55 protein-coding genes, 1 pseudogene and 1 riboswitch (1 of these 57 running past the window's edge) are annotated in these 57,671 nt (G+C 38.2%); of the genes and pseudogenes, 39 read left to right on the top strand and 17 right to left on the bottom strand.

Annotation, left to right across the window (positions count from 1 at the left end):
* Together KSU66_RS00275 and KSU66_RS00270 are read left to right on the top strand one after the other, a co-directional pair.
* Positions 1 to 202, top strand: the end of a protein-coding gene (locus KSU66_RS00275; RefSeq protein ID WP_269049405.1) for an ABC transporter permease. 551 nt of this gene lie to the left of the window's left edge; 202 of the gene's 753 nt are visible here — the last part of the coding sequence; the start codon falls outside the window, past its left edge; its stop codon occupies positions 200 to 202.
* 63 nt (positions 203 to 265) lie between these two features.
* Positions 266 to 1,234: an ABC transporter substrate-binding protein gene (locus KSU66_RS00270; RefSeq protein WP_443028922.1), complete on the top strand. Its 969-nt coding sequence runs from the start codon at positions 266 to 268 to the stop codon at positions 1,232 to 1,234.
* A 232-nt stretch (positions 1,235 to 1,466) separates the two neighbouring features.
* Here KSU66_RS00270 and pgeF read toward each other — a convergent pair whose 3' ends face one another.
* The 5 genes and pseudogenes from pgeF to KSU66_RS00245 all read right to left on the bottom strand — a co-directional run.
* Positions 1,467 to 2,231, bottom strand: coding sequence for a peptidoglycan editing factor PgeF (pgeF, locus tag KSU66_RS00265; RefSeq protein ID WP_269049403.1), 765 nt, complete (start codon positions 2,229 to 2,231; stop codon positions 1,467 to 1,469).
* A 360-nt stretch (positions 2,232 to 2,591) separates the two neighbouring features.
* A complete protein-coding gene (locus tag KSU66_RS00260) occupies positions 2,592 to 3,386 on the bottom strand; it encodes a VLRF1 family aeRF1-type release factor (protein ID WP_269049402.1) in 795 nt (264 codons plus the stop codon).
* A 119-nt stretch (positions 3,387 to 3,505) separates the two neighbouring features.
* The gene (locus KSU66_RS00255; RefSeq protein ID WP_269049401.1) at positions 3,506 to 3,658 is read right to left on the bottom strand and encodes a YfhE family protein; all 153 of its coding nucleotides are present in this window, start codon (positions 3,656 to 3,658) and stop codon (positions 3,506 to 3,508) included.
* 143 nt (positions 3,659 to 3,801) lie between these two features.
* Positions 3,802 to 4,026 (bottom strand): sulfurtransferase TusA family protein, encoded by a 225-nt coding sequence (locus KSU66_RS00250; protein ID WP_269049400.1) that lies wholly within the window; start codon positions 4,024 to 4,026, stop codon positions 3,802 to 3,804.
* A gap of 3 nt (positions 4,027 to 4,029) precedes the next feature.
* Positions 4,030 to 4,176 (bottom strand): annotated as a pseudogene (locus KSU66_RS00245) (YeeE/YedE family protein); the annotation flags it as partial.
* Positions 4,177 to 4,451: 275 nt separating this feature from the next.
* On the opposite strand from KSU66_RS00245, the gene KSU66_RS00240 reads away from it, so the two are divergent.
* Entirely contained in the window at positions 4,452 to 5,462 is a 1,011-nt protein-coding gene (locus tag KSU66_RS00240; RefSeq protein ID WP_269049399.1) for an SWIM zinc finger family protein, read from the top strand.
* Between the two features lie 297 nt (positions 5,463 to 5,759).
* On the opposite strand, the gene KSU66_RS21380 is transcribed toward KSU66_RS00240, so the two are convergent.
* Entirely contained in the window at positions 5,760 to 5,954 is a 195-nt protein-coding gene (locus KSU66_RS21380; protein ID WP_443028921.1) for a helix-turn-helix domain-containing protein, read from the bottom strand.
* A gap of 231 nt (positions 5,955 to 6,185) precedes the next feature.
* The gene (locus KSU66_RS00235) at positions 6,186 to 6,953 is read right to left on the bottom strand and encodes a sugar diacid recognition domain-containing protein (RefSeq protein ID WP_269049398.1); all 768 of its coding nucleotides are present in this window, start codon (positions 6,951 to 6,953) and stop codon (positions 6,186 to 6,188) included.
* 248 nt (positions 6,954 to 7,201) lie between these two features.
* Here KSU66_RS00235 and KSU66_RS00230 point away from each other — a divergent pair, with 248 nt between their 5' ends.
* From KSU66_RS00230 to KSU66_RS00200, 7 genes are all read left to right on the top strand, one after another.
* Positions 7,202 to 8,362, top strand: coding sequence for an NAD(P)/FAD-dependent oxidoreductase (locus KSU66_RS00230; RefSeq protein ID WP_269049397.1), 1,161 nt, complete (start codon positions 7,202 to 7,204; stop codon positions 8,360 to 8,362).
* Positions 8,363 to 8,411: 49 nt separating this feature from the next.
* On the top strand, positions 8,412 to 9,869 hold the full coding sequence (locus KSU66_RS00225; protein WP_269049396.1) for a sodium/proline symporter: 1,458 nt from the start codon (positions 8,412 to 8,414) through the stop codon (positions 9,867 to 9,869).
* A gap of 185 nt (positions 9,870 to 10,054) precedes the next feature.
* Positions 10,055 to 11,158: a glycerol dehydrogenase gene (locus KSU66_RS00220; protein WP_269049395.1), complete on the top strand. Its 1,104-nt coding sequence runs from the start codon at positions 10,055 to 10,057 to the stop codon at positions 11,156 to 11,158.
* Between the two features lie 218 nt (positions 11,159 to 11,376).
* Positions 11,377 to 12,360: a trypsin-like serine peptidase gene (locus KSU66_RS00215; RefSeq protein WP_269049394.1), complete on the top strand. Its 984-nt coding sequence runs from the start codon at positions 11,377 to 11,379 to the stop codon at positions 12,358 to 12,360.
* Positions 12,361 to 12,451: 91 nt separating this feature from the next.
* Positions 12,452 to 13,042, top strand: coding sequence for a YiiX/YebB-like N1pC/P60 family cysteine hydrolase (locus KSU66_RS00210; RefSeq protein ID WP_269049393.1), 591 nt, complete (start codon positions 12,452 to 12,454; stop codon positions 13,040 to 13,042).
* Between the two features lie 206 nt (positions 13,043 to 13,248).
* Complete coding sequence (locus KSU66_RS00205) at positions 13,249 to 15,033, top strand: choline/carnitine O-acyltransferase (protein WP_269049392.1); 1,785 nt, start codon at positions 13,249 to 13,251, stop codon at positions 15,031 to 15,033.
* 190 nt (positions 15,034 to 15,223) lie between these two features.
* Positions 15,224 to 15,394, top strand: coding sequence for a hypothetical protein (locus KSU66_RS00200; RefSeq protein WP_269049391.1), 171 nt, complete (start codon positions 15,224 to 15,226; stop codon positions 15,392 to 15,394).
* Between the two features lie 231 nt (positions 15,395 to 15,625).
* On the opposite strand, the gene KSU66_RS00195 is transcribed toward KSU66_RS00200, so the two are convergent.
* The gene (locus KSU66_RS00195) at positions 15,626 to 16,420 is read right to left on the bottom strand and encodes a S1C family serine protease (protein WP_269049390.1); all 795 of its coding nucleotides are present in this window, start codon (positions 16,418 to 16,420) and stop codon (positions 15,626 to 15,628) included.
* A 347-nt stretch (positions 16,421 to 16,767) separates the two neighbouring features.
* On the opposite strand from KSU66_RS00195, the gene KSU66_RS00190 reads away from it, so the two are divergent.
* The 6 genes from KSU66_RS00190 (at position 16,768) to KSU66_RS00165 (ending at position 24,344) form a co-directional block, all read left to right on the top strand.
* Positions 16,768 to 17,664: an exonuclease domain-containing protein gene (locus KSU66_RS00190; RefSeq protein WP_269049389.1), complete on the top strand. Its 897-nt coding sequence runs from the start codon at positions 16,768 to 16,770 to the stop codon at positions 17,662 to 17,664.
* A 438-nt stretch (positions 17,665 to 18,102) separates the two neighbouring features.
* Entirely contained in the window at positions 18,103 to 18,876 is a 774-nt protein-coding gene (locus tag KSU66_RS00185) for a DUF2935 domain-containing protein (RefSeq protein ID WP_269049388.1), read from the top strand.
* Between the two features lie 245 nt (positions 18,877 to 19,121).
* The gene (locus KSU66_RS00180; protein WP_269049387.1) at positions 19,122 to 20,186 is read left to right on the top strand and encodes a Fe(3+) ABC transporter substrate-binding protein; all 1,065 of its coding nucleotides are present in this window, start codon (positions 19,122 to 19,124) and stop codon (positions 20,184 to 20,186) included.
* 63 nt (positions 20,187 to 20,249) lie between these two features.
* Complete coding sequence (locus tag KSU66_RS00175; protein ID WP_269049386.1) at positions 20,250 to 21,881, top strand: ABC transporter permease; 1,632 nt, start codon at positions 20,250 to 20,252, stop codon at positions 21,879 to 21,881.
* 1 nt (position 21,882) lies between these two features.
* Positions 21,883 to 22,623 (top strand): ABC transporter ATP-binding protein, encoded by a 741-nt coding sequence (locus KSU66_RS00170; RefSeq protein ID WP_269049385.1) that lies wholly within the window; start codon positions 21,883 to 21,885, stop codon positions 22,621 to 22,623.
* A 143-nt stretch (positions 22,624 to 22,766) separates the two neighbouring features.
* Positions 22,767 to 24,344: an FAD-dependent oxidoreductase gene (locus KSU66_RS00165; RefSeq protein ID WP_269049384.1), complete on the top strand. Its 1,578-nt coding sequence runs from the start codon at positions 22,767 to 22,769 to the stop codon at positions 24,342 to 24,344.
* A 65-nt stretch (positions 24,345 to 24,409) separates the two neighbouring features.
* On the opposite strand, the gene KSU66_RS00160 is transcribed toward KSU66_RS00165, so the two are convergent.
* Positions 24,410 to 24,946 carry a DUF6241 domain-containing protein gene (locus tag KSU66_RS00160; RefSeq protein ID WP_269049383.1) on the bottom strand — a complete coding sequence of 179 codons (537 nt, stop codon included), beginning with the start codon at positions 24,944 to 24,946 and terminating at the stop codon, positions 24,410 to 24,412.
* A gap of 222 nt (positions 24,947 to 25,168) precedes the next feature.
* A riboswitch (SAM riboswitch) is annotated at positions 25,169 to 25,282 on the top strand.
* A gap of 164 nt (positions 25,283 to 25,446) precedes the next feature.
* Here KSU66_RS00160 and KSU66_RS00155 point away from each other — a divergent pair.
* The 4 genes from KSU66_RS00155 to acsA are packed head-to-tail and all read left to right on the top strand — an operon-like array spanning position 25,447 to position 29,754.
* Complete coding sequence (locus KSU66_RS00155) at positions 25,447 to 26,436, top strand: aliphatic sulfonate ABC transporter substrate-binding protein (protein WP_269049382.1); 990 nt, start codon at positions 25,447 to 25,449, stop codon at positions 26,434 to 26,436.
* A 12-nt stretch (positions 26,437 to 26,448) separates the two neighbouring features.
* A complete protein-coding gene (locus tag KSU66_RS00150; protein WP_269049381.1) occupies positions 26,449 to 27,291 on the top strand; it encodes an ABC transporter permease in 843 nt (280 codons plus the stop codon).
* A 14-nt stretch (positions 27,292 to 27,305) separates the two neighbouring features.
* Complete coding sequence (locus KSU66_RS00145) at positions 27,306 to 28,025, top strand: ABC transporter ATP-binding protein (RefSeq protein WP_269049380.1); 720 nt, start codon at positions 27,306 to 27,308, stop codon at positions 28,023 to 28,025.
* A gap of 1 nt (position 28,026) precedes the next feature.
* Complete coding sequence (acsA, locus tag KSU66_RS00140; RefSeq protein WP_269049379.1) at positions 28,027 to 29,754, top strand: acetate--CoA ligase; 1,728 nt, start codon at positions 28,027 to 28,029, stop codon at positions 29,752 to 29,754.
* Positions 29,755 to 29,874: 120 nt separating this feature from the next.
* On the opposite strand, the gene KSU66_RS00135 is transcribed toward acsA, so the two are convergent.
* Complete coding sequence (locus tag KSU66_RS00135; protein ID WP_269049378.1) at positions 29,875 to 30,399, bottom strand: type 1 glutamine amidotransferase domain-containing protein; 525 nt, start codon at positions 30,397 to 30,399, stop codon at positions 29,875 to 29,877.
* 193 nt (positions 30,400 to 30,592) lie between these two features.
* On the opposite strand from KSU66_RS00135, the gene KSU66_RS00130 reads away from it, so the two are divergent.
* The 4 genes from KSU66_RS00130 to KSU66_RS00115 all read left to right on the top strand — a co-directional run bounded on the left by KSU66_RS00130 (position 30,593) and on the right by KSU66_RS00115 (position 35,139).
* Positions 30,593 to 30,787: a hypothetical protein gene (locus KSU66_RS00130; RefSeq protein ID WP_269049377.1), complete on the top strand. Its 195-nt coding sequence runs from the start codon at positions 30,593 to 30,595 to the stop codon at positions 30,785 to 30,787.
* 622 nt (positions 30,788 to 31,409) lie between these two features.
* A complete protein-coding gene (locus KSU66_RS00125; RefSeq protein ID WP_269049376.1) occupies positions 31,410 to 32,423 on the top strand; it encodes a TAXI family TRAP transporter solute-binding subunit in 1,014 nt (337 codons plus the stop codon).
* A 159-nt stretch (positions 32,424 to 32,582) separates the two neighbouring features.
* On the top strand, positions 32,583 to 33,110 hold the full coding sequence (locus KSU66_RS00120; protein WP_269049375.1) for a DUF1850 domain-containing protein: 528 nt from the start codon (positions 32,583 to 32,585) through the stop codon (positions 33,108 to 33,110).
* A gap of 46 nt (positions 33,111 to 33,156) precedes the next feature.
* Positions 33,157 to 35,139, top strand: a complete 1,983-nt coding sequence (locus tag KSU66_RS00115; RefSeq protein WP_443028920.1) for a TRAP transporter permease — start codon at positions 33,157 to 33,159, stop codon at positions 35,137 to 35,139.
* A gap of 305 nt (positions 35,140 to 35,444) precedes the next feature.
* On the opposite strand, the gene KSU66_RS00110 is transcribed toward KSU66_RS00115, so the two are convergent.
* Complete coding sequence (locus KSU66_RS00110) at positions 35,445 to 35,618, bottom strand: hypothetical protein (RefSeq protein ID WP_269049373.1); 174 nt, start codon at positions 35,616 to 35,618, stop codon at positions 35,445 to 35,447.
* A gap of 204 nt (positions 35,619 to 35,822) precedes the next feature.
* Here KSU66_RS00110 and KSU66_RS00105 point away from each other — a divergent pair, with 204 nt between their 5' ends.
* Positions 35,823 to 36,797: a proline dehydrogenase family protein gene (locus KSU66_RS00105; protein ID WP_269049372.1), complete on the top strand. Its 975-nt coding sequence runs from the start codon at positions 35,823 to 35,825 to the stop codon at positions 36,795 to 36,797.
* Positions 36,798 to 36,938: 141 nt separating this feature from the next.
* Here the strand turns inward: KSU66_RS00105 and KSU66_RS00100 are convergent, their stop codons facing one another.
* On the bottom strand, positions 36,939 to 38,234 hold the full coding sequence (locus KSU66_RS00100) for an L-lactate MFS transporter (protein WP_269049371.1): 1,296 nt from the start codon (positions 38,232 to 38,234) through the stop codon (positions 36,939 to 36,941).
* Positions 38,235 to 39,044: 810 nt separating this feature from the next.
* Between KSU66_RS00100 and KSU66_RS00095 the strand changes: the two genes are divergently transcribed.
* From KSU66_RS00095 to KSU66_RS00080, 4 genes are all read left to right on the top strand, one after another.
* Positions 39,045 to 39,650 (top strand): hypothetical protein, encoded by a 606-nt coding sequence (locus KSU66_RS00095; protein ID WP_269049370.1) that lies wholly within the window; start codon positions 39,045 to 39,047, stop codon positions 39,648 to 39,650.
* Between the two features lie 116 nt (positions 39,651 to 39,766).
* Positions 39,767 to 41,203, top strand: coding sequence for a DEAD/DEAH box helicase (locus KSU66_RS00090; protein ID WP_269049369.1), 1,437 nt, complete (start codon positions 39,767 to 39,769; stop codon positions 41,201 to 41,203).
* Between the two features lie 289 nt (positions 41,204 to 41,492).
* A complete protein-coding gene (locus tag KSU66_RS00085; protein WP_443028916.1) occupies positions 41,493 to 43,118 on the top strand; it encodes an ABC transporter substrate-binding protein in 1,626 nt (541 codons plus the stop codon).
* Between the two features lie 169 nt (positions 43,119 to 43,287).
* Positions 43,288 to 44,316: an LLM class flavin-dependent oxidoreductase gene (locus KSU66_RS00080; RefSeq protein ID WP_269049367.1), complete on the top strand. Its 1,029-nt coding sequence runs from the start codon at positions 43,288 to 43,290 to the stop codon at positions 44,314 to 44,316.
* A 59-nt stretch (positions 44,317 to 44,375) separates the two neighbouring features.
* Here KSU66_RS00080 and KSU66_RS00075 read toward each other — a convergent pair whose 3' ends face one another.
* From KSU66_RS00075 to KSU66_RS00065, 3 genes are all read right to left on the bottom strand, one after another.
* Positions 44,376 to 45,155, bottom strand: coding sequence for an ABC transporter substrate-binding protein (locus tag KSU66_RS00075; protein ID WP_269049366.1), 780 nt, complete (start codon positions 45,153 to 45,155; stop codon positions 44,376 to 44,378).
* Positions 45,156 to 45,182: 27 nt separating this feature from the next.
* Positions 45,183 to 46,088 (bottom strand): AEC family transporter, encoded by a 906-nt coding sequence (locus KSU66_RS00070; RefSeq protein WP_269049365.1) that lies wholly within the window; start codon positions 46,086 to 46,088, stop codon positions 45,183 to 45,185.
* An 88-nt stretch (positions 46,089 to 46,176) separates the two neighbouring features.
* On the bottom strand, positions 46,177 to 46,503 hold the full coding sequence (locus KSU66_RS00065; protein ID WP_269049364.1) for a DUF5658 family protein: 327 nt from the start codon (positions 46,501 to 46,503) through the stop codon (positions 46,177 to 46,179).
* 419 nt (positions 46,504 to 46,922) lie between these two features.
* Here KSU66_RS00065 and KSU66_RS00060 point away from each other — a divergent pair, with 419 nt between their 5' ends.
* A complete protein-coding gene (locus KSU66_RS00060) occupies positions 46,923 to 47,483 on the top strand; it encodes a DUF420 domain-containing protein (RefSeq protein ID WP_269049363.1) in 561 nt (186 codons plus the stop codon).
* A gap of 57 nt (positions 47,484 to 47,540) precedes the next feature.
* Here the strand turns inward: KSU66_RS00060 and KSU66_RS00055 are convergent, their stop codons facing one another.
* Positions 47,541 to 48,257: a 3-ketoacyl-ACP reductase gene (locus KSU66_RS00055; protein ID WP_269049362.1), complete on the bottom strand. Its 717-nt coding sequence runs from the start codon at positions 48,255 to 48,257 to the stop codon at positions 47,541 to 47,543.
* Positions 48,258 to 48,858: 601 nt separating this feature from the next.
* Here KSU66_RS00055 and KSU66_RS00050 point away from each other — a divergent pair.
* The 7 genes from KSU66_RS00050 to KSU66_RS00020 all read left to right on the top strand — a co-directional run bounded on the left by KSU66_RS00050 (position 48,859) and on the right by KSU66_RS00020 (position 55,037).
* Positions 48,859 to 49,941: an NAD/NADP octopine/nopaline dehydrogenase family protein gene (locus tag KSU66_RS00050; protein ID WP_269049361.1), complete on the top strand. Its 1,083-nt coding sequence runs from the start codon at positions 48,859 to 48,861 to the stop codon at positions 49,939 to 49,941.
* Positions 49,942 to 50,100: 159 nt separating this feature from the next.
* The gene (locus KSU66_RS00045) at positions 50,101 to 50,550 is read left to right on the top strand and encodes a GNAT family N-acetyltransferase (protein ID WP_269049360.1); all 450 of its coding nucleotides are present in this window, start codon (positions 50,101 to 50,103) and stop codon (positions 50,548 to 50,550) included.
* Positions 50,551 to 50,614: 64 nt separating this feature from the next.
* Positions 50,615 to 51,124 (top strand): GNAT family N-acetyltransferase, encoded by a 510-nt coding sequence (locus KSU66_RS00040; protein ID WP_329958749.1) that lies wholly within the window; start codon positions 50,615 to 50,617, stop codon positions 51,122 to 51,124.
* A gap of 140 nt (positions 51,125 to 51,264) precedes the next feature.
* Complete coding sequence (locus tag KSU66_RS00035) at positions 51,265 to 51,708, top strand: ASCH domain-containing protein (RefSeq protein WP_269049359.1); 444 nt, start codon at positions 51,265 to 51,267, stop codon at positions 51,706 to 51,708.
* A 122-nt stretch (positions 51,709 to 51,830) separates the two neighbouring features.
* Positions 51,831 to 52,433, top strand: coding sequence for an SIMPL domain-containing protein (locus tag KSU66_RS00030; protein WP_269049358.1), 603 nt, complete (start codon positions 51,831 to 51,833; stop codon positions 52,431 to 52,433).
* A gap of 488 nt (positions 52,434 to 52,921) precedes the next feature.
* Positions 52,922 to 54,217, top strand: a complete 1,296-nt coding sequence (locus tag KSU66_RS00025; protein ID WP_269049357.1) for a S41 family peptidase — start codon at positions 52,922 to 52,924, stop codon at positions 54,215 to 54,217.
* A 37-nt stretch (positions 54,218 to 54,254) separates the two neighbouring features.
* Entirely contained in the window at positions 54,255 to 55,037 is a 783-nt protein-coding gene (locus KSU66_RS00020; protein ID WP_269049356.1) for an SDR family NAD(P)-dependent oxidoreductase, read from the top strand.
* A gap of 49 nt (positions 55,038 to 55,086) precedes the next feature.
* On the opposite strand, the gene KSU66_RS00015 is transcribed toward KSU66_RS00020, so the two are convergent.
* On the bottom strand, positions 55,087 to 56,043 hold the full coding sequence (locus KSU66_RS00015; RefSeq protein WP_443028915.1) for a polysaccharide deacetylase family protein: 957 nt from the start codon (positions 56,041 to 56,043) through the stop codon (positions 55,087 to 55,089).
* 165 nt (positions 56,044 to 56,208) lie between these two features.
* Between KSU66_RS00015 and KSU66_RS00010 the strand changes: the two genes are divergently transcribed.
* Both KSU66_RS00010 and KSU66_RS00005 read left to right on the top strand, forming a co-directional pair.
* A complete protein-coding gene (locus tag KSU66_RS00010; RefSeq protein ID WP_269049355.1) occupies positions 56,209 to 56,964 on the top strand; it encodes an exodeoxyribonuclease III in 756 nt (251 codons plus the stop codon).
* A gap of 36 nt (positions 56,965 to 57,000) precedes the next feature.
* On the top strand, positions 57,001 to 57,471 hold the full coding sequence (locus KSU66_RS00005; protein ID WP_329958748.1) for an SRPBCC domain-containing protein: 471 nt from the start codon (positions 57,001 to 57,003) through the stop codon (positions 57,469 to 57,471).
* Positions 57,472 to 57,671: the final 200 nt, after the last annotated feature.

Raw genomic sequence — 57,671 nt, 5'->3', positions numbered from 1 at the left:
TTCATGGCGCGCATTAATGGCTGGAGAATTACTCGGTGCTGGAGGGGGTCTTGGACATCTTCTGGAAATGGGAAGGTCTCTTGGGCAAATGGATCTGGTCATATCCGTGATGATTATCATTGGTGTAATTGGAACAATTATGGATAACTTAGTCTTCTTACGACTAGAGCGCGGTGTACAGAAAAAGTGGGGAATTAGTTAATAAACTAAAAAATGGGTAGTGAGCGTAATGAAACGTAAATTATATGTATTCGCACTTATTTCTATGTTTGTACTTAGCATTTTGACGGCTTGTGCTAGTGGGGAGGAGGAAGCAAAAGGAAATAAAGAAGTGAATATCGGGTATTTTCCAAACCTAACACATATTGCGACAATCGTCGCATTGGAAAATGATTACTTCACGGAAGCTTTTGGTACAGATGTAAAAGTAAATACGAAAACGGTCAATAACGGAGGACTGTTTATGGAAGCAATGGCGACTAAGGCGATTGATGTTGGAACAGTTGGTCCTGGTCCATTATTGAATTTTTACGTGAAAGATCCTAACTATCATATTATTTCAGGAGCAGTAAATGGTGGGGCGGTACTCGTTGCAAGTGAGCATAGTGAGATTACAGACCTTGCTGATTTAGATGGGAAAAAAGTTGCCATACCTGTAATCGGTAGCACCCAAGACGTGATGTTGCGTAAAGCACTTCAAGATGTAGGTCTGAAACCGACGATCAATGGTGGTACAGTTGAATTAGTTGCTGCCGCACCAGCTGATACGACAACGCTCTTTATCCAGAAGTCTGTGGATGCATCGGCAACTCAAGAACCTTGGGGATATATTTTAGAAACACAGGCTAAGGGAAAGCTGTTACTTGATTGGGAAACATTTGCATGGGGGAAAGAATCGACCAACACGGTTGTTGCCGCAAGTAAGCAGTTTTTAGAGGATGAAGACTTATCAAAAGCTTATTTAACTGCCCACGTAAAAGCAGTCGACTTTATTAAAGAAAATCCAAATGAAAGTCAGGAACTGGTAATTAAGCACATCAAAGGGTTAACTGGAAAAGAAATTAATAAAGAAGAGTTACAAGTCGCTTTTGAGCGTCTTGAAGTGACAACAGAGGTAAATGAAGGAGTCATACAAGAGATGGCTGACATAAGTAAAGAAGCGGGTTATGTTACGAGTAATGATATTAATGGAATGGTACAACTCGAGAAGTTAAATTCGTTAGAAGGAAAGTAAATAAAGCTAAACTATATTAACTCCCCTTAGGTTCTTTGTGGACTTTAGGAGAGTTTTTTTAGTTAGTGAACTAATGAAAGCTATTATGAGAGACTGTGATTATTCAGGGGCATGTGGGTTAATCCCAAGTTAGAGAAGTTCAATATCTTCCAGGTGTGTCGAGTATGTCGTAATCTAACAGAGGGCAAGAAAAGTCGGGAGACCTAACTATTCTTGCCTTAGAATCCTAAAATCAGTGAACTTTCCTCATAATATAACTCAGATGTCTTCCGCTTTTATTGTCTTCTCGATGAGAAAAACCGTCGGGACTTACAAAGGTACAAGTCTGGTCAATCGTAATTTGTTCGCTAGGAATGCCAGCGATTTCACATTGTTTTTTTACTGTTTGTTGATTGTCAATGTGATACTTGTTTGTTTGGTTGTTGTAATAAATAAAGTTATCAGCATAGCCAAACGCTTTAAACTTTAAATAGACATCCTCATCGACTTCAAATTTTTCTTGGCTTAGAGCCGCACCAATTTGTATATGTAGATCAGTCGGATTACACTGTTCGACTTCTATTAAATGCTTAAAAACTTTCAAGGTAATCTCTTTGACTGTACCTTGCCATCCCGAGTGGATGACACCAACGAGACCATCCGCCTCATTATAAAAAATCACCGGCACGCAATCTGCAGTAAAGGTGCATAATAACAGATTAGGCTCATATGTATACAGGGCATCTGTATCCGAAATGGCGGTATCCAATTGATCAGCGCCACGCCCTCTATCATGAAGTGTGACTTTGTGCATATTAGCGCTATGAGTCTGATTGGCACAAACGAAATCGTCTATCGTACAATTCAAAGAAGTTGCTAGTTTTTTTCGATTTACGATTATACTTTCAGGGGCATCACAGGTATGGAGAGCCATGTTACCGTTCTCAAGTTCAGCTCCATCTTTCATAGTCATCCCAGTGATGAACTTTTCATTATTCATGTATTTTTTTGTTTTCATGCTTTCACCTCTTATATATATATTGTGATTAGCCGTGTTCGAACGACAAATCCGTGATATGCAAAATGTACTTAATTTTCGAGTAAATAATGCGATTTCATTGAAGTAGACGGTATAACAATAAGGGGCATTTTAATGTAGTGCACCTAGAGAATACCATAAAAAACTATAAACATATACATCTATTGGTGTTCCAAATGCGCTTATCCGATAAGCTAATTAGGGATTGAAAAGTTGGATTCCACATAACAGACTACCTCTAAAATATATATATGAAATTAAATAAGTGAGAGTATCTTTAAAAGACATATGAAAAAACTAACTATACTCAATGAGTGTAGTTAGTTTTTTTGCTTCAATTTACTTCTCGAAAACCTGATGGATGACATCGTTCGTCTTGCTTTTATTTAGGTTTTTGTAAATGCAACTTGCCGGTTTCTCCCGCATAGTTTCAGCAAAGGCATTGGCTAAATCAATTTCACCTGAAATATGGATTTCGTGCCAGCCGCGTTCCTTCTTTAACTTTTCAACGACATTTCCCATACCTTTGTAAAAAGTTTTTATATTCGTTCTTGGCCGCGGCTCTAAGGCGGGTTTGGTTGTTTTTTCCGTTCCGCGATCATGATTTGCGGATTCTATTTTACGAATTCTCCAGCCGTCCACGTTTGAGTCAAATTCATAAGATAGTTCTTCTTTAACCGCCCCCATTGCGGTATCCAAAATACGTACTTCTCCGAAGCTAGGTAAGATAATTCCAGCTTCGGGATATGCTTTGTACATATACTCCATCTCTTCCGTCATTGGTTGGTTTTCCCAGTGGAAACTTGTTTTTACGGGGACTTGTACATAGTTGACGGACCATAATTCAGGGTCTACAGCTGCAAATATGACGACGCTTTTACTTAAGTTATTTAAATTACTTTCTACTTCATTTGTTATCTTATCCTTGAGTATAGTGAATGCTTTTAGTTCTTTTTCATCTTTAGAAGCGTCGATATACTCAAGGATCCGTTTAAATCCACTTTTCAAATGAATTTTCCATCCGCCGTTTAATTGTTGGGGATCACCAGGATTGGTATTTAGGTAGACGCTTAGTACGCAACGATCCTCACAGTAAAACTCCTTTAAAGTCTTAATTTCATCGCTTAATGACATAAAAAAATTAACCTCCTTTAGATACGGTTCACTAGTAGCATGCCCATGCAAACCTATTCGTATGTGAGGGAACCGACTTTTGTTTAAATGCTTGTAAATATTAGAGTGTAGCTACAGAATCATTTATTCTTTGGCCTATGATTAGTGTTCTCTTCATTCTTTACGATGTTATCCGCTCGCTTAAATTGGTCGTTGTACAAAACTTCCTGTGCAGAACTTAATCCATTATTTTTTTTGGTCATTGGATTGTGCGGTGCTTTCTTTTCACTCATCATTAAAGTCTCCCTTCTTGATAAATATGGTCATTGACTAGTCTTTCCATATTCCTAGTTATTACCCTTAAATATTGGCTTTAATTTCGGGGAAGCTTACAAACTAAAAAAATCCTAGGTATCGTTAACCTAGGATTTTTTCTTCATTTCTTCAGTACTGTAATTGACCAAGCTGCGTCATCCGTTTGCTCGAAATTAGTGATTGTGTGACCAGCTTCGGCGGCCCAACGTGGAAGACTTTCTGTTGCTTGGGTGCAATCGAATTGGATAATCAGTTCATCTCCTGAATTTAATTCCTCAATTTCCACTTTAGCTTCTACCAATGGGAAAGGACAAACTTTTCCCATTACTTCTAATGTTTTTTGCATGTTTTATTCCTTCTTAGATGTGGTAACTGCTGAACTAACAGCAGCTTGTTTTAGCTTGTTCGGTCGTACGAACACAAAATAAGATGCGGTCCAAGTTCCTAGAACAATGAAAAGTAATGATGTCCAACCTTGCCAAGTCATCATAGCAGTATAACCATACAAAACTGATAGGTGTTAAGTGGATGGTGTGATGAATATCTTATATTGTCAACAGGTCAATCTGTGTTTGTTTATTTGGAATATGGTAATGTGACAGTAGTATCGAGATAAAATATGGCTTATTCAATAGTTTCTAAAAAATATTATAAGGTGATTGATTTATGAATATAAAAAACTTTGAAACTGGAATGACAAATGTTATTTTATAGCGCGGTCGAGATTATTTTCGACGTGGGCATGTTGTAAATCTGTACGAAAAAACGGATATGAATTGGCGAGCTGAAGTGGAAGGAACATACAAGTATACCGTGGTTATTGAACTGAATGAAAACGAAGAAGTTATGGATTCTTCATGTGATTGTCCCTATGATTGGGAAAAATATTGCAAACATGAAGCAGCGGTATTCTTTGCTTTACAAGAGGTTTTAAATGGTCAGAGAAAAACTGTGAAAAAGGAAACCGCAACATTACAGCAACTTTTACAAACGAAAAATAAAGAAGAACTAATACAACTAATCTTGGATTTATCATCAAATAATAGTCGTATTTACAACGAACTTCTTCGCGAAGAAAATCAACCGAAAAATGATGTTAAGTCTGTAGAAAAGCTAATTCTTTATCACATGGATAAAGCAAAGGACGACGGATCTATTAATTATAGTAAAGTTTTAGAAGCGCTAGAAGGTGTGTATTTGGCTTTGGATCAAGCGAAAGAGATGTTAGTAGCTTCGCAGTATGAATCGGCGATAGAACTAAGCCTAGTCAGCTTAAAACATACAGTGGGCTTACTTAGTTATGCGGATGATTCGTCTGGCGATATTGGGGGCGTAATTGAAAACAGTCTTTCATACATTGAAGAGGCAGCGAAAAAGGGTGTAAGGAATTGGAGCCTGAACGAAAAAAATGCTGTTTTTTCCAAGGTTATTAATGAAGCAACTGATAACCAACTTGATGGTTGGACAGATTGGCGTTATCGCTTGTTAACTACTGGTGTTCATTTTTGTACAGAACCCAGAATAAAAACCCAACTTAATAAAGTGTTAGAATCTTTGCTGGGACAAATAAAAAATGAGTCTTGGGAAGATAAATACAATAGAGGGAAAGTGAAATCTATACAATTTAAAGTAATCAGTCAAAGTAAAGATACAGAGGCCATTGAAAAATTTCTGTTAGCCAATCTAGCGGATAGTAATGTGAGAAACCAAGCGATTTTATATTCGCTGGATAAAAGAGAATTTCAGCAAGTGTTGCAGCTGGAAATTGAAAGAGAAATTTAGAATCTGCGAGAAATACTATATAGATGCTCAAGGAAGGGGAAGGTGATGAATATGAAAAACGAAGCTAGGCGTTCTAGGAGTGAATCATTCATATCAACTTGTCTCGGAGGAATGGCAACCGGCTGTCTATACTGTAGATTAAGCAGTTAGAAGTACATTTGGATGAATATTTACATTGAAGTTTATAACGTTTAGAAATTGTGCCAGGCCTATTTACGATGAAAAATTTTTTAATAATAGAATCGACTAAGAAGACCCTGGATTTACTTCAATAGTAAATCCAGGGTCTTCTTGACGTTACTTACTGATTTGCTCATGCTGTTTTAAGGCCAAATAAAGAAGCGTACATTGTTTGAACGATTGGAGATTGATATTCAATAATTGTTGCAATTGTTGAATGCGATATAAGAGAGTATTGCGATGAATATAAAGCTTTCTTGCGGCTTGGCTCATATTCAATTGTTCTTCACAATAGACAAGAAAGTTCTCAATAAGCGCTTGACCATTCGGGTGATTTCTGACCTTTTCAATATGATATTCAAGTGCTTTTTTAGAAGGAAGTTCTATTTCCTCGATTTAGGCAAGCGATAATAACGTCCAATCATTGATGGAGACGATTGTCTGTTTAAAGTTGTTCCGTCTTGCAATATCCAAGGCCTTTCTAGACTGTTCATAGGACTGAATCAGGCCTGCAATTGTAGAGAAAGAGTCCCCGCTAGAAATCTAAAAATCACTATTTAAACTTCTTCTCGTTAAAAAGGTTTGCAATGAATCGGATGCATAGTCTAAAATATTTTTTGTTAAAATTAAATCATCTGAATGGATATGGGTGACAATTAGCCATTGACCAGAATTTAAAGGAGCCACGATATCTTGTTCGTTTTTCACAAATATATTGGTCAAACACAAGAATAAATCTTGTTCTGTTGAAGTAAATGCTTGTAGAAGTTGTGTCGTAGAGTTTTGATCTTTTGTCATTGGCATATCGATTAAAATACACCGCCTTAATAATTTTAGTGAGTAACCGTGCATTTCGCTATAGTTTTGAATCTTTTTTGAATCGGTATTTTCTTGATAGCTAAGAAGGTGCTGAACGAAACCCTGCAACATTTCCATTTGCGAGATGACTGTTTTGGAGCGAAAGTTTTCGACCAAAAGCATTTCTATATGAGTTTGAACGAATTTTAGGTAGCGTTCAACTGTGTCTGGATCTCCTATAAGACCGAGAACCCCGATAGTTTGTTCTTGGAAATTTAGCGGCGCCGCTATTCCTGGGAAAACGTTTACAAGTCCAGCTGTATTCTCTTTTGAAAAGAACATTGCCTTTCCGGATTCTGCTATTTCTGCGGTAAGGATATGATGGGACCCAAGTCTTTTATTGTCGGTACTCCCTATAATCATTCCGCTGTTATCTGTAATACTAATTGGAATATCTAAAACTGAAGCGAACTGTTCGACAACTGATTGTGCAAAGTGCCCTAAGACCTGCAATCCCTTCATCTCCCGTCTTTTTGTTGCCTTTCCGGTTAACTGAGTGTTCCGAATTCCTGGTTCTGTTAATTGTAACAGAACCTTGTGCACAATGGATATATTCATTAAAAAATAGCATAGTATAATAGAGATAAATGTTATTAAATTGGTAAGTCTAGTATGAGCAGATATTGTATTTGCAAAAAGTAAACGGGATTAAAGAAAGTTATGGACAAGGTATACTACTTTTATCAAGGGAGGGAAATGATGTGGAAAGGGCAGATATCATCATAGTTGGCGGGGGAGTAATGGGTTCAAGTACGGCTTATTCATTACGGAAAACCGGTTTTGAGGGAAGTATTCTAGTTTTTGAAAAAGACCCAACGTATGAATATTCCTCGACGGCAAGAAGCGCTGGCGGTTTTCGACAATTGTATTCTACGTCAATCAATATTCAACTTAGTAGGTTTAGTTTGGGCGTGTATAAAAAGTTTACTGAAGAGATGTCGATAGGTGGTGATAAGGCTGAAATTGATTTCAAACAGCGGGGCTATTTGTTTTTGGCGACAGACCAGATGTTGCCGGCTTTTGCAAAACAACTTGTTACCCAAAATGCGCTTGGTGTTCCATCTGAACTACTTTCTGTAAATGAATTGTTGAATATTATTCCAGAATTAGAAACGAGTGACTTGGCCGGAGGGTTGTTCTGCAAAGAAGATGGTTATCTAGATCCTTATTCTGTCATGAAAGCTTATCGTAAAAATGCACAAGCAATGGGTGTGGAATACATTTCAGCAGAGGTTGCTTCACTTATAACGAATAAAGGCCAGATGGCGGGAGTTCGTTTAGTAGATGGAACGGTTTATTCTTCTTCGATAGTCATTAATTGTGCAGGGGCTTGGGGTGCCAAATTAAGCGAAGACATGGGATTGCCATTACCCGTAGTTCCTTTGAAGCGTCAAATGTATATCGTCGACACTGCTAAAAAATTAGAGAGAATGTTGCCGCTTACAATTGATCCGACAGGTGTCTATTTTCGACATGAAGGAGATAAAGTGGTTGTTGGATTTTCAGAGGATGTAAAACCAGGGATCGATTTTAATTGGAGACGTTCGTCATTTGATAATCTGTGGCCGATATTGGCACACCGTATCCCTAATTTCGAAAGTCTAAAACTAAAATCCGGTTGGGCTGGCATGTATGACCATAATACAGTCGACCAAAATGCAATTATTGGTGAGCACCCATTGATGAGGGGGTACTTCGTTGCAATCGGATTTAGTGGTCATGGTATGCAACAAGCGCCTGGGGTGGGACTTGGGTTAGCCGAGTTGATCTGTAAAGGGAAATATGAAACGCTAGACCTTACGCCGCTGAGGGTGGAGCGATTTGCGGAAGATGATTTAGTTTTGGAAGATGCAATTGTCTAACTAAAAAACATAGAGACTTTGATAATAGGATTGAAAGGGGATGGGGCCATTGCAATCGATTATTATAATAGAGTTTATACTGTATTTAGTGTTAATGATCATTGTTGGATATCTTGTCAGTCGGCGTTCGAAAAGTCATGCGGATTTTTTATTAGGCGGAAAGCAATTACCGGGATGGGCGTTGGCATTTTCTGAGCGCGCCACGGGAGAGTCTGCTTGGTTACTATTGGGGTACACTGGGTTTGTCTTTGCTACTGGACTGTCGGGTGTATGGGTAGCGGTAGGCATTGCTTCAGGTATTATTTTTGCTTGGTTATTCTTAGCGAAACGATTTATGAAAGAAGCAAAGGATACAGGAGCACTGACGCTACCTGGCTACTTGGCATACCGTTTCGGAAAACATGGTAAAATCATTCTTTGGCTTTCTACGATTCTTATTTTTAGTTTCATGATGTTTTATTTCGGGGCTCAAATCGCAGGAGCGGGCAAAACATTATTTGCAGTCTTTAATATTCCAACTAAGATTGGTGCTGTTCTAAGCGTCATCGTCGTTATCATCCTCGCTTACATTGGTGGGTTTGTAACGGTGGTTTGGACAGATATGATTCAATCGGTTATGATGCTAGTGACGTTAGTGGCACTACCAATTATAGCCCTTGTGAAAATTTCTGAAGCAGATTTATCGATTAGTGAAGCCCTCGTTGTGGCTGGTCCTTCGATGGATTCGTGGACTGGGGGAGCCATAGGATTTTCACTAGGATTATTACTTTTTAATAACTTCGCTTGGTTTTTTGGTTTCCTTGGTGGACAACCACAGCTGAGTGCCCGGTTTATGGCATTAAGAAGCAAGAAAGAAGCCAATCAGGGAGCTTTTGTTGCAATTACTTGGACATTATTGGCATATAGTGGGGCATTCATGATAGGGATTACTGCACTTACTTTGTATCAAGGCCAAATTTTCGATGATGTTGAAATGATTTTGCCTTTCATGATCCTTGATTTATTCCCTCCGTGGATTGCAGGTATTTTACTTGCTGGTATACTTGCTGCGATTATTTCCACAGCAGATTCCCAGCTGCTTGTCATAACGAGTTCGGTCAGTGAAGATATTATACGACATGCCATGAAGAAAGAATTATCCGAGAAGAGACTTATTGCAATTTCTAGACTTACGATTGTTGGGGCAGGAATCGTTGGTTTAATCATTGCCTTAACATCCAAGTCCCTGGTTTTTCTCGTGGTCAGTTGGGCATGGGCAGGAGTTGGGGGGACATTATCACCCGCCGTTATTTTAACGTTCTTCTGGAAACGATATTCGGGTGTCGGGGTCATTGCAACAATCATTTCTGGCCTAGTCAGTACAATTGTTTGGATCTCAACGCCACTCGATGCAATCGCGACTTCCCGTTTCACAACTTTCTTTATCGCCGCAGCATTTGGTATCGTCTTCAGTTTACTGTTTCCTAATAAAAAAGAAAAGACGTCGGAAACAGTGGGAACAGATTGAAGGTATTTTCGAATAGTTGATAACGCAGCAGACACGAATTTATATGTTCGTGTCTTTTTGTTTTCATAGAACTCGGAAAACCATCATGGGGTATGTTTCGAAATTGAATTATAGGGAAAAGTACTAGTGCAAGTTAATCATGTAAATACGAATAAGTAGAAGGAATCATTAGGAGGAAGAATTGTATGACAGAAAGAATATTCGTGAGCCCGGCAAAATATGTTCAAGGTAAAAATGTTATTGAAAAGATATCGGAATATATTGATGGAATGGGAACGAATGCGCTAGTAATTGCTGATGAAAATGTGTGGGATATCGTTGGTCACTCGATCGTAAAGGAATTAAAAAATAGTGATATAACAGTCGAAGAAGTTGTTTTTAACGGAGAAGCTTCGAAAGGTGAGGTTCAAAGAATTACAGATATTGCAAAAGAATCTGGATCGACACTGGTGATTGGTGTTGGCGGTGGTAAGACCTTAGATACGATTAAAGCAGTCGGGGACGAGGTAGAGGCGAAAATCGTAATAGTCCCAACTACAGCTTCAACAGATGCACCGACAAGTGCCCTTTCTGTTATGTATTCAGATGAGGGTGTTTTTGAGGGATACCGATTTTATAAGAAAAATCCAGACTTAGTTCTTGTTGACACGAAAGTTATTGCAAATGCACCTGCTCGTTTCATGTCATCAGGAATCGCTGATGCACTTGCTACATGGGTAGAAGCCCGCAGTGTTATTAAATTTGGTGGAACAACAATGGCTGGCGGAACAACGACAATTGCAGCAGAGGCTATTGCTGAAAAATGTGAACAAATCCTGTTTTCTTACGGAAAACTCGCATACGACTCGGTTAAGGCTAAAGTAGTTACCCCCGCGTTAGAAGCTGTAATTGAAGCAAACACGTTGCTAAGTGGATTAGGATTTGAAAGTGGTGGGTTAGCGGCTGCACATGCCATCCATAATGGATTTACAGCGTTAGACGGAGATATTCATCATATGACTCACGGTGAAAAAGTTGCGTTCGGTACACTCGTTCAATTAGCTCTTGAAGATAATTCAAAAGAAGAAATCGAGCGTTATATTGAGTTTTATATGAGTTTAGATCTACCGGTTACTTTGGAAGATATCAAATTAAAAGATGTTTCAAGAGAAGATATTATGAAGGTGGCTAAAGCAGCAACTCAAGAAGGCGAAACGATACATGCTGGATTTACAGTCACTGCAGATGATGTGGCTGATGCGATTTTCGCAGCTGACCAATATGCTAAATCATATAAAGAAAGTAAGTAATTTGACCTAACAGATTTACGAATTCTAAAGGGGTTGTCCGACGTATATGGACAGCCTTTATTTGCTGATTAATAGCTAAAGTCTTACCGGAATTACCTTTTTTTGATAATTTAGTGAAAACTTCATACGAATGAATCTTACGATAAACCATTCAAGGTGTTAGAATAGTTAGAACAAGTGGAGTGCAGAGAGTATCACAACTAAAGGAGGAGAGTAAAATGGCTAGTCGACAAATGGAAAAGTATCAAGATTACAATAAAAATCTAGTAGAGTTGCAACAACAGCAAGCATTAAAGCGCTATTTGTCCCGTTCTAGTGAGCGTAACCGAATTGCCAAGGAACTCCAAGATGAAAAACCTGTAAAAGTAGGCACACCTAAACAGGTAACATTTCGTAAAGAGGTGACACTTCCACGGGATGGAGCTGTATTTGAACGGATAATTGGTCAAAATGATTTGTTTCCAGTTTCGTATCTTGAAGCGGGAACACAAGCAGCCAAGCCTGTTTGCAGAATAGAAATAAAGAACCAAAAAGGCACTATTCTAGGCTATGGGACGGGATTTCTAGTTACCCCTAGCTTACTATTAACAAATAATCACGTATTGGAGAATTATGATACGGCTAAGTTTAGCATCGCTCAATTTAATTACGAAATTGATCTTGATAAAAATGAACGCCCAATGAAAAGTTTTAATCTACAACCCGAGCGTTTCTTTTTGACAAATGAAGCGCTAGATTTTACTTTGGTTGCAGTTGAGGAAGTATCTGCCGACGGAACGGAAATAAGTAATTTTGGGTTTTTATCCTTGATTCCCCAAACGGGCAAAGGGATGGTAGGTGAATATGTATCAATCATTCAGCATCCATCGGGTGAACCGAAAGCTGTAGCAATTAGAGAAAATCAGATACTCGATGTATTTGATGATTATATTCACTATTCAACGGATACTATGCCTGGATCCTCCGGTTCGCCAGTCTATAATGATGAGTGGATCGTAATTTCGCTACACCATGCAGGTGTGCCTAATCCAAAGGATCAAGCGGAATTCATAGCCAATGAAGGGATTCGGATAAGCAGTATTATTGGGTTTGTTGAAGAGGAAAGTGCTAATATGAATGAAAATCAGAAGCTGCTAATCAATGACCTTACGAAAGCTAGGCAAGCAGTGGGTTACGAACACGTTTCTGCAATAAATATCTAATTGACTTTATTACAAGTCGGTAGCAACACGTTCATTGGCCATGCTAAGGACATGCTAAAATCCAATAATATCAATTTGAGGAGTGATTATTATGGGGACTAGTAAATTTAATGACCTAAATAACATCTCTTTTGAATTAGCAAAAAATAAAATTAGAACTGGTGATATTCTTTTTTGCAGTGGTAATTATTTGGTTAGTCAGCTTATTAGGAAGCTTTCCGGCTCTTTGTTCAGCCATGTCGGGCTGTTAGTTCATTGGAACGAACATATACTCTTAGTAGAAAGCGTGGAGGATGATGGAGTCAGAGTGGTTCCGTTAACGCATTATCTGTATAATTATGAAAATAGTAATAAGAAATATCAAGGGAATATGTATATAGCACGCCATGAAGTGATTGCCAGCCCAGATTTTGATAAAGAGAAAATAAAGGCGATGTGTGAAAGAGTAATCGGTTTACTCAATCGAAACTATGACAGAGAAGAAATCGGCAAAATTGTAGCTCGCATTGGTTTAGGTATCGGTAGACATCAAGCAGATGATGAGTATATGTGTTCTGAATTTGTTGATGAATGCTTCAAAGAATTGGGAATTGAGCTATCACGCGATTCAAAGGGGTTTATTTTCCCTGAGCATATTGCCTCAGATATAAATATCAAAGCTCTGTTCGAGATATCACCGTGAAAAAATATACTTTTTAAAGAAGAAATTTAGTGTCGAGGATTGAAATTATAATTTGGATTGTATATAATTAGCGCAGAGCAATAATTTGAGGAAAGGCTGGATCCGATTCAGTCAAATCATTTTTTGTGAAAAAATAATAGAAACACGTTTAAAAGAAGATTGGTAATCCGATCTTCTTTTTAGCGTGAAAAATGATAAAGTGAAACATGAAGGGGCTAATTATTATAAAAAAGACATTTGCTTATGAAAACGAATTACCAGAATTACCGGTACCCCCATTAATGAGTACAAAAGCCAAGCTTCTCGAGTGGGTTGAACCTCTTTTATCTGATACGCAATTTCAGGAAACAACAGAAGTAGTTAATCGTTTTTTTGAAGAAGACGGGGAAGCAGAAATGCTTCAGGAAAAACTACATGAATGGGACGATAAATTAGAAGGTAGTTGGCTTAAACCTTTGTGGGATGATTTATATTTAAAGTACCGCAATCCTTTACCGACAGGAATGCATTTCAATATATTATTAGACAATAAAAAACATGAAAATCAATATACACACTCGGAATTGGTTGGTAAAGTAAGTTATTTAGTAACAGAATTGTATCATACAATAATTGATGGAAAGGTAGTGCCCGTAACGCTTAACGGCATACCTTTAGATATGAGTCAATACAAAAAGTTTTTCCGGTCTGTTCGAATACCCCGATTGGAACGGGATGATTTTAGAGTAGCGGAATTTGATAAAAGTAATAATCATGTAATCCTTCTATATAAAAATAATGTTTACAAAGTAAATGTAACCAATAGTGAAGGTGAAATTTATCAAAGTAAAGAAATCGCAGCAGCGATTGAGACTATTTTCCAAACAGAAATAAATGAGGGTGCCAACGTTGGAATATTTACAACTGCGACAAGGGATGAGGCTGCGAAAGTTTATGAACAGCTTATCGTTTCGAAGGTAAACGCAGATATTCTACAAACGATTGCGGATTCACTTATTGTCATTTCAATGGACGAGGAAAGCGACAACTCCGAGGATGCCATTGAAAATCTAATGTTAAGTGGCACGAACAAATACTACGATAAGACAATCCAAGTCGTTATTACTAAAAAAGGCGAACTTGGCTATAGTATTGAGCATTCGGCGGTTGACGGAACAACAATATTTGCGGTCATTAGTCATGTAAATGACGGGCTTGCAAATGAAGAGTCAGAAATTGTTTATACGACAGAAAAAACATTCGGGGAAAAACAGGAATGGGAAATTTCAAAAGAAATTCAGGAATCATTGACGAATTTCCAAAAATATAATGAACAAACTAAATATGCATTACACGTAAAATCGAGAACATTTGAAGGTTTTGGTTCAAACGAAATAAAGAATATGAATATTAGTCCGGACGCTTTTTTTCATATGGCTTTGCAAGTTGCCCAGTATCGAACATTTGGTACGCTTAGAAGTGTTTATGAACCTGTTTCGGTGCGGGTATTCCATGAAGGAAGAACAGAATGTGCAAGAGCGACAAGTATGGAAAAACTAAACTTAGTGCACGCATTAGAAAATGGGGAAGCGGATAATGAAACCTTATATTCTTTAATGCAAAAAGCTGGTGCGGCTCATTCAAATCGCATAATCGAATGCCGAAAAGGATATGGTGTTGAAAGACATATGTACGGTCTTGAGCAAATGTATTATTTACATGGAGCGCAATCTGGAATGAAAGAATTACCGGAGATATTTAGAGATAAAGGGTACCTAACGATGCGCCATGATTTTATATCAACAAGTGGTATGGCATATGATAATGTAAAGTACCGGATTTTCGGTCCTGTCGTTGAGGGAGGATTTGGATTAGCCTATATTTTATTAGATCAGTCGATTTCAATCAACCTTTCCTGCAACATCTCTGAACAAGAAAATGCGGGAAAATTGTCAAATCACTTGGTGGATGCTTTAGTTGAATTAAGGGAAATAGCAAACAGCTGTGTATGAACGTTCTGTTACTGGAGTAACGAGTGTTATTTGTTTAGCAATGAAAGGTTTTAACAGGCACCTGCATATTCCAAGCAGGTGCCTTTCATATTTTATTAGTAGAAAATCCAGTGGATATTAAAATATGGGCTTAACATTCGTCAAAAAGGGTAAAGTATTAGAAGAAAGAATCAATTGGAGGTTGAATACCATGAAGCTGGAAAGAGTTAAAAAAGACAAAGTCCTAATAGAAATGAATGAAGAAGAACTCTCAATTATTACAGAAGGGTTAGAAGAGATTGCGAATTTAAAAATGCTTTCAGATATGGACACGATTGTATTTGATTACTGCAGGGAATTAGAAATAATGGAATCCCAATAACAGTTTTCCCAAGAGATAGATTATATACAGGGAAACCATATTGATAACGATGTTAGAAGTGGTAGCAAATATAAAAGTTCAATATAAATTCCCAAAAATACTAATCGCATTGATTGAACCGTATTTTGTGAATTCAATATAAAAAAGCCCCTCAATTTTTTCTCCCATATGGAATATCTGGCCAATACCGTACCATATTTCCACCATATTACAGAATTGCCAAGTGATCTATTATTTAATAGCCTTATAATATTCATCTATTGGGACAAATAGCCCAAACTTGCCGTTTTCATCGTGGTTTAACGTCGCGAAAACAACTCCGATGACTAGGCCATCACGATTTAGTACAGGACTTCCACTATTACCACGATAAACCGGAGCCTCTATCATTACGACAGGGACATCCCAATCCATTAACTGGGTATAATCAATAATCGTTCCTTCATTTGCAATCCCTTTAAAGTTCAGCGGATTTCCGATAAAGTAGATTGGTTCGTTATCAAGAAAAGTCGTTTTATCTGCAAGCTGCAGATAAGGTAAATCCTTACCATCAGCCTTAAGTACAGCAAGGTCCACGGCTGGATATGTATCCACGACTGTAGCGGTGAAACGCCCTTCGTCTGGGAAAACGACGGTAACCGTATCGCTTCCTTCAACGACGTGATTATTTGTTAGAATGGTGCCATCACTTGATATAGAAAAACCAGTACCTTTCCCGTCATCTGTCACAACAACGACAACGGATTTTTTAAAGGCGGCAATATCTTCCTGCGAAGATAATTTCGCGGAGGCCTTTAAGAAATCAATAGCCGGGATCGAATAAACTTCAAAAATAGCCGCAAATGTGCTGACGACCATCATGATAGACATGAGCCAAAACATCCATCTTGGGAAAGGTCGTTTAGATTTAATATTTGATTTATCAATGGCGTGTTTTAACAGAATTTCGCGTTGTGCTTCCAATACAAGATCCTGTAGTTCATCATCATCAATTTCTTCGGCATTAAAATCATCCTTAGAAGGCATTTTATACACCTCAATCCTAAAAAATACTATTCTACTTATTATACACAACAATAATTGGTTAGTAGCAATTATTGATTTGGAAGTAGTAAAGGAATTATAAGGACTATAAAAGGAAGCCTAGCAAATTGATTTAAATAACTTGGTTAAGTTTCCATGCTTTATTCCCTGGAAAATATCGCATATAGAAGCTATTTAGCAATATGGAATTGAAGTATCATAGTGAACTAAAGATTTTCGAGGCAGTAGTAATTACGATGTGGTATTTATTGGTCAAGCATATGTAGTATAATAAGTGGAACTGATTGAATAGAAAATGAGTATTAAATTAATAGAAGGGTAGTAGTTAAGTGAATTTTATCGCAATAGATTTTGAAACTGCAAATAGTTCAAGGGCGAGTATTTGTTCAATTGGGATTGTCATCGTCGAAAATGGCTTGATTAAAGAAGAGATTCATACATACATAGATCCAGAAGACGAATTCACCTACTTTAATACTGTCATTCATGGAATTACGGAGGACATGGTTCAAGGTGCGCCAACTTTTGAGGAATATTGGCCGATATTTAAGCTGCTGATTGAAGGCCGAATGTTGATAGCACATAATGCGAGTTTTGATATGAGTGCGATGCGTTATGCTTTGGATCTTTACAATGAACCTTATGCAGAATTTACTTATGGGTGCTCCTATGTATTTTCAAAAAAGGTTTGGCCGACTCTTTTCGATCATAAACTTTCAACTGTTGCCGATCATTTGGGCATCAGCTTTAAGCATCATGATGCATTGGAAGATGCGAGGGCTGCCGCGCTTGTGACTTTAGCGGCATTAGAAAATAGTAAGACAGAGTCGCTTGAGGAATTATCATCTAGGAATAATTTGCAATTAGGCATTCATCATACTAATCGTTATTCGCCTGCTGGGGACAAGAAGGGTAAAAAAACGATAAAAGTACCAACACGTAAAGCGGTAAAGTCGCATCCGTTATTCAATGCTGATGTCGTATTCACGGGGAAATTACAATCAATGACGAGGGGAGAAGCATCTCAACTAGTCATGAATTGCGGCGGGAATTGCAAAAATAACATAACGAGGCATACCGGTTATTTGGTAATTGGTGATTATGATTTAACAAGTTTTACGGAGGTGTTTAATAGTATAAAGATGCAAAAAGTTGAGGAGTTAATCAATAAAGGACATCCTATTAAAATATTGGGTGAAAAGGAATTTTTGCGCCTAGTTAATTAAATAAAGTATAGTCGCCTCCAGAAAACGGTTGAAGCAAAATGCTTCAACCGTTCTGTAGTATCCAACCGAATAAGATTGTTTCAATTTAGAAACAATTATCTCGAGGATCTAGCGTGTAATTCCTTCGCAGTTTGTCCTTGTTGGTTTGTTCTTTTAACTTATCAACATCAAGTTCAGAACCAAACTCCTCAGGCCTGTCATTCTTGTTCGTGTTTGGTTTTTGGTTAAGCTTTGAATTCCTGTCATTGTTGTTTGTCATGGATACTCACCTCCGTACTTTTATTAATATGTGACCGACATCATTTTTATAGACGTAGGGAAGTAATTTCACTTACTTAATAAAATAGAGGGGTTTTTGAAACCGACCTTTTAGGCACAACTGGAATATGACTAACATAGTATGGGCAGATGTAACTTATATCAAGAAGGGATGAGGGTTTGTCTTATACTGACAATTATGACCGAGACACCTATGGGATAATTGATTTTTGGGTGCGGAATAACTTTGAACACGGAGAGTTTTTCGATAGAGAAATTAGTCATCACGAGTTGGAGTTAGCGCGTGCAAACCAGAAAATGGTTGATCGTATGGGAACCATTTTCAAAAAAACCGAATCCAAAAAGGGGGATATTGGTTTAATATTAGAGGAAGCAAAAAGTTCCACGAATGAATTTCATGATTTACTCGTCCATACAATGGATAAGGCATTGCATTGTGAGGTTATTATTTCAACACCTACGTCGCTACTCGACCACATGATACGTGAAGCTGAAGAGGCACAAACTGTATTCAAATTAATAGAAACCGGTGCGTATGTGACACCTGCGGACGCAACCATTCATGAAAATAACTTTTGGTTAAGACAAATGTTGGATCATCTCATTTTTATAAGTCATTATGTAGACGCATCCAATTATGAACTTCATGATCAGGTACGCGCTATGACGAGGAAGTTCGAGAATCTGTATCTGCAAGCAGTGTCATTGAAGACGATGATTCGTCGACCGCGTAATGAGATTTCACCAATATTAAACACCTTTAATCAGATGGTTATTAAAGAAGCAAAAGCACTCGAAGCATTTAAATTGGAATTAAACACGCTAATTAATGCCTGTGCTGCTGTTACCACAGCACCGCCTAATTTATTGGAACATATTGCGAGAGAAGCGCATCACCTTTGGAGGAATCTGGAGGATAAAATTGTAACTTAATCTTAAAGCATCTGGTTTTTACAATTTGTTGTGGATAAACCAATCGTATCGTCTTTACTCGATGCAATATTAAATGGTTTATCCGCGGCATTTTCTTTTCAAACAGTGACATTATACTAATAACAGAAAAAATGGAAACATCATATTACATAGTCGATGTATTGACATTTATTACGGAAAGACTTAAATTGGTATTGAGAATCATTTTCAATTATTTGAAAAACTATGTCTGGAGTTGGGGATTTATGAAGAAGAACTTATTGCTGATTGTTATCGCTGCGATGTTAACGCTATCCGCATGTGGTAATGGATCAAAAGACGAAAAAAGTACCGATCCAGGTGCAAAGAGTAATGAAAAATCAGAAGTGAATTTATATACGAGCCGTCATTATGACGTCGATGATGAATTATATAAGTCGTTTGAACAACAAACCGGTATCAAAGTTAACATTATCAAGGACGAAGCAGATGTACTAATCGAACGAATTAAACGTGAAGGAAGCGCAACCAAAGCGGATTTATTACTAACAGCTGATGTTGGAAGATTGTATCGAGCAAAAGAAGAGGGTCTTTTACAACCAGTGTCAAGTGACAAATTAGCGAACCAAATACCATCAAAATTCCGTGATACAGATGATATGTGGGTTGGTTTAACGAAGCGTGCGCGCATTTTGGTGTATAATAAAGATAAGGTTAAACCTGAAGAGCTATCCACTTACGAAGCACTAACAGAAGACAAGTGGAAAGGCCGTGTTCTTGTGCGCTCATCTGAAAGTGTCTATAACCAGTCACTTCTTGCTTCATTCATTGAAATTAATGGAGAAGAGAAAGCGAAAGAGTGGGCGCAAGGAATTGTTGATAACATGGCACGTAATCCTGAAGGTGGAGACCGTGATCAGGCAAAAGGAATCGCAGCAGGTTCGGGCGACATAGCTATCATGAACTCTTATTATTTTGGTCAAATGCTAAATTCAGTCGATAATGAAGAAGTCAAAATAGCTGAGAGCCTTGGCGTATTCTTCCCAAACCAAGAAACTACTGGGGCACATGTGAACATAAGCGGTGCGGGAGTCGTTAAGGATTCAAAAAATGCGGAGAACGCATTAAAATTACTTGAATTCCTTACAGGGGATGAAGCGCAAGTGAAGTTTGCTTCTGCGAATTATGAATTCCCTGTAAATCCGGGAGTAGAACCATCAGAGCTCTTGAAATCTTGGGGTGACTTTAAGGAACAGGATATACCATTGTCAGTGCTTGGTGAAAATAACGCAAAAGCGATCATCACTTTGAACGAAGTTGGCTGGAAGTAAATGTCGATCCCTTTCGTAGTTTCGATAGGGGTGTTGCGGAAAAGGTAAAGGGTGGGTTTTGTCATGAATAAGCGTCTTGCAAATGTTAACGGGTGGACAATCGGGGCAATTGTAATAATAATTTTGCTGTTTTTACCGAACGTGTCGATTGTAGCGGGTATCTTTTCTCCAGCTAGTGAAAATTGGGCGCATATAAAGGAATACATGCTCCTTAATTATATTAAATCGTCGCTAACACTCGTTTTCTTTACGGCGTTATTCACGATTGCAATCGGACTCAGCCTAGCCTGGTTAATTGCCCAATATAGTTTTCCACTTAGGAACTTCATGAAGTGGGCGCTTATTCTACCATTATCGATTCCGCCATTTATCGGCGCTTATACGTATCACGGGATTATTAATTACACTGGCGTTATTCAAAAAACGCTTCGTAACCATCTAGATATCTCAGTGAATCCTGCTTTTTTTGATATTATGAATGTCCCAGGCGCGATTTTCATATATACACTGTTTCTTTATCCTTATGTTTATATGATTACAAGAATCTTTCTTTCCCACCAAGCGGCTTCCCTAATTGAAAGTGCGCGAACACTCGGGAAAGGACCATGGGAAATATTCTTCAAAGTGGTCATTCCTATTTCCCGCGTATCTATAATTGGTGGTGTAAGTTTAGTCATATTAGAAGTGTTAAACGATTACGGTGTCGTAAAATATTTTGGAATACAGACGTTTAGTACAGCAATCTTCCAAACTTGGTTTGGGCTTGGCGACTTAGAATCATCTATTAAACTTGCAGCATCACTCATGGGTGTCGTAATATTTATATTAATGATAGAACGACTACTACGTGGTAGGAAGCAATACAGTTACTCAACGACTAAAGTTAGGCCGCTTCCTTTAGTTAAATTAAAAGGGAGAAAGGCATTTTTTGCGACACTGTACACCCTTGTAATATTTAGTGTGGCATTCCTAATCCCAATCATTCAATTGATTGACTGGGTAATCCTTACATTTGGAAAGGTACCGATGGAGGATGTGTTGCTTTACACGAAAAACTCAGTCATAGTCGCGGGTTTAGGAGCTTCTCTTATTATCGTGTTTTCATTGATTGTCGGTAATTACAGCCGAATCGTTCACCATAAAATTGCAAAACTTTTACCGAAGTTGACAATTCTGGGATATTCAATCCCCGGAGCCGTTATTGCGGTAGCGGTAATTACGACATTCATTACGCTTGATGGTTTATTGGATCCCGTTTATCAATACTTTGGGACGGAATCCTCACTTGTCCTCAGTGTAAGTTTAATTATGTTAATTACCGCATATGTCATCCGGTTCTTTGCAATTGGTTACAATTCAATTGAATCAGGATTCGATAAAATCGGAACGGATTTCCGAGACGCGTCACGCATGCTGGGATCAAGAAGTCTACGAACATTTTTCAAAATCGATATACCGATGATGAAGGGTGCTATCATTAGTGGTTTTATCTTAGTATTTGTTGATATTCTGAAGGAAATCCCCTTAACCCTTATTTTACGGCCGTTTAACTACGATACGCTCGCAACAAAAGCGTTTCAATATGCAAGTGATGAAAGAATTATGGAAGCATCGCAAGCTTCATTGCTAATTGTTGGTGTGAGCACTATAGCTATCTTTGTATTCCATAAGTTACTCAGAGAGGAGCCGGATTGATATGTTCATGGACATTAGAAATTTACAGTTCTCGTATCCTAAATCTACTATGAAGACGGTAGAAGATTTTTCGTTCGAAGTGGAAAAAGGCGAAGTCATTTCGATACTTGGACGAAGTGGCAGTGGTAAAAGTACAATACTAAGATTGATTGCTGGCTTAGAAATGCCTGCGAGCGGTTCTTTTAGCCTGAATAACAAAAAGATGTTTTGCAACCAGACGTTTACGCAACCAGAAAAACGTGGAATCGGTATGGTATTTCAAGATTATGCGTTATTTCCACATATGACTGTCGAAGAGAACATACTGTTCGGGCTCTCCAAAATGAGTCGGAAAGACAAGAAGACACGTGGGCAAGAAGTGCTTGAACTCGTCGAACTGGAAGGCTTTGAAAAGCGTTATCCCCATCAATTGAGTGGTGGCCAGCAGCAACGGGTTGCACTAGCACGGGCAATTGCCCCAGAACCCGAACTTATCCTGCTTGATGAGCCTTTTAGTAACCTGGATACAGACTTGCAAGTCAAAATCCGAGGCGACCTACGCCGTATTTTGAAGAAGGCAAAAACAACTGCAATATTTGTCACACATAATCAAAACGACGCGCATGCACTCGCAGACCGCATCGTTAAAATTAAGGATGGCAAGATCGAGAAAATCGGACGCCCTTGTGATTTATTAGGTGTATCACCTACTGAAATTCCAGGTATGATTGAAATCACTTACGAAGAATTAATTGGCGTTTAAACAATTTAATTAATCTAGAAGACCACCAAGCTTCGTCCAATAAATATGGATGGGGTTTTTTTGTTGTGAAAACCATTATTTTGTATAGGTCGATGTGATATGGGAAACCTAAAACTATCTGAGTTCTGAATGGAGGATATTTTTTGACCCATAATAATCATGCTAATGAAAAGTTGCCCGAATACACTGAATCCTATTGGAGAACCGGTATTGAATTTCCCGAGTACCCGAGTTTAGAGGAAGATTTAAATGTTGATGTAGTAATTGTAGGAGGGGGGATCGCCGGAATTACTTCCGCCTACCTCTTAGTAAATGAAGGTTTTAAGGTTGCTGTGTTAGATGCAGGGAAATTAATGAATGGAACAACAGGGCATACGACAGCAAAAATTACAGCCCAACATGATTTAATATATGATGAATTTATTCATAATTTGGGTAGAAGTAAGGCGAGATTATATTATGAAGCAAATAAAGAAGCGTTAGACTTTATCAAAAAGACCGTGAATGAGCAAAGCATTGATTGCGATTTTAGCAATCAAGACGCATACTTGTATGCAACAACAGAAGAATATGCGAAAAAGGTTGTAAAGGAAGCAGAGGCCTATGAGAAACTAGGAATTGATGGGGGACTAGTGGATACGATACCTTTTGATATTGCCATAGAAAAAGCACTTGTAATGAAAGGGCAGGCTCAGTTTCATCCGACTAAATACTTGGTTCATCTTATCAAGCTTATCAAGGGCAAGGGAGGGCTCATTTTTGAGAATACAGTTGCGGTAAATATTGAGACTGGGGAGAATCCAACTGTTTTAACAAAGGAGGGTCCAAGAGTCACTGCTAAGCATGTGCTTGTTTGTTCGCATTTTCCGTTTTATGAGGGGCTAGGTCTTTATTCTACAAGAATGCATGCAGACCGTTCCTATGCACTTGCTGTTAAAACCAAGAAAAAGTTCCCGGGTGGAATTTATATTAGTGCCGATGAGCCAAACCGTTCACTTCGCGCTGTCGAAGTAGACGGTGAGGAATTGGTTTTAATTGTCGGTGAGAGTCACAAGACTGGTCAAGGTATAGAAACGATGGAACATTATAAGGCATTGGAAAGCTTCGGAGAAGAAGTATTTGGGCTTGAGGAGATTGTTTACCGCTGGTCCGCACAGGATTTAGTCACACTGGATAAGCTTCCTTATATCGGGGAAATTACTTCGGGACAACCCAATATATTAATTGCGACAGGTTTTCGAAAATGGGGAATGTCCAATGGAACCGCTGCTGCGATGTTATTTAAAGATATGATAGTAGGCAAAGAGAACAATTATCAAGAATTATATAAACCTGCCCGATTCTATGCACATCCGAGTTTGAAAAATTTCTTCAAAGAGAATGCAAATGTCGTTGGCCAATTAATAAAAGGAAAGCTTGATTCACCTAAAACAAGCCCTGAGAGTTTAGAAAATGGTGAAGGGGCAGTTATTATGTTGGACGGGCACAGAAAAGGTGCCTATAAAGATGACGACGGGGAACTTCATATTGTCGATACCACCTGCACACATATAGGTTGTGAGGTTGAATGGAATAACGGTGATCGTACTTGGGACTGTCCGTGTCACGGTTCTAGATTCAAACACACGGGTGAGGTGATTGAAGGCCCAGCCGAAAAACCACTTCAGAAGTATGACTACAAGATGATTGATAATTTAACATCAGATGACTCTGGTTATTAACGTCTAAAAATCAACAGCAGTGAACTTCTACTGCTGTTTTTTTGATGTTTAGTTAAAGCCAATTATTATTGATTATGCATCCAATCTTCAACAACCTCTTCACCAAAATTGTGAATAATAAACCATCTTTCTTCTTCTGGTGTCATAATACCTTGTGCCTTTCCGATTGATCCACCTTGAAGTGTCCAAATGATATTATGATCATTATCTACACTTGTAAAATCCCCATTTATCCATCGTTTAGTAATTTTTAACAGTTCATTTTTATTAGGATAGTTGCTTAGTTCAATAATTTCATGAACAGTAACTATATTTTCTTGAGTCATAAGTAGAGCCCCCCATTTATCATTGGCTATAATTTTCTGGTGGGTCATCTTATGCATGACGGCTATTACCTCATCTTGAGATGAGCTGCTATTAATATCAAGGGTGGGAAGAGCACCTGGTACTTCTTTAGACTGAGGAGACTTACCCGCGGCAATTTCTTCAGCACTTGCAGTGGTGATTTCTTCTTCTTTATTTTTATTTAATAGCCATTGACTACCAAAGACAATGGCTACCAAACAGGCAATAGCTAGTAAAGATAGTACAACTTTTTTCATAATTATTAAACACCTCCTATCCCATATTCTAGTATAACTTATTTAAGTAATTATGTTTGGTAGATTCATTCATTGCTATCAAATATTTAATTTCTATATTAAGGAAAAATAAAAGAATAGGCCTAATTATCAGAAGGTGTTGACAATTAAACCTGGTGTGTTGTATGATAACTGCTAATCAATAATATTACTAGTAACTAGCACATTTAAAATTAAATAATACTCTTATCAAGAGCGGCGGAGGGGATAGGCCCAATGAAGCCCGGCAACCAACAGGTATTTATATCTGAAAAGGTGCTACATCCTACAGATTCGATTGAATCTGGAAGATAAGAGGAGGAATCTTTAAGCCCTCTTCTTATTAGAAGGGGGCTTTTTATCGTTCTCTTTTATGTTAGCGGGTAATCCTCATATTTATAAACCTAGTATTCTTATAGGTTAAGTATATTTTTATTGTGGAAGCTGTTTAGAAATACAAAACAATTAAAGGGGAGATTACAATGAAGAAAATTATTGCATTTATTCTAGTAGCGGTTGGTGCGTCATTAATCCTCACAGGTTGTTCATCAGCAAAAGGGGAAGAAAAGAAAAAGCTTGAAAAAGTTGTATTGGATTATGCGTACTATTCACCAACTAGTTTGGCGCTTAAGGAATTTGGATGGGCAGAAGAGGTATTTGCAAGTGAAGGAATTGAAGTTGAATGGGTTCTTAGCCAAGGAAGTAATAAGGCACTAGAATTTTTAAACTCTAAAAGTGTTGATTTTGGATCTACGGCAGGTGCCGCAGCATTGATTGCCAAATCGAATGGTTCACCAATAGAGTCAGTTTATATTTATTCGAAACCTGAATGGACTGCACTTGTAACGACCGAAGATTCTTCGATAAAAACAGTGGAAGATTTGAAAGGAAAGAAAGTTGCTGCAACTTTAGGTACAGACCCTTATATTTTCCTTCTCCGTTCTTTACAAGAAGTGGGACTGTCATCAAAGGATGTAGAAATAGTTAACTTACAGCATTCAGACGGGGCGAACGCACTTCTAACGGGTCAGGTAGATGCATGGGCAGGCCTTGATCCACATATGGCTAGTGCTGAAGTTGATTCCGGAGCGAATTTATTTTACCGAGATCATGACAAAAATACTTATGGAACACTAAATGTACGAACAGATTTTGCTGAGGAGCATCCGGATATTGTTGAAAAAGTAATCGAAGTGTATGAGAAATCGCGAATATGGGTTGAAGAAAATCCTTCTGAAGCAGCAGAAATACTGGCTAGAGAATCAGGTATGAAATTGGAAGTCGCTGAAAAAAGTATTGAGCGAAATGATTTTTCCGATCCTTTGCCTGGTGAAAAACAAATTCAAGCATTAGAAGAAGCAGGTGCTGTATTGGTTTCTGAAAAAGTAATAACAAAAGATGTAAATATTGAAAAAGTAGTAAGTGAATTAATAAATGAAGAATTTGCGGAAAAGGTCTTAAATTCAAAATAGGAGGGTTGCCGTATGACAGTCAATACTGAAGCGAAGGATTTTTTGAAAGTGAAAGCCAAAAAGTCGATTAAAGTTAAGGTGAGTGCAAAAAAGATTCGGGGATACACACTAGGTTGGCTATTGCCAATAATTCTATTAGTCGTATGGGAAGCAACTGCTCGCTTAAATTTAATTGATACGTATGTATTTCCCGCTCCTACAACTATATTCAGCAAAATTATCGAGATGGGAAATGAAGGTGTGCTTTGGGGTCATATAGGGATTACTTTATTCCGTGTATTTGTCGGCTTTTTTGCAGGAACGATTGCAGCACTTGTCTTGGGGTCAATCGTTGGCTATTTCAAATGGTTTGAAGAGCTTCTTGATCCATTAATCCAAGCATTCCGATCAATCCCATCATTAGCCTGGGTGCCATTATTTATATTGTGGATGGGGATTGGCGAATCTTCTAAAGTTGTACTAATTGCTGTGGGTGTTTTCTTTCCGGTGTATTTAAATATTGTCTCTGGAATACAGGGCGTAGACCGTAAGCTAATAGAGGTTGGAAGGATTTATCACTTTACTTCATTACAGATTGTACGCCGAATCATTTTACCCGCATCACTCCCGTCTTTCTTCGTGGGATTACGTAGCGGCGTTGGTTTAGGATGGATGTTCGTTGTAGCTGCTGAATTGATGGGCGCTAGCAAGGGACTTGGCTATCTACTTGTGGTAGGTCAGAATACTTATTCACCCGAACTAATTATGGCTAGTATTATATTATTCGCAGTACTTGGGAAGATAACGGATAGTTTATTAAAAGGATGGGAAGCACGTGCTTTGAAATGGCAAGATAATTTGGAAAATCAACTTTAAGGGGAGTGGGAAATATGTTGAAAGTGAGAGAGGCTTCAAGAACATTCAATGATGGGCTTGCTGGCTTTGAAGATATATCTTTTTCTATTCAAGAAGGAGAGACTGTTGGCATTTTGGGAACGAGTGGCTGCGGGAAGAGCACACTTCTTCGCGTATTGTCGGGACTCGATAAGGATTATGAAGGTGAAATCAAAATTGCTAAGGCTGGTAGACAGCCTGTAGGCATGATTTTTCAAGAGCCTAGACTTATGCCTTGGCTAAGTGTCGAAGAAAATATTTTATTTGGAAGTAAAGATGTGCAAAATGAAAAAAAGGAAGTGCTAGATTATTTAGAACTGGTTGGACTAACTGACTTTAAGGGACATTATCCGAAAGACTTATCGGGCGGCATGGCACAAAGAACTGCGATTGCTCGTGCGTTAATCGGTCAACCAGATGTACTCCTTCTTGATGAACCTTTTAGCGCATTAGATGCATTTACAAAAATGCAATTACAAGATTTACTATTGAAAATCCAAAAGAAGCGTTTATCAACGATGGTAATCGTTACACATGACATAGACGAGGCACTATATTTATGCGATCGGATCCTCATTCTCGGCGGTCAACCCGGAACATTGCAGGCTGAGTTATCAGTCGAAGTAAAGAGGCCAAGGGATCGCGGAAGTTCATTTCTGGCTGGGAAAAAGTCGGAGATTCTTGATTTGTTACAATTAGGAAAGGTGGTCGAGTAAAATGGGAAACCAAACAGTGATTTATCCGAATAAAGGACATTATAATATTACTGATGATTTACCAAATAGAAGTGACTTTTCCTGGGAGGAAATAGAGTCGAACTTTAGTTGGTCTTCTACAGGAAAAGTGAATATGGCGTATGAATGCGTTGACCGCCACGTAGATGAAGGGTTCGGCGAACAGGTTGCACTTCATTATATTGGAGAAAATGAAGAATTTAAACTAACTTATAGTGAATTGAAAGAAAAAACGGATCATTGGGCGACAGTATTAAAAAAACACGGTGTTAAAAAGGGGGATTTCGTATTCGTATTTTTACCGAAACATCCGGATTGTCATATTGCTATGCTTGCCGCAATTAAACTCGGTGCTATTGTGGGACCGCTTTTCGAAGCATTCATGGAAGACGCGGTTAAAGAGCGGATTTATGATTGTGAAGCGACATTTTTAATTGCATCGCCAGAACTTTTAAAGCGGGTTCCACGGAAAGAATTACCATCCTTGACGACGGTATTTATCGCTGCGGAATTGGAAGAATGCATTGATGATGAAGTTTCTTTATTTGCCGAGGTTAGAAACATAGAAATAGAAGACGATATAATCGAGTGGGTGGATCTTGATCACGGATTAAATATCCACTATACAAGCGGTTCGACAGGGAAGCCTAAAGGAATCATTCATGCACATCGGGCAATGATTCAACAGTATATTACTGGGAGATGGGTGTTGGATTTAAAGGAAGATGATATATATTGGTGCACGGCACATCCGGGCTGGGTGACAGGGACTGTTTATGGTGTATTTGCTCCATTGCTTAATCGGACAACGACGGTCATTCACGGAGGTAGATTCAGTGCAGAAGAATGGTACGACGTATTAGAACGCACGGGTGTAAACGTTTGGTATAGTGCTCCGACTGCATTTAGAATGCTTATGGCGGAAGGAGACGAATTGACGTCAAATTATGACCTCTCAAAAATACGGCATATTTTAAGTGTTGGGGAACCACTAAATCCCGAAGTCATCAGGTGGGGAATTAAAGTACTTTCCAATCGAATTCATGATACGTGGTGGATGACGGAAACCGGTGCCCAGTTAATCGTTAATTTACCTTCTGATGTGATTAAGCCTGGATCGATGGGAAAACCATTTCCAGGAATAGAAGCAGCTATTTTAGGTGATGAGGGCGAGATCTTGGAAAATGGAGCAGTCGGTCAATTGGCATTGAGAGCAAACTGGCCAGCAATCATGCGTGAAGTATGGAAGGATTCAGCCAAATATACTACTTATTTTCCTTTCGAAGGTTGGTATTTATCTGGAGATTTGGCAACGCTAGACGATGAGGGATATGTCTTTTTCCAAGGGAGAAGTGACGATATGATAAATTCTTCAGGTGAACGTATTGGCCCATTCGAAGTGGAAAGTAAGCTAATTGAACATCCCGCAGTTGCTGAAGTAGGTGTTATTGGAAAGCCAGATGAAATAAGGGGAGAAATTGTTAAAGCCTTTATCGTATTATCGAAGGAATATAAAGAAAGTGAAGAGCTACTAGAGGAGTTGCGACTATTTGTTCGCAGAGGACTCGCGGCGCATGCATCTCCAAGGGAAATTGAATTTATTAAAGAGCTTCCCAAAACACCAATTAGCGGAAAGATTCTTCGCCGTGAATTAAAAGCGAGAGAAGCCAAAACACTAGACGCTAGACGAGTTGAAAAGGTAGGAATTTAATCTGGTTTTTAACTTTTTTTACTATTCATGACCGCAACTGTTTAAAAGAGTTGATATTAGATAGAATATAGGCGTCTAACCTACTCAAGAATAGGTTAGACGCCCACTTTTTAATTTGATTTATTTTTCTGCTAATAGATCAGCAAAAGCTTTTACATAAGGTGGTAAATCGGGTGGACGTTGGCTTGATACGATATGACCATCAACTACAACGGCTTCATCGCTCCAAATTCCCCCAGCGTTTATCATATCGTGTTTAATTCCAGGTGTACTTGTCACTTTTTTACCTTTTAAGATGTCAGCAGAAATCAGAACCCACCCGGCATGACAAATTTGTCCAATAGGTTTTTTGGCATTATCCATTACTCGAACAAATTCAAGGACCTCATCGTATCTTCTTAGTTTGTCTGGTGCCCAGCCGCCTGGTACAAGAATCGCATCATAATCTTCAGCACGGATCTGCGAAAAGTCATAATCAGAAACTGCAGGGACACCATATTTTCCAATATAAGTTTTATCTTTTTCTTTTCCAACTAAATGAACCACTGCACCTTCTTCGCGAAGGCGGTAGATTGGATACCAAAGTTCCAAGTCCTCAAAATCATCATCAACGAGAGCAATTACTTTTTTATCATTTAATCGCATTATGATTCCCTCCAATGTATGTTTTCTCTACCATACCATTTGGGATGAAGGTATTTGAAATGGAAAGCCTTGGAATACTGAATAGTAGGGAAATAAGACAAGCCTAAGGCACCAAGAAAAATGGGTTTTGTACATGAAGTTTTTTGAATGAAAAAATATTACTGGGTCATATTAATGAAAAGGAGGTTTTATTATGGAGAAAGATAATCATAAAGGAATTAACGATACTTCGAATTCAAGACTACGAACGCCGTCAAAACGAAAAGCAGGTGATATGAAAGAAGAAATATCACTTGAGCTAGCCGAGTTTGGAAATTTAAATCCGAAACATGAGCCAATGACTCCCAATAATCGGCAAAAAAGCGAGTCGGAAAAAACGTATAAATGAAACTATAGACAATTAATGAGCAGAAACAATGGAGACATCTAATTAATTGATTGTCTATAAGTTCTACAGACCAGCATGAGTAAAAATGTTCGAGGGTACTGAAATCCGAAAAAGCAGTAAACAAAACAACGATTCATTTTTGCTTAATTTCAAAATGAATCGTTGTTTTTTGTTAAACGCTATTTATAAAAATAAACTTTTAATGCATGTGTGTTGTAGTAATCGAAAAAAACTAAAATGATGCTCGTGGATGTATTGCGTACTAATGTTCAAAGTAGAAGAAAAATGATGTTAAGAATTTAAATGAATATAATGTAAATGTGAAAGAATTCATACATACAAGCAATTCTTACTACCTAGTTATTAGCCTTGTACCCCTAAAAGTGCCTATGAAATATGTAATGTTAAAGAAACGCATAATGGAACTAGCAAGTAGGATTAGATGGTTTGGACTGGTATTTAGCTAGTGACACCCATATCTTTAAATGGCGAGTGCTCTGTCTATAAAAGACTAATTTATTAGTCTAGTAAATAGGAACCAAGAAAAAAGATTGACAGTCAATGTGTCATTTGTGTTACAATTATTTCTGAGACTAACTATTTGAAAAGGGAGGCTACGTAAATGAGTAAAAAAGCATTGCGTTTGCTAGCATTTATGACGATGATTGCACTATTAGTGCTCGCGGCATGTGGTTCGGATGATAGCAAGAAAGATGGTTCAACTGAAACAGATAAGAAAGAAGATACTGCGAAGACTGGTGAAGATCACGGTTACGATTTTTTAAGTATTTTAACAGGGGGAGTACAGGGTACGTATTATCCACTAGGAGGATCGTTCGCTGACTTTATTACAAACGACACTGGTGTCAAAACAACAGCAGAGGTTTCTCAAGCATCAGCTGCCAATATGACAGCACTTAAAGATGGTTCAGCAGAAATTGCGTTCGTTCAAACAGACATCGCATTCTACGCTTCTAAAGGAGAGTATATGTTTGAAGGAGAAGTTATCGATGAAGTTTCTGCAATCGGTTCACTATACCCTGAAACAATTCAACTCGTAACATTGGAGAAGAACGGCATTAAAACGTTTGAAGATCTTAAAGGGAAAAATGTTTCTGTAGGCGCACCTGGTTCAGGTACGTATGCGAACGCTGAACAGCTTCTTGAAATCCACGGTTTATCTATGGATGATATTAAGCCACAAATGCTTGATTTTGGAGAGTCACAAGAAAGTTTACAGTCAGGACAAATCGAAGCTGCATTCATTACAGCAGGAACTCCAACAGGAGCTGTTGAAGGTCTGAATGCTGTTGCAAGCGTATTCATTGTTCCGATTGAAGATAAGAAGGCTGATGAGTTAATTGAAAAGTATGCATACTATGCGAAGGAAGTAATTCCGGCAGGTACATACGGTTCTGAAAGTGAAACGAACGCTGTATCTGTAGGTGCTATGCTCGTTATTCAAAATGACGTACCAGAGCAACTTGCATATGAAATCACAAAAGCGATTTATGATAATGCATCAACTCTTCAACACGACAAAGGAAAATATATTAAAGCTGAAAATGGTCTTGACGGAATCGGTATTCCAGTTCACCCAGGTGCACAAAAATACTTTGACGAAGTTAATAAGTAATAGTTTTCAAGCTAAGTCTAAGTATGTTTTAAGTTTAAATTTACTTGTAAGTAAATAATCAGGTAATAAATAAAGATATAGGGGAGGTTGAGCATTTATGCTTCAGCCGTCCTCTATTTTATTCTAAATGAGGTTGTCACACAAGGAAGGATGATGTGGTTGAATAATAGTAAGATTACTCTCTTTATTCTTCTCTTCATTGTCTTTCTTTTTTTGTTATTATTTATACCTTTTCGAGAAGTGATATTGTTCACAGAGCAACGAACGGAAAAACCAAAAGAGCATTACGTTCCATTAAAAGGCGAAATGAAATTTGGAATTAGGTATGTACATTCAATTCATTTAACAGACGTTATTGAGACATACGAAGTGACCGAAGATAGTAAAATTCGGTTCTTATCAATGTCCTATGAGAGTTTAGGAATTGGACTACCCGGTTATGCAGCTGACGGAGAAACATTTTTAGCCGAAAACGGGATGTATACACTTACATATAACGACCATGTAATAGATTCATTTGTGTTATTTATCGCTGCCATTGATGAAGATTTGGCTTTACGGTATAAAGAGAATGAATTAAACTTAAAAGAAAAGTTGGAAAAAGGGAAATCATATAAAGTAAATGTAGTAAGAAAATCCCTCTACCAATTGTCGAAAGGAGTAGACATTAATGAAGCAGAAGAATAATAAAAAAGACGAGCATATAGTGGATCTTGAAGGAGAAGAATTTGCAATGCTTTCGGAGGAAGAACAGCAGGAAATATTGCAAAAATACGACCCTGAATCAAATACACGAGAAGTAAAAGGAAATATGAAAAAGATTGTATTTATTGGGTTGCTCGCATTCTCCTTGTTCCAACTATATACAGCAATATTTGGGCAATATACGGCATATGTTCAACGCTCGATTCACTTAGGATTTGCGTTATCCCTTATATTCATATTATTTCCAGCCAGGAAAAAAATTCGTTTGCAACGTAATAAAGTACCATTTTATGATATTATATTAGCCCTACTTTCTGTTGGCGTTGGACTCTATTGGCCAATATATATTAATGAACTTGTATTTCGTATTGGCCGTGTTTCTGATATTGACTTGGTTGTTGGGGCGCTTGCAATACTGCTTACATTGGAAGCGGCAAGAAGGGCAGTTGGTTTTCCAATCACATTAATTTCTACAATATTTTTGATCTACGCATTTTTTGGCCAGTATTTCCCAGGATTCTTAGGTCATCGGGGGCAAGATCTCAAGAGTATTGTGCAACTAATGTTTTACACGACAGATGGAATATTAGGAACACCGATTAGTGTTTCCGCAACATTTATATTCGTCTTCTTATTATTTGGGGCATTCCTTGTTAAGACTGGCGTAGGTGCTTATTTCAATGATCTCGCTGTCGTTTTAGCAGGACGTTTAGTCGGGGGGCCTGCTAAAGTAGCTATTTTCTCAAGTGCTTTGCAAGGTACGATATCGGGAAGTTCAGTTGCTAACGTTGTTACTTCGGGCTCCTATACAATTCCGATGATGAAAAAGTTAGGGTATAAAAAAGAATTTGCAGGAGGCGTTGAAGCGGCTGCTTCAACAGGTGGTCAAATTATGCCGCCAATAATGGGTGCAGCGGCTTTCCTAATGGTTGAATTTATCGGTGGTGTGACGTATTGGCAAATTGCGAAAGCAGCTGCAATACCAGCACTTCTTTATTTCACAGGAATTTGGATTATGACGCATTTTGAAGCAAAGCGAGTCGGACTTAAAGGAATGACGCCGGATCAAATGCCAGATCGTAAAGAAGTTTTGAAGAAAATTTATCTGCTCGCACCAATCTTTGGGATTATTATCTTTTTACTCATCGGTATCCCAACAATGCAAGCGGCTTTATATGGAATACTTTTGACGATTGTTGTAAGTTCTATTGATAAATCAACGCGTCTTAATTTGAAAGATATGATTAATGCACTAGTTGATGGTGCACGTACAGCACTAGCTGTTGCAGCGGCAACAGCATGTGCCGGGATTATTGTAGGTGTTGTTGTAAAGACAGGGCTTGGTTTAAGTTTAGCAACTGGACTTATTTCAGCTTCTGGCGGGAATGTCTTCCTTACATTGTTCTTTACGATGATTGCAGCGATAGTGCTTGGAATGGGTTCACCGACAACGGCAAACTATGTTATTACTTCAACGATTGCAGCACCAGCGATAATCACATTGCTTATGCTGGATAGTCCTGAAGGTGCGGTTGTTCCTCTTGTCGTAGCAATTTCTGCGCATCTATTCGTATTCTATTTCGGAATAATCGCAGATATTACACCACCAGTAGCACTGGCAGCATTCGCGGCATCTGGTGTCTCAGGTGGAGACCCAATCAAAACAGGGGTTGTTGCAGCAAAACTGGCGATTGCGGCATTTATTATACCGTACATGTTTGTCTTTAATCCGGCACTCCTGATGATGGATGCTTCGATATTTGAAATCGTCTGGGTTACAACAACCGCCATTGTTGGAATGATTGCAATTGGTGCAGGAATTATTGGCTATTGGTATACTAGCTTGCGATGGTTTGAGCGGATTTTAACAATTGCTACGGGAATGTCACTTATTTACCCGGAAACAATTACCGATATTATTGGATTTGCAGCGTTCATTGTACTATTCATGCTCCAATGGTTTTCACGGAATAAAAATAATGATGATACAGAGAAAGCGGTAGTTGCTTAATTTTACTATACATTAAATCCTCTCCAGGTTTATCTATGGAGAGGAATTTTAATGTCTAAGTCAAATGTGTCCTCGGCATGATTTAAACGCAGTTTTTTATTACAGTTCAGTCAATAAATATAGTTGAAATGCACTTCAATCAAAGTAATAATCACGAAAAAATAGCGATACATTCCTAATTTAAATATAGGAATGCATCGCTACTTTATTATATTTTGTAAGTGTAGTCACCTATACTCGGGACTCTTTTGATTTATTGATTTAATAAAACTTAGGTGGTGACTTGACAACTATTCATATAAGCATTATTTATTGTTTTTCTTCTTAATAAGAGCTTTAGCCCTTTCACTTTCAGCGTCTGCTTCAGCCTGATCATCCTGAGCGACAGGACCACCTTCAGCGACCATTTTCTTTGCATTAACAACGTCTTTGTCTTGTCTCAATTCCATTTCATCGGGATCAACAATTTTTTTATTCAATTTTATATCCTCCTTATATCGAACGAGTGAAGTATACCATACTGTTCCCTGATATCGGAAAGATTAAACTTAGTTCAAATGAACTGGGAATTTAGAGCCGTTAATAAAAAAATGAAGTTATGCAAAATATCAGACTTAAAATGGTGAGACGATGAAAATGTATGGTATAATAATGGTAATTAAACTGTGTAAAGGGGTATGGATATGTCATTGGTAAGAGATTTCTTTATTGGGTTGTCAGAAAATAAGCTCCTAAATAGTGCTGCTAAAAAGTACGGTTTAAAATTAGGTGCACAGCTCGTCGTTGCGGGGACAAATGTAGATGAGACAATTGAAAGCATTAAGAAACTAAACGCACAAGGAATCTCTTGTACCGTTGATAATTTAGGAGAATTTGTGTTTGATAAAAGTGAGGCAATAGAAGCAAAAGAAAAAATCCTTTCTGTGGTTGAAGCTATCCATACACATGAAGTCGATGCACACATTTCATTAAAGCCGTCCCAATTAGGTTTAGATATTGACTATGACTTCTGTTTTGATAATCTTAAAGAAATTGTGGCTAAAGCGAATCAGTACGGTATCTTCGTTAACTTTGATATGGAAGATTATGATCGTCTACAACCTTCATTTGACATACTGGAATCACTCTCAAAAGAGTATGATAATATTGGAACGGTAATCCAGTCTTATTTCTACAGAGCTGAAGAAGATATAAAAAAATATAAAGATTTCCGTCTACGTATTGTAAAAGGTGCTTATAAAGAACCTGAAGAATATGCTTATCAAGATAAAAAAGACATAGATGACAACTATATTAAACTTATTGAATACCATCTATTACATGGCAAATTTACTTCGATCGCAACACACGATCATAATGTGATCGACCATGTAAAAGAGTTTGTTAAAGTAAATAATATATCAAATGATAAATTTGAATTCCAAATGCTTTATGGATTTAGATATGATCTTCAGCTTGAGTTAGTACGTCAAGGATACAATGAATGTACATATGTTCCTTTCGGTAATGATTGGTATGGTTATTTCATGCGCCGACTTGCAGAGAGACCACAAAATTTAAATTTGGTTGCTAAACAAGTGTTCAACAAGAAAACCAACACATTTATTGGCCTAGCAGCAGGAGCATTTTTGTTGGGAAGACTCACTAAGAAAAAATAGATACATATCTTTTGCCGCTCCTGTTTATTTAGGCTGGAGCGGCTTTCTTTATTCATCTCGCCTCAACCATATATTTTCCGTGGTTGGGAAAATAATAGCCGAAACCTCATCCCATTTTAAAGGGAGTGGTTTCGGCTAATTTTATTTAATGCTTTCAATGGCTGGTAATACAACATCAATAGTCTGTTTAGTAGGATGCTCACCTGACGTTTTAACTTTCTTAATATCCAGCTGAATTAATATAGAAATAATGAATGCTATGACAAACATGCCGGCGAAGAAAAGTAGACTGCTTTCGTAGCTACCTGTAGTATCTTTCATCCAGGCGGCAAACATTGGACCTGCAAGACCGGCAGCAGACCAAGCGGTTAATATATACCCATGTATGGCGCCAAGTTGCTTCGTCCCGAAAATGTCAGCAATATATGCAGGTATCGTTGAAAAGCCGCCACCGTAGCACGTATAAATAACTGCGAGCATTATCTGAAAGATGATTACATTTGAAGTAAATGGAAGCAAGGCGAACAAACAAATTTGGATAACGAAAAATGTTGTGTATGTCTTTTGTCTGCCCAAGTAGTCAGAGATAAAGGCCCAACCAAATCGACCAGCGCCATTAAATATGCCTAGCACCCCGACAAGTGCCGCTGCCTGTATCGTTGTCATTCCAATACTGTCTATAGCGAGCGGTTTTGCTGCAGATAAAATTGCGATTCCGCATGTCACGTTTATAAACAGCATCAACCATAAATAGTAAAATCGTTTTGTTTTGACAGCTTCATTTGCTGTTAACTGAGAGAGATCGAGTTTCTTTTCTACTTTTCCGGATTTAACTTTATCTTCAAAGCCTGCTGGAGACCAGTTCTCCGGTGGCTTTTCAAGGTATAATGATGATAAAATCATAATCAATAAATACGAAGTACCTAAAATGTAAAAAGTGTTCTGTAGTCCAACTGATGTAATGAGTAATTCCATAATTGGGCTACTGATAGCTGCGGCAAAGCCGAAACCCATAATTGCAAGTCCGGTTGCAAGACCGCGGTGGTCCGGAAACCATTTAACGAGTGTCGATACTGGAGCAATGTAGCCGACACCAAGACCGATACCTCCGATTACACCATAAAATAAATAAAGCAATGGTAAGGAAGAAGCGCCTACAGCAAATCCTGATCCAATTACACCAGTACCAAAAAATAATGCAGCAAGTAGTCCTGCTTTTTTAGGACCATATTTTTCGACAAAATGTCCAAGAAATGCAGCAGATAAACCTAAAAATAAAATAGCAATACTGAATGTGAGCTGTACTTGGCTTGTTGACCAGCCAAACTGTTCAATGAGTGGATTAGTAAAATTACTCCAAGCGTATACGGATCCAATGGAAATGTGGATTCCGACTGCAGATGCAGCAATAAGCCATCTATTTTTCGTTTTCTTCACTCTCATGATCTCCTTCATCTCCTTTGAGGTATCAATAGTGTTTTGAAAAATGGAACAATAAACAACGGACTAATTTGTTTGACTGTGTAATGCGGTAGCTAAGCGGAATTGTATTGGACAATAGAATCGGCCTGGTATCCTAAGTCAGATAATGGTGTATGTTCGCCACTTTATTATTTTTGAATTGGCAGGAATAACAGTATTTTCGTAAATCACACCATATGCAGGGTCGTCAAGTGAAAATCTCTAGTAATGTCAAATATATTTATTTATAACCCCCTTTGAAGTATGCTACTAGTATACTTCAATTTGAAAAAATAACCACATAGATTGTTGAAGAATCGCGAAGGTGATTAACTATTCTGTCGGTTATTAAAGTTGTTGAAGAGCGGGGATACGCAGTTTGGATAGTGGTTAAAGGAAGTTCTCCATTTAAAATAGGTGTCTATATGTGTATGTTTTAATTGCTTAAGGAATCGTCATGAGCATAAAATAGCCAAACATTTGGAAATGAATACGCTATATATGGAGGTTTATTGAATGTTCTGACTACCTAACTTGGATGGGGCGTGGGCAAGGAGGATACGCCGGATTAATTCAATAAAATTATAATTTTCCTTGAAATTAGTATCGTGATTAATATACTTAAGGCAAGACGGTTAACGGGGGCGGATGAGTATAGTATACTGTTATAGAATACATGAAAAAAAGCCATTTAAAAGTCGCGTAGTTTTTATGACTCTTCGGTTTGTGGGAAATCCGTAGTTAATGCCTTAGTTACATAAATATATAATGTTAGGGGAAAATTCATTGAAAAAGATATTAATACTTTTTCTTGTACCGCTGTTTATTTTATCAGCTTGTGGAAATGATGATGAAAGTAACCAAAAAGAAGACGTGTCAAAAAATGATGGAGAAAATCAATCAATTGAAGTCGATAAAGGACTTTTAAATGTTGAAGTTACTTTACCAGCTTCGTTCATTGATACAGAAGAAGAAAATCATGAACAAATGATTGCTGATGCTAAAGCAGATGGGGTCAAAGATGTTGTTGTAAATGACGATGGTTCTTTCACTTATAAAATGTCTAAAGCAAAGCATAAAGAAATGTTAGCGGAAATGAAAAAAGGATTACTTGAGACGATTGATGAGATTAAAAACAGTGAAGATTATGTTTCAATTATAGACGTCAAACATAACAAGTCTTTCACTGAATTTACGTTAATGGTCGATCAGGATTTGTTTGAAAATAGCTTTGATAGTTTTGCCACAATGGGCATCGGTATGTCTGCTATGTTCTATCAACTATTTACTGGGGCAAGTGTAGATGATTATAAGGTGTCAATTGATATAGTAAATGAAGAATCTGGTGCGGTAATTGATACAGTTGTTTATCCAGATGCGTTTGAAGAATAAGTTGTGCGATGGGCTGAAGTCTTCGGACATCAGCTCATTTTTAACAAAGTAGTCTCTTAACTAACGTATGAGCGCGGTTTATGAGATAATATAGTAAGAATGAGAGGCGGATTACGATGGGATTTCAAGATTATAACTTAAGTGGCGAGATACAACGGGCACTAAAAGGGCTCGGTTACACAGCACCGACAGAAGTGCAGGAGAAGGTAATTCCAGCAGTACTAAATAAAATGGACTTGGTCGTTAAATCACAAACGGGGAGCGGGAAGACGGCAGCATTTGGTATTCCGATTTGTGAAATGGTGGACTGGGAAGAAAACAAACCGCAAGCACTTATTTTAACACCAACGCGAGAACTTGCAGATCAAATTAAGAAAGACATCACAAATATTGGCCGCTTTAAGCGCATTAGAGCCGCAGCTATATATGGTAAACATCCTTTTCACTATCAAAAAGAAGAACTACGACAAAAATGCCATGTAGTTGTTGGTACACCTGGCCGAGTATTAGATCATATTGAAAAAGGGACATTTGTGCTTGATCAAATCGATTATTTGGTACTTGATGAAGCAGATGAAATGCTTAATATGGGCTTTATTGAACAAGTTGAAGCGATTATTACAAGATTACCAAAAGAACGAACGACGATGCTTTTCTCCGCAACGATTCCGGGGAATCTTGAGAAGTTGAGTCAAAATTATATGAAGAACCCAACGAGTATCGAGATTGAATCAACGGCTACACTAACTGATAAAATAGACCATTCATACACGGTGGTTAAAGAAGAAGATAAATTTGATTTGTTACGCGCTGTGACGATTGTGGAAAATCCAGATAGCTGTATCATATTTTGCCGTACAAAAGACCATGTAGACACGCTAACGGACCGGCTTGAAGACCACTTTTATACTTGTGATAAGTTGCACGGGGGCATGGATCAGGAAGACCGATTCGCTGTTATGGATGAATTCAAACGCGGTGAATTTCGCTATTTAGTGGCGACAGACGTTGCCGCACGTGGAATTGATATTGACAGCATTACGCATGTGATTAACTATGACCTACCTGTAGAGAATGAAAGCTATGTCCATAGAGTAGGAAGAACTGGACGAGCAGGGAAAAAAGGGAAGGCAATTTCATTTGTAACGCCAAACGAAGATAGGTTGCTTGCAGAAATCGAAGCGTATGTCGGCTTTAAAATACCAAAGCGCATTTCGCCATCGAAGCAATCTGTGGCAGAAGCAAAAAATGCTTTCACTGAAAAGATGGAAAAACTGCCGAAATTGAAACAAGATAAGAGTGAATTGGTCAGCAAAGATATTATGAAACTCTATTTCAACGGTGGAAAAAAGAAGAAAATACGCGCTTTCGATTTTGTTGGCACGATTACAAGCATTAAGGGTGTTACCGCTGAAGACATCGGGATTATTAAAATCCAAGATACTGTGTCGTACATTGATATACTAAATGGTAAAGGTACACTTGTCTTAAATGAAATGAAAAAGAAGACAGTTAAGGGGAAGTTATTGAAAGTGCATAAAGCAAAGAAGTGAAACATAACAACATATTATGAATCAGTGTTTTGCGGAAGGCCTTCATTGCTTTTCCGTCGGACAAAAGATGCAAGTTAATTCGCGGTCCCAAACATTTATATGTTTGGGGCCTTTCTTATTTCATAAACGAATTTATTATAAACACCTCTGTATAGGACCGCGATTTATCTTGACGAAAAAAGTAAAGTTATATAAGATGAAGCGATATCAAAAATGGGTGCGAAATAGTGATAATTATTAGATAGATAGTTTTAAGTCATTATTGCACATATAAAAGTAGGGGGGAATTATGTTGAACAGGAAGTTTTTATTGTTAATCAGTTTGCTCTTTATTCTATTACTTGCAGCTTGTTCAGGAGAAAATAAGGATGACGCTAAAGAAAAAAGTGAAGACGGGAATCCTCAAAAAGGAGGTTCGTTAGTGTATGCAAGGGGTGCTGATTCAATTGGCTTAGATCCTATCAATATTATTGACGGAGAGTCAATTCGCGTTACGCATGCTATTTTTGAAACGCTATTTGAATACGATAAAGATCTTGAGTTACAACCAAAATTAGCGAAGTCATATGATACAGCTGAAGATGGTTTGACGTGGACAATCCACCTCAGGGACGATATAAAGTTCCATGACGGGACAGACTTTAATGCGGATGCAGTCGTTTTCAATTTCGATCGTTGGATGGATCCTGAAAACCCTCATCATATTGGAGATTTTCCGTACTATCCATTCCTTTATGGAGGATTTAAGGGGGATCCAGATCATAAAATAGACTATGTAAAAGCCGTAGATAATTTAACTGTGGAAATTAAACTGAAAGAAAAGCTAGCTCCTTTCATTAGTTTTCTAGCGATTCCGATGTTTGGTATTGCAAGTCCTGATGCAATTATAGAATATAACGAGAAGTTTTATGAAAATCCAGTAGGTACAGGTCCCTTTGAATTTGAAAGTTGGACAAGGAACGACAAAATTGTATTGAAAGCGAATGAAAACTATTATATAGAAGATAAACCGCTTTTAGATAAAATCATTTTCACTGTTATTCCGGACAATTCTTCACGTTTGAATGTTTTATTGACAGGTGAGGCTGATATTATTGATGGTATGAACCCCGGGGATGCTGACACGGTCGAGGCTGATGGAACTTTGCAACTCATTAAGCGTCCAAGCTTTAACACCGGTTATATGGTGTTCAATACACAAATAGCACCATTTGATAATGTGAAAGTACGCCAAGCGATTAATATGGCTGTCGATAAAGAAAGTTTGGTCGATGCTTTTTATAACGGATATGCGGAAGTGGCAAAAAACCCAATTCCTTCATCTTTGTGGGGATATAATGATGACATTGTAGATTATCCATATGACGTTGAAAAAGCAAAGGAATTATTGACAGAAGCTGGTTATCCTGAAGGGTTTAAAACTAAGATATGGACAATGAGTAATCCAAGACCCTATATGCCCCAGCCACTAAAGATTGCAGAAGTGATGCAGGCTAATTTAAAAGCAATAGGCATTGATGCGGAAATCGAGAGTTATGAATGGTCGACCTATCTTGAGAAAACTGGGAACGGTGAGCATACCATGGCCATGTTCGGTTGGACTGGCGTAATGGCCGATCCAGACAACTTCTTATATCCAAATTTAAGCAGTACCAATACTGAGAAACCGGCGAGTAACCGATCATTTTATGAAAATGAGGAATTTACATCTTTATTGGAACAAGCTCGTGTAACGTTTGATCATGAAGAACGTATAAATTTATATAAAGAAGCACAGGAAATTTTCCATGAGGATGTTCCTTGGTTACCAATTGCCAATACAACTTCACCTATAGGCCTTGCTGATTATGTAGGAGGTTTCGAGGCACATCCAATGGAAAATGATGATTACGCCAAGATTTATTTGAATCAATAATGTGATGAAACGAAGAAGTGCGATAACTCCGTGCTTCTTTTTTTCGAGAAAATATGATACATCTAAATAATATAATTGAAATTAAAATGATCGATAAGTAATCGGAGCCTGATTAATAGAAGAATTGTCTTTACAACTGTATCATTTCTTATTAGTACGAGATAAGGAGATGTATGAATTGCATACCGATAATATAAAGAGATTCAATAATATACCACTCTCTGTTTTAGATACTTCGCCTATTAATGAAGGAAGTAGTGCAGGAGAGTCGTACAAGAATAGTGTAGAAGTAGCTCAGCATGTTGAAAAATGGGGTTTCAACCGTTATTGGTTAGCTGAACACCATAATATGCCGGGTATTGGAAGCTCTGCGACTTCAGTTCTGATTGGTCACATAGCAGGCGCAACAAAACGAATACGCGTTGGCGCGGGTGGCATAATGCTTCCTAATCATGCACCGCTTGTCATTGCGGAGCAGTTTGGCACACTTGAATCCATCTACCCGGAACGAATTGATTTGGGTCTAGGACGTGCACCTGGCTCTGATCAGGCAACAGCTCAAGCGCTACGTCGTTCCTTGCATAGCAGTGGGGAAGATTTCCCGGAACAATTGGCCGAGCTTCAAGCTTATTTTTCACCAGACAGATCTGCCCGTGTTCGTGCGGTTCCAGGGGAAGGGCTTGAGATTCCGATATGGCTTCTAGGATCAAGTGGCTTTAGTGCGAGGCTCGCGGCGAAAGAAGGGTTACCGTTTTCATTTGCGAGTCACTTTGCACCGGCTTATACTTTGCCGGCTATGCAACTTTATCATCAAAACTTTAGACCTTCAAAAATGCTCAAAGAACCGTATGCTATGCTCGGCGTTAATGTAATTGCAGCAGAGACGGACGAAGAAGCGGAATGGTTGGCAACATCACTACAACTTCAGTTTTTAAGTCTAGCATCGGGATCTACACCAACTAAATTTCAGCCACCTGTTAAAAATATGAACGATTATTGGTCACCTGGTCAACGTTCAATTGTGGAAAAAACGCTAGATTCATTTTCAACGATTGTCGGAAGTCCGGAAACAGTTAAAGAAAAGTTAGAGAAATTTATTAGTCAAACAAGAGCAAACGAACTAATCATTAACACGGCAGTATTTGATCAGAAAGCCCGGTTACGTTCCTATGAAATACTTTCGGAAATGATGGACTGAACATAGTAAAGGCCACAAATCCTAATTGGATTGTGGCCTTTTCATAATTAAACTATTTTTCACCTTAGTATAAATTCTTGTTTAAAGTAGTGTGCTGCCTTAATCATTCTGGCACCATACCAAAACATTTCGCCATCGACAATAATTGGAGTGGCATTAGGCATCATTTTTAGGAACACCTCTTTGTGTTTCTCCTCAAATGGATAGGGTTCTGTTGCTAGCAATACATAATCAAGCTTCGCATCTTGGAAATCCTCTACAGTAACAATGGGATAGCGACTTTTCATCGATGTAAATGGATTGATGAATCCCATTTCATCTAAAATTGATTGTATGTAAGTATCTTTTCCAGCGACCATATAAGGCTCATTCCAAATTACATAGGCTGCTCTTTTTTTATTTAATTTCGGTAGTGTTAAAAACTCTGTTTGTATTTTAGCTACTAACCGACTTGCTTCTATATATCTATTTGTTAAATCCCCAATGGAAGTAATCATGCGATAGGCGTCAGGTATAGATTGGACTTCCGCTACATAAACAGGGTAATACTTTTCCAGTATTTCAACAATATCCTTTGTATTCTCTTCCTTCTCAACAATAATAAGGTCAGGATTTAGCTCTCTAATTATTGCGATGTTTATTTCTTTTGTTCCCCCAATAACTTGCGCATTTTTGACTTTGTCTTTCGGGTAAATGCAATATTTCGTTCTACCAATAATTTCAGAATCCAGTTTTAACGCATAAAGTGTTTCAGTAATTCCTGGGCAAAGTGAAATTATCCTTTTTGGTGGAAAGTTATATGTGATAGTTCGCCCAATATGATCAGTGACCGTTTTCATGTTCTATAAACCTCTCTTCAATTTTTTTTAAGCCCCTAAGTAAAACAAGACAATAGGTATTGTGATAATGCTAATTAGAGTCGTGACAAATGTAGTAAACGATACCAAATCGGGTTCTGTCCCAAATTGTAACGCGAACATTGTTGTGTTTGCGGCGGCAGGCATTGCTGCTTGTAAAATAATAACCGCTTTAAGCAAGTCGCTTACGGGCATAAAATACAAAATTCCGGCAGCAATCAAAGGGGATAATACCATTCTAATGACGGTGACTGCAGAAACGTAACGATAGGCGACCCTTTTTTTTGAAATTGCTGCAAGCTGCATACCGAGTACAAGCATGACTGTAGGTATGGAAGCATCGGCAACGAGACTAATCCCTTCCATTAACGGTTTTGGAATGTTAAGTGAGGTTAATTGAAGTCCTATGCCTAAAAAAGCGGCATAAATAAGTGGCATGCGGATCACTCGTTGTATTGATTGTCGTAATGTCGCTTTTTCCTTCCCACCAATTGATGCAAAAAAGATGCCGACAGAATTCATTAACAAAGACTGGAAAACCATCATAATAACTGCATAGTCAAACGCGACAGCTCCGAATGCGAATAGCACAACGGGGGCACCGTAGTTTCCGCTATTCATGAAAACCCCGCCAAGAATCATCGCGGATAGTTGTGGTCGTGTTGCCTTCATCGTCAATGCAGATATCCATACAACAATTAGTAGTACTACCATAAGAATTAAACAAAATAATATAATATAAAAATAGTCCATCGTTAACTCATTCGCATAAAAAGTTCTAAATGCTAAAAATGGGGACATTAAGTAAAGCGCAACTGTAGAAATAGATTTGATATCAAAACCTATTAATTTTTGTCCTATGTAGCCGATGAAGAAAATAATGAACACCGGCAAAATAATCAAAATTAAACTCAAAGTGTTTCATCTCCAAAAGAATGTCTTCTTACTATCATAGCAGAAGTCGAAGGATTAATATGGAAAACTTAAGTCATAAGGATCCGGGTTACAATGTAAAACTAATCCATACAATATGCAGTATGAGTACAAGGATATAAAACAGAATAGTAAATCGAACGAGAATATGGAGAAATGGTTTGGATTCTATTTTTGTGAAAATGTACAGGAGAAAGAGAGGTAGTCCAATTTTAATCGTATAAAAACCGATAATGCTTGTATCATAAATAAAACGAACTAGTGGATTCGCTTCCTGGATATGGTTGTTACGGATACCGAAATCAGTAAAGAACGAGTCTAAAATAGCTAAAGATAATAGAAGTATTCCAGCTTTTAGAAGGCTGTTACGCGGTTGTGATAAAATTTGGATACTCACAAAGGTATTCTCCTTTCGATTGAATAAGATTATTATGAACATAAGTCTATACAAAACTAGGTTGTGTAAAAGAGACTTCATTTATACCTTATTCTAGTAGGGATAGTAATTAGTTCTCGTACTAAAATACAATTGTTATCGATAGTACCTGAATTATTTGTATAATCCCCTTATTTTTACACGCTAAAGCATGTAACTTTTTAGTGAAATACATCAGGGAATTCCAAAGTTTTTAACTAAGGTTATTTTAGTGGCAAATGATCTTGCTCAAAATGTATAGAAACGACAATAAATCGCTACAAACATTTGTCATGTTTACGAACTTTGTCTCCTGGGTAGTTGTTGAGTAAAAAAATGTGATAAGCTGTTTAGATAAAGAAAATAAGAAAATGCAACGCTAAGTTGGAAGGAATGATTTTATGAATGACAGTAGGAATAATGCATCTGGAAAGCCTTTTAAAAAACGGAATTATAAACCAATAATTATCGCACTATCAGTAATCTTAATTGGCGCAATTGGTGTTTTGTCAGGAATGAATGGTGTTGAAGACTTTGACGCCTTTGACGTAACGATATTGCCTCTAATGAACGCAATCTTTAACAGTTTCACCTTTTTGTTTTTGGTAGGAGCACTTATTGCTATTTTAAGGGGAAATGTAAAGGTTCATCAACGCTTTATTTATGCGGCGTTTGTTATGACATCGCTCTTTCTCGTCACTTATGTGTCGTTTCATTATTTAGCGCCATCGACACCTTATGGCGGAGAAGGATTTATGGCTGGATTTTATTACTTTATTTTAATTACGCATATTATACTTGCGGCGGCAATTGTTCCACTAGCGCTTACGAGTGTGGCTCGCGCTTGGAATATGGAGAACGAGCGTCATAAGAAAATTGCTCGGTGGACAATGCCAATCTGGCTCTATGTTAGCTTTACAGGTGTGCTCGTGTATATTTTGATTTCACCATATTATTCATAATTAAACGACAAAAAGCCTTCCAAGAAATTTCTTGGAAGGCTTTTTGAATAGATTATATTAAGGATTTGTTGACCATAATCCTGCGGACTTGATAAAGACACGTGAAGGTAGTTTTAATTGTGATACCATTACTTGCGCTAAATCTTCTGCCTGGATTACTTTGTCAGGATTTCCGTCGGTGAGATTTGCATCGATTGCCATATCAGTACCAATTGTACTCGGTGTCAATGCCGTAACACGGATGTTGTGCTTTCTAACTTCTTGCATCAGTGATTCAGTAAGACCTAAAACACCAAATTTTGAAGCACTGTAAGCACTAGTAACTGCTCCTCCTCTTTCTCCTGCAGTTGATGAAATATTAATGATGTCGCCAGCTTCTCTTTCAATCATGTCAGGAAGAACAGCTCTAGTAACGTAATAAACACCCATTAAGTTAACATCAATAATTTCTTTGAATTCCTCAGGAGAAGTATCGAGGAACTTGGCAATTTTGACGATACCAGCATTGTTAATAAGAATGTCAATTTGACCTAGTTCTGATTTTACGTGCTCAACTGCGGCAATAACTGCATCGTTATTTGATACATCGGCAGTTGCCATCGTTACTTCGATGTCGTATTCTTCTAATTCTTTCACTAAATTCTCTAGGTTAGCTGGAGTTCTGCCAACTAGTCCTAGATTGATGCCTTCTTTTGCGAAAGCAATTGCAGTTGCTCGGCCAATACCTCTACCTGCACCAGTAATTAAAGCTGTTTTACCTTTTAAGATTTGCATATATATTACCCCTTTATCGTAAATGATTTACCTATTTAAGTATACCAAACGTAGAACATGTAACCTAAATAAGCGTCTTACCAGCAATTCACAATAGATCCATAACAATAGTTTGTAATTAGCCCTTTGATTTTCTATATATAAATTCGTGCAATAGGGAAAATAGCGATAAATGGTTGCAGAAGATTCGACCTAATATTTGGGGTTACGGCACTAATACTCAATTTGATTATGCCTAAAACTTTTCAAGTGAAACTATCAAAACCTATATCCCCTTGGAAACCGTTGATGGCATTAAGCGCTTGGTCAAATATTAATTCGCTAACTATGCAGAAACCTGTCGAATAGTCATAACATTTTAAATCGTTTCGTTTAGAGTTGTTATTAGTGCTATAGTAGAGCAGTAAGGTGGGTTTATTGCTAAACCTATTTAATGAGAAGTCTATTTTAGTAGGAACTTGTTTTCATTTTATTGAGAGAATGTTTTTTTCTGAAAACCTTTTGTAATACTCTTTGTGAACGCTCTCAAAGGTTTGTGTAAAATGGGCCCGTAACTATGGAATTGATGCAAATTTGTAATCAAATCATTGGAGGGAACTTTATGAAGATCACAGTAGTAGGAGCAGGACACGGAGGTACGACAATTGCGGCGGATTTGAAAAAGAAAGGTCACTTGGTGACATTGTTGAAAACGTCCAAGGGGCTGCATAATGAACATTTTGAGTATCTAATGAATAATGAAGGTAAAATAACAATTTTGGATAGTTCCGAGGAGACGACGGTAAACTTAGACTTAGTGACGACCGATGTTGAACTAGCAATAACGGGTGCTGAAATCATTATTATTTATGTTCAAACAAATTACCATGAGCAAGTTATTGAGCGTATCATTCCATTTATGAATGAAAATCAAATTGTGTTACTAGAACCTGGTTACTTATCGACAGCCTATTTCTTGAAACATGAAAAAGAAAAAAGTCTTACCATTGTAGAAGCACAAAGTTCACCTATTGATTGTCGGATTGCTGAACCTGGAAAAGTGAAAGTCTTATTTAAAAATGTGCGAAATCCAGTATCGATATTTACAGACAAAGATGAAAAAATTATACAGGAAAAATTGGACAAATTACAATATAATTTCGTTTACCTAGAATCTATAATTGAAGCTGCGCTCCATAATCCCAATTTAATCGTTCATACGATAGGTGGAATTATGAGTATACCTAGAATTGAGTATACTGACGGGGACTATTGGATGTATAAAGAAGTGTTTACACCCCATATATGGAACTTAGTCGAGAGCCTGGACAACGAAAAAATGAATGTGCTTGAGGCAATCGGTGCGGAAAGATTACCATATGTAGAAGCGTGTAGGTTCCGCAATTTTGAAGATGTGACGATAGACGCTAAAGAGGCATTCCTTACTTATGCGAAGAATAGTTCACCAGAAGGCCCATTTGTTGCAGATTCGCGGTTCATTACAGAGGATGTGCCTGAGGGTTTAGTCTTATTAGAATCGTTAGGGAAGATGTTGGATGTTGAAACCCCTACTTGTACTGGTTTGATAAATACAGCTTCAGCGGCATTAAACATAGATTTCAGGAAGAATGCTAGGACTGTAGAAATGCTAGGGAAAGAAAATCTAGAAAGAATCATTGAATCGCGTGCTGTCGTGATTTTATAGGGCGTAGTTACGAATTCTTTTAATATTTGTGAGAAAAAGATTCGCTATGCAATATTGCATGCGGATCTTTTTTAATTTGAGGAGATTGAAGGTAATTTCAAGATGATTGTAGAAATAGACTAACATGTTGCAATATTTTATTGATTGGAGGTTATAGGGATGGAACCCAAAGTAGAAAGAGTCAATGATTTAAACTCGATTGATATTTCACATTTAGTCCAAGAGAGCGAATCGGAGGGCTATCGCTTTTTATCGCGGTTGGTAGGAGACTATGAGGATGGGACAAACAAGTTTGATAAACCAGGCGAGGCACTTTTTTCAATTTGTGATAAGGCCGGGAATGTTGTTGCAATTGGCGGTGTGAACCAATCCCCTTTTTCGGAGGATGCTCAAACGGCTCGTTTACAAAGGTTTTACGTATTAGACGATGCGAGAAGAATGGGTGTTGGTTCACGTTTGCTTAAAGAAATTGTCAATCATTCACGTGGCTCGTTCAATGAATTAAATGTGCGAACTGAATCATCGAAGGCGGATGCTTTTTATAGGGCAAACGGCTTTGAATTTGATGATTCAGCAAGCGAAACAACACATTTATTGAAATTTGACTAGGGTAATTTAGCCGGATCGTTTCCGTGCTTGTCATGGGAGCGATTTGTTAGATGGAGGGGTTAATTTGATAATTAGAAAAGCTGGTCTTGCGGATGTAGCTGGTATCGCGAATGTCCATGTGGATAGTTGGAGATCGACATATAAAGGAATTGTGCCTGATATATTTTTGGACAGTCTTTCGTATGAGACTCGCGAGCAAATTTGGACGACTGGGGTAAAAGAAAATCATGTTTACATAGCAGAAGATGAGAATGGAAAAGTTGTGGGGTTTGCTACAGGTGGAAAAGAGCGAACAGGTGAATATGAGGCTTATGTTGGCGAGTTGTATGCAATTTATCTCTTGAAAGAGCAGCAAGGAAAAGGGGTAGGGAGAATGCTCTTCCAGTCAGTTGTGGAAGATCTAAAAGTGAAGAAGTTGGATTCGATGCTTATTTGGGCAATCGAAGATAATCCTGCCTGCCGTTTTTATGAGGCATTAGGTGGCAAGAAAATCGATACGACAGAAATCGAAATTGCAGGAAAAAAGTTGAGTGAAGTCGCGTATGGATGGGATAATTTATTGGGCTTTGATTAAAAATGTAACCATTCATACGCCTTGGATTGAATTCGTGAGGGGCGGATATTACGTTCATGCTCGGGAACTAAAGTAAATTGCTGAGGAAATCAGTGGTTTTATTATGCACTAAATGTGATGTGGAAAGGGGCTTCTTAAAAATGAATGAGGCGGCACAAATCTATTGGAAAGAATATTGGAATTGCACGGAGAAACCTGCTTCTGTCAACGCATGGATGTTTGGCGTATCTCCGGATGAGCTTGCGCAACTTGTCATAGACGGAAAAAAGACAGCAACATGCTCCGGGCATGTATTTTATGAATTGGACAAAGAGCCATTGCCCAAGGTTGATGAATATAGCATTATATTAAATGGTAAGGAAGAGCCGGTTGCGATCATTAAAATTGTAGATGTTTCTATAATGTCTATGAATGAAGTGCCAGAAGAATTAGCGCTCGCTGAAGGAGAAGGTCCATATGAATATTGGAAATCGGCGCATGAAGCTTTTTTCACAAGTGAATTAAAAACAGTTGGACTTGAATTTTCTGATGATATGCTTTTGGTTTGCGAGCGATTTCAGCTGATAGATGTAAAGACGAAGTAGCACTACATATTTTTTCCTGACAATGGGCATAGAATTCTATAAACCATAGTAAACGCCAGGAAAGGTGGAGGAAAATGTATTATCCGAATGTACATCAACCTAATCAGACTAAGTCTCGAATCATGACAGTGATAGGAAATGGAAGTCTATCAGTTGAACCGAATATTGTTCAAATCCAGTTGGAGGTAGTTACTGAAAATAAACAGCTTAGCCAGGCTCAAAAAGAAAATGCTACGGCCATGAATCAAGTAATCGAATCGTTACTGGAATTAGGGATAGGCAGGGAGAACATACAAACAATTTCCTATACGATATACCCCCAATACGACTATATCGAGGGCAAAAAAATATTTAGAGGCTATGAGGTTACAAATGCAATTACAGTTAAAACCACAAACATAGAAGAAGTTGGAAATGTGATAGATGTGGCTGTTGAAAATGGTGCAACAGGGGTATCAAATATTCATTTCACAGTTGAAAACCAACAATTGGCGTATCAGGAAGCATTAAGTTTAGCGTTGAGAGATTCATTAGCCAAAGCGCAAACGATGGCCCAGACAATGCAACTTCAACTAGATCCAAACCCTATTAAAATTATTGAGCAAGGCAGGGATCAGCCTGTTGCGTATCGAACACTTTCGACAATTGAGAGTACCGGATCCACACCAATTGAACAGGGGCAAATTACGATTACTGCAACTGTCAGCGTACAATATCGCTATTAGAAAAGTAGATTATATCTACTAATTACACGTAGCAGATAAATATGAAACTAAAGAATAATTGCATATTATAACGTAGAAATACTACTAAAATTAATCCAATGATGTACAAAATGTTCACTTGTTTTTCCGCACCCATTAGATTCCCAATCAATTCAAGTATAGCAACCAGTTGGTTGGGCATTGGGGGCATGAACAACCATCCGAAACAATTGATGTGGAATTTGAAGACTTGGAAAAGAGTGTATAGAGAATTGGATGAAAAGGGCGTGGATCATGTCTAGTGTGGAGAGGCAATGAATAAAGGCGAGGTTGTTTTTGAAGTCTTGAAGTCGGGGCATGCCAAGTATATGTTTAACAATCAACGCTAACTGCAATTAATGGGATTAGTGGAAACCCAATGGGCGTTGATATACATAAGTTTGGAAATGCTAAGGCCCTTTCTGCCGACAATATACCGGGTATTAACTTGATAAAGGGGAGAAAAACTAGTGTATAAAGATATTTTTGACGAAATCATTTCGATTATGCACCATGATTATTCAGGGGTTACAGATAAACAAGGCTGGGACAAACCTGATGATTTTAGGGACAACTTAAACAAAAATATGGAATTATATTCAGCTGATGATTTTGTCGAATTTGTTAAAGATTACCTAATTGATTTCAACGACAATCACATACATTTCATGCACACGAAGCAAGAAAATGGAAGCGAACTAGAACAAGTTCGTGGGTTCAAAGTGCGTCGGTTTGAGGAAAAACTTTATGTTACTTCTGTTACTAATAAAGGAAGCATTACGAAAGGAAATACGATTATGGCCTTAGACGGCATCCCTATTTTAAAGTTGAGAGAACGCTATAAACGTTATTTGAATGAAAATCATGCAGAGCGTGAAAATTGGAATCCGCACTTACTCAAACATAAGACTTGCACCATCATGAATGATGACGGAACGACGGTTGTGGTGGAAATGGAAACCTTCGATAGAGTACCGGCACCACCTACCTATTCCATTGAAAAGATGATAGAAGGACCTTTACTCGTCACGTTCACAGATTTTGCAGACCCAGATACTATCTCCTCGTTAATTCGTGACAATGAAGATTTACTTGGCTCCGCCGAATCACTAATTGTTGATGTTCGGATAAATAATGGTGGATCAGATGCAAGTTATTTTGAGCTATTGCCTTATTTATTTCCAGATGGAGAAAAAGATTTTTTTGATCCGGAATTGCATACGATGCTATACAATTGCACGGAACGGACATGCGATTTACAAGTGAGATTAATTAACGAGAAACTTCCGAATATTGAAGACGAACAGACTAAAACGATGTTTAATCTATTTAAAACCTTTTTCGAAAAGAATCATGGAAAAGGATTTGTTGAATTTGGTGATGAAGGGGATAATACCGCCATTATTAAAGGGAAGAAGACGCCGGAGAAAGTAATTGTCCTTTCGGATGTTTACTGTGGTAGTGCTGGAGACTCATTCGTTGAAAATACTAAGCTTTCCGATAAAGTGACAGTTATTGGGCGGGCAACAGCGGGTCTGAATGATTATACGAACCTAACGATTATGAAATGGGAAGAAGGATTTGAACTTTGGTATCCAACATCGAAGCTAAAGCGAGTTGATGATGGGAAAGGAATGACAGGGATTGGTATTGCACCTGACATTTATATTCCGTGGACACCGCAGCATATCCACGAGGACGTAGACATGAAACAGGCGTTGGCTTTACTTGCAGAAATCGTACCTATCGCCAATGAACAGGGATAAAGAAATGCATCGATTAAATTCAAAAGGGTGAATCACATTGGAACTAGGATTAAAAGGAAAAGTCGCAATTATTACGGGGTCGAGTAAAGGAATTGGGCTAGAAACAGCACTGCATTTAGTAAAGGAAGGCGCGAGGGTAACTATTTGCGCACGAAACGGAGAAAATTTAAGAGAAGCGGCCACCCGTATCTTCAATGAAACAGGTATTGAGGTTCATAGCATCGAAACAGATGTCACGATAGAAGAAGATTGCAAGAGACTCGTCACATCCACTGTAGAGAAATATGGTCGATTGGATATTCTCGTTAATAATGCAGGAACTTCGGCAGCAAATCCATTTGAAGAAGTAGGAACGGATCTTTGGCAACAGGACTTGGATTTAAAACTATTTGGTGCAATTCATTGTTCTAGGTATGCACTCCCTTATATGCGGGAAGCTGGCGGCGGTTCAATTGTGAATGTAACGGCACAGGCTGCCAAGACACCTCCCGCATCCTCACTACCGACAACAGTGAGCCGGGCAGCGGGAATGGCGCTTACGAAAGCGATGAGTAAAGATCTTGGACCCGATAACATTCGAGTAAACACTCTCTGTATTGGCTTAATTCGCAGCGATCAAGTCGAAAAGAAATGGAAGAAAGAAGCCCCTGAACTTACATGGGAACAGTTTTCAAAAGAAGCTGGGAATGATATCCCTCTTGGACGTATCGGTAATACAGATGAGGCGGCAAATGTCATCTTGTTCCTCGTGTCAAATGCTGCCTCCTATGTTACGGGGACGTCCATTAATATTGACGGAGGATTGGCAGGAGCACTGTAAACTCCATAAAACCCATATGAGCGAAAAGTAATCGCTTATATGGGTTTTCCTATTTCGAGATAATCCGGTCTTCGCTCATGATTTCGGTTACTGTTCCGAGTACATAGCCTTTATTTTTGATTTCTTTGATTATTTGTTCTAAACCTTCAGCGGTTGGGCTTGTTGGATGCATTAAAATCATTGATCCATCGGAAACTTCAGATACGACGCGCTTCACCATTTCTGAAGAAGGGGGATTTCTCCAGTCAACTGTATCAACTGTCCAAAGAATTGTTAACATATCGAGCTTGCGGGCCGTAAGTATCGTTTCTTGATTAAAACTGCCGCTTGGCGGTGCGAACCACTTCGGTTTAACGTCAATTGTTTCCTCAATTACAGCATTTGTTTTTTGTAGCTCTTCCATCGTCTCGTTAGGTGATTTTTTTACGAGGTCAGGATGACTATAGGCATGGTTCCCGATTTCATGACCTTCCTTATAGATCATCACCGCAAGAACGGGATTCTTTTTAACCCAGCTCCCATCGAAAAAGAATGTTGCTTTTACTTGGTTGTTTTCGAGCGCTCTTAAAATGGGTGGAATGAATTCGTTCCCCCAAGCAACGTTTATTAATAATGCGACCATTGGTTTTTCGGGATTCCCTTTGTATATAGGTGACGGGGGAAGATCGCTTAAATGGATTTGTGGGGGAACTTCCGAATAAACTAACTTTTTCTCATCAAAGCTATCGTCCTTTTTCATGTTCAGATAGCTTTCATCAATGTCCACGACTAGACCGTTGTAGCCGGGTATTGCTTTCCATACTCGGTCAACCTTGGCGTCAATTGGTTCAATATTATGTTGATCGGCATAGGATTGAATTTGTTCAATTAAAGATTCCTTTTCAGCATTGGTTGTTGTGACTCTCACTGTTTGTACGGTGTTGTCAGGATCGGGATTTGTAATTACTTCTAGTGAGAATACAACAAAACCAATAAAAAATAGGGAAAATATGATTGTTTTTTTCATGATGTCCTCCCAATATTAATAATCATTTCCACTTATTAGTTCCCCACTATTAAGATTCAATACATGGATTTATGGTAAGCTTTTGAATAAGAAATCTCCGGATTATGTTATGATTTGTATGGAGAAAAGACAGAATTTATATATTTTTTTAAAGGGGTCAAGTACATGAAGCTAGTGTCATGGAATGTGAATGGACTAAGGGCAGCTGTACGTAAAGGGTTCTTGGATTATTTTAATAAAGTAAATGCAGATATATTTTGCGTGCAAGAGATAAAGTTACAAGAAGGACAAATAGATTTGCCTTTAGAAGGCTATTACCAGTATTGGAATTATGCTGTTAAGAAAGGTTATTCAGGGACGGCTGTGTTTACGAACGAAAAACCAATATCCGTGAAATATGGGGTAGGGGATTTGAATGAAGAAGACGAAGGTCGTATTCTTACGTTGGAATTTCCGCAGTTTTACCTGGTGAATGTCTATACACCAAATGCGCAGCGAGATTTAGCGCGATTACCCTTACGTCTGGATTGGGAAGACGCACTGAGAGGTTATTTAAAAGACTTGGACCAAGTAAAGCCCGTAATTTTATGTGGGGATCTCAATGTTGCTCATGCAGAAATTGATGTCCGCAATGTAAAGTCCAATATAGGAAACTCTGGTTTTACATTTGAAGAACGCGGGAAGATGACCCAGTTATTGGAAGAAGGTTTCGTAGATACATATCGGCATTTTTATCCGAACGAAGAAGGTGCGTATACATGGTGGTCATACATGCGTACCGTGCGGGAGCGAAATATCGGCTGGCGCATTGATTATTTCATCACATCGAAGAGGTTAGTACCGTATTTAAAGGATGCTGCAATCCATTCAAGCATACTAGGCAGTGATCACTGTCCGATAGTGTTGGAAATTGAGCTATAAGGGGTAAAGTACAGAAGAGAAAGGGTGTTAATTTTGATGGCAAAAATTAAGATGACTGAAAAAGGATTAGTTGCACAGTCCGAGCGACGACTACATCACTCTGTAGAAGATGTATGGGCAATGCTAACGGATAATGACTTGCTGAAAAAATGGTTTCAGGAGCTTAGAGTCGGGGATTTACGAGAAGGCGGCTTCATGAAGTTTGATATTGAGGATGTTTTGCATGAAGAGCTTGAAATTACTGAACTCATAAATCTTTCTGTGTTGGAGTTTGATTGGTTCGGCGACGAAGTGCGTTTTGAATTACATTTTGCAGAATACGGTTGTTTATTGTTATTCAAAGAAAAAGTCAACTTGATAACGGAACAAACTAAAAAAGATTTAGCAGGGTGGCATGTTTGTCTTGACGTGATCCAGGCATTGCTTGATGGCAAGTCGATACTAAGGGAAACAGAATGGGAAAAATGGCACCAAGAATACGTGCATGTACTTGATAAATTTATTTAAGTGGACACGCAGTAAATATACGAAGAGCATCTGCCTTATGTGGCAAATGCTCTTTTTGTGTGCGCCCAGCATGGGCGTAATCTATAGGGTGTAAGTCCCGAACTGTGAAGGTAGAAGTAACAGTTAGCTTAACGCAAGGGTGTCCATGGCGACATGGAATCTGAAGGAAGCGAGCGGCAAACCTCCGGTCTGAGGAACAC

The sequence above is a fragment of the Sporosarcina sp. G11-34 genome (genome assembly GCF_026931025.1).
The sequence above is the reverse complement of the archived record's forward strand: the minus strand, read 5'-3'. Positions and strand labels throughout refer to the sequence as shown.

What these genes read in the sequence shown, in the direction of transcription:
- KSU66_RS00270 (WP_443028922.1), top strand. Translation starts at nt 266, where the DNA reads ATGTTTGTACTTAGCATTTTGACGGCTTGTGCTAGTGGGGAGGAGGAA.
- pgeF (WP_269049403.1), bottom strand. Translation starts at nt 2,231, where the DNA reads ATGAAAACAAAAAAATACATGAATAATGAAAAGTTCATCACTGGGATG.
- KSU66_RS00260 (WP_269049402.1), bottom strand. Translation starts at nt 3,386, where the DNA reads ATGTCATTAAGCGATGAAATTAAGACTTTAAAGGAGTTTTACTGTGAG.
- KSU66_RS00255 (WP_269049401.1), bottom strand. Translation starts at nt 3,658, where the DNA reads ATGAGTGAAAAGAAAGCACCGCACAATCCAATGACCAAAAAAAATAAT.
- KSU66_RS00250 (WP_269049400.1), bottom strand. Translation starts at nt 4,026, where the DNA reads ATGCAAAAAACATTAGAAGTAATGGGAAAAGTTTGTCCTTTCCCATTG.
- KSU66_RS00240 (WP_269049399.1), top strand. Translation starts at nt 4,452, where the DNA reads ATGAATTGGCGAGCTGAAGTGGAAGGAACATACAAGTATACCGTGGTT.
- KSU66_RS00220 (WP_269049395.1), top strand. Translation starts at nt 10,055, where the DNA reads ATGACAGAAAGAATATTCGTGAGCCCGGCAAAATATGTTCAAGGTAAA.
- KSU66_RS00215 (WP_269049394.1), top strand. Translation starts at nt 11,377, where the DNA reads ATGGCTAGTCGACAAATGGAAAAGTATCAAGATTACAATAAAAATCTA.
- KSU66_RS00210 (WP_269049393.1), top strand. Translation starts at nt 12,452, where the DNA reads ATGGGGACTAGTAAATTTAATGACCTAAATAACATCTCTTTTGAATTA.
- KSU66_RS00205 (WP_269049392.1), top strand. Translation starts at nt 13,249, where the DNA reads ATGAAGGGGCTAATTATTATAAAAAAGACATTTGCTTATGAAAACGAA.
- KSU66_RS00200 (WP_269049391.1), top strand. Translation starts at nt 15,224, where the DNA reads ATGAAGCTGGAAAGAGTTAAAAAAGACAAAGTCCTAATAGAAATGAAT.
- KSU66_RS00195 (WP_269049390.1), bottom strand. Translation starts at nt 16,420, where the DNA reads ATGCCTTCTAAGGATGATTTTAATGCCGAAGAAATTGATGATGATGAA.
- KSU66_RS00180 (WP_269049387.1), top strand. Translation starts at nt 19,122, where the DNA reads ATGAAGAAGAACTTATTGCTGATTGTTATCGCTGCGATGTTAACGCTA.
- KSU66_RS00175 (WP_269049386.1), top strand. Translation starts at nt 20,250, where the DNA reads ATGAATAAGCGTCTTGCAAATGTTAACGGGTGGACAATCGGGGCAATT.
- KSU66_RS00170 (WP_269049385.1), top strand. Translation starts at nt 21,883, where the DNA reads ATGTTCATGGACATTAGAAATTTACAGTTCTCGTATCCTAAATCTACT.
- KSU66_RS00160 (WP_269049383.1), bottom strand. Translation starts at nt 24,946, where the DNA reads ATGAAAAAAGTTGTACTATCTTTACTAGCTATTGCCTGTTTGGTAGCC.
- KSU66_RS00155 (WP_269049382.1), top strand. Translation starts at nt 25,447, where the DNA reads ATGAAGAAAATTATTGCATTTATTCTAGTAGCGGTTGGTGCGTCATTA.
- KSU66_RS00150 (WP_269049381.1), top strand. Translation starts at nt 26,449, where the DNA reads ATGACAGTCAATACTGAAGCGAAGGATTTTTTGAAAGTGAAAGCCAAA.
- KSU66_RS00145 (WP_269049380.1), top strand. Translation starts at nt 27,306, where the DNA reads ATGTTGAAAGTGAGAGAGGCTTCAAGAACATTCAATGATGGGCTTGCT.
- acsA (WP_269049379.1), top strand. Translation starts at nt 28,027, where the DNA reads ATGGGAAACCAAACAGTGATTTATCCGAATAAAGGACATTATAATATT.
- KSU66_RS00135 (WP_269049378.1), bottom strand. Translation starts at nt 30,399, where the DNA reads ATGCGATTAAATGATAAAAAAGTAATTGCTCTCGTTGATGATGATTTT.
- KSU66_RS00130 (WP_269049377.1), top strand. Translation starts at nt 30,593, where the DNA reads ATGGAGAAAGATAATCATAAAGGAATTAACGATACTTCGAATTCAAGA.
- KSU66_RS00125 (WP_269049376.1), top strand. Translation starts at nt 31,410, where the DNA reads ATGAGTAAAAAAGCATTGCGTTTGCTAGCATTTATGACGATGATTGCA.
- KSU66_RS00115 (WP_443028920.1), top strand. Translation starts at nt 33,157, where the DNA reads ATGCTTTCGGAGGAAGAACAGCAGGAAATATTGCAAAAATACGACCCT.
- KSU66_RS00105 (WP_269049372.1), top strand. Translation starts at nt 35,823, where the DNA reads ATGTCATTGGTAAGAGATTTCTTTATTGGGTTGTCAGAAAATAAGCTC.
- KSU66_RS00090 (WP_269049369.1), top strand. Translation starts at nt 39,767, where the DNA reads ATGGGATTTCAAGATTATAACTTAAGTGGCGAGATACAACGGGCACTA.
- KSU66_RS00085 (WP_443028916.1), top strand. Translation starts at nt 41,493, where the DNA reads ATGTTGAACAGGAAGTTTTTATTGTTAATCAGTTTGCTCTTTATTCTA.
- KSU66_RS00080 (WP_269049367.1), top strand. Translation starts at nt 43,288, where the DNA reads ATGTATGAATTGCATACCGATAATATAAAGAGATTCAATAATATACCA.
- KSU66_RS00075 (WP_269049366.1), bottom strand. Translation starts at nt 45,155, where the DNA reads ATGAAAACGGTCACTGATCATATTGGGCGAACTATCACATATAACTTT.
- KSU66_RS00060 (WP_269049363.1), top strand. Translation starts at nt 46,923, where the DNA reads ATGAATGACAGTAGGAATAATGCATCTGGAAAGCCTTTTAAAAAACGG.
- KSU66_RS00055 (WP_269049362.1), bottom strand. Translation starts at nt 48,257, where the DNA reads ATGCAAATCTTAAAAGGTAAAACAGCTTTAATTACTGGTGCAGGTAGA.
- KSU66_RS00050 (WP_269049361.1), top strand. Translation starts at nt 48,859, where the DNA reads ATGAAGATCACAGTAGTAGGAGCAGGACACGGAGGTACGACAATTGCG.
- KSU66_RS00045 (WP_269049360.1), top strand. Translation starts at nt 50,101, where the DNA reads ATGGAACCCAAAGTAGAAAGAGTCAATGATTTAAACTCGATTGATATT.
- KSU66_RS00035 (WP_269049359.1), top strand. Translation starts at nt 51,265, where the DNA reads ATGAATGAGGCGGCACAAATCTATTGGAAAGAATATTGGAATTGCACG.
- KSU66_RS00030 (WP_269049358.1), top strand. Translation starts at nt 51,831, where the DNA reads ATGACAGTGATAGGAAATGGAAGTCTATCAGTTGAACCGAATATTGTT.
- KSU66_RS00015 (WP_443028915.1), bottom strand. Translation starts at nt 56,043, where the DNA reads ATGAAAAAAACAATCATATTTTCCCTATTTTTTATTGGTTTTGTTGTA.
- KSU66_RS00010 (WP_269049355.1), top strand. Translation starts at nt 56,209, where the DNA reads ATGAAGCTAGTGTCATGGAATGTGAATGGACTAAGGGCAGCTGTACGT.
- KSU66_RS00005 (WP_329958748.1), top strand. Translation starts at nt 57,001, where the DNA reads ATGGCAAAAATTAAGATGACTGAAAAAGGATTAGTTGCACAGTCCGAG.